Below are 57,055 nucleotides of genomic sequence, written 5' to 3'. Positions count from 1 at the left end.
GGAATGACGGCGATCGCCTATGAGACCGTTCAGCTCGCCACGGGCGGACTGCCGCTGCTCGCGCCGATGAGCGAGGTCGCCGGACGCCTCGCGCCGATCGTCGGTGCGAACACTCTCATGCGCTCGCAGGGCGGACTGGGTCTTCTGATGTCCGGTGTGCCAGGCACCCGGCCGGCGACCGTCACCGTGATCGGCGGAGGCGTCGCCGGCGCGAACGCCGCCGTGATCGCCTCGGGCATGGGCGCCGACGTGACGATCTTCGACACCAACATCGCCCGCCTGCGCTCCCTGGACGATTTCTTCGGCGGACGGGTGAAGACAGCGGCGTCGAACCCGCTCGACCTGCGCCGCGCGGTGGTCGGATCCGACCTCGTGATCGGATCCGTGCTCATCCCGGGGGCGAAGGCGCCGAAATTGGTCACGAACGACATGGTCGCGGAGATGCGACCGGGAAGTGTGCTCGTGGACATCGCCGTGGATCAGGGCGGATGCTTCGAGGACACGCACCCGACGACCCACGACGACCCGACGTTCCGCGTACACGAGACGGTGTTCTACTGCGTCGCGAACATGCCGGGCGCGGTCCCGAACACCTCGACGTCGGCGTTGACCAACGCGACCCTGCCGTACGTCCGTCAGATCGCCGCACGAGGCTGGCGCGAGGCGCTCCAGACCGATGCCGCGCTCGCCGGTGGTCTGAACGTGGCAGGAGGGCACGTCGTGAACGCCGGGGTCGCCGCGGCGCACGGACTCGCGCTGACGACGTTCGCCGACCTTCCGGGCTGATCGCCCGCGTGGACTCATCCCGGGTTCCCTCGTCCGGCCGCCGGTTCCGCCACGAGCCGGACGCGCACCGGTCGTCCCTCCTCGTCGACGGTCCAGGCGCGCGCGGCGAACGGATCCGCATAGGGCGGCAGCTCGCGCACGCCCGCGAGGGTGCGCAATTCCCGCCCTGCTTCGGCGAGCACGACGATCTCCCCCGTTCGCTGGACGCGCTGCCACAGCGCGAACCGGCGCTGCCACGCGTCGGGGTCGCCTACGAGCACCACGAGCTCGTCCGACAGTGCGCGGCCCTCGACGAGGAGCAGCGGATCCCCTTCGGCGAGCACCTGCACGGCGCTTCCGAACCGGGCCGAGAGCTGCCCGGACGTCCGGGTCGGCGTGCCGCTGACGACGCCGACGAGCGAGGCCCTCGGCTCCCACAGAGGCGTGCGACCGTGTGCGGCGTCTCCGCGAACCTGCCCGGCGTCGTCGTCCGGGAGCACACACTGCACCTCGGTGGTCCCGAAGACGGCCCGACCGTCGGGACGATCCGGATCGAACGAGGCGGCCGCACCTCCCAGCGCGAGGTGCTCGGCCCGCCCCACGGTGCGCAGGACGCCCCGTTGCGGAAGCAGCTCCACGAGCGTCGCGACCGCCCCGGAGCACCGTCCCGCGCTCATCGCGACCAGACGCTCCTGCTCGGCCATCCTCCGAAGGATCCGCTGCAGACGCTCGGCCCATAGGCTCGCGTACTCCAGCGGGAAGCCGGCCAGGATCCGATCGACATCGTCCACGAGAAGCAGCGACGGCCAAGGACGCTCGCCGTCGTCGAGCTCCGCGATGACCGACCACGCGCGTTCGAGCTCCCCGGGCACCCAGAGCGAGTCGTCCACCTGTGCGGCGAGAGCGGACAGGACGGTCGTCTTGCCCGAGCCCGGACCACCGAGCACGGCGACTCCGCGATCACCGGGGCGCAGGACGCGCAGGACCTGCCTCTGCCGTTCCGGCTCGTCCGCGAGGCCGAGCACGAGGACGCCCCGCGCTGAAGTCAGTTCGCGACGTGTCACGCGCCGCGGCAGGGACGGCATCCAGGGACTGCGGGCTCTCGGCTGCGCGGCCGTCGACGCGATGACCTCCTCCAGCTCCTTCGTCGTGGTCAGGGCGACACGGAACATCACCGGCACGGCGTCCTGGGGCCGGCGCAGGAGCGCGAGGCCCCTGCCGAGACCGTCCCCCGGGAGTGCGGCTGCGCCGTCGGTCCCGATCATCGCCCTGCTGTCGGCCGGATCAGTCACCCGCAGAGCGATGCGCAGCGGGCAGTTGGTCGCGAGCGCATCGCGAACGACGCCCGTCGCGCGTTGCGTGCCGAGAACCAGGTGGAGTCCGAGCGCACGACCCCGCGCGGCGATGTCCGTGAAGACCGACGCCAGGTCGGGGTGCTCGTGGAGGAGGGCGGCGAACTCGTCGACCACGATCACGAGTCGCGTCAGGGCCCCGTCCGCCTCGTCCAGGCTGCGCGCGCCGCGTTCGGCGAGCACGGACTCGCGGCGGCGCAGCTCAGCCCTCAGACTTCGCACGCCGCGCTCGGCGCCCGCGGCGTCCAGGTCGGTGATCACGGCGGCGACATGCGGCAGGCCCCGCAACCGATCGAACGCGGTTCCGCCCTTGAAATCGGCCAGCACGAACGAGACCTCGGTGGCGGAACGGGAGGCGCACAGGGCTGTGACCCAGGACACGAGGAGCTCGCTCTTCCCGGCGCCGGTGACCCCGGTCACCAGCGCGTGTGGACCGTCTCCGAGAAGATCCACGACCACCGGGCCGTCGGCGTCCCTGCCCAGAGCCACCCCGAGCGAACCCGCAGCCGGGGGCGCCCCGACGCCCGCCTGTCCGAGCCCCAGCGCGAGCGGGATCCGGCGGGGCTCGCCCTGCTGCCGCAGGAGAGCCGACCCCTGCTCGGCGGACACGGCCTCCACCCGGCAACGGCGGGTACCCCGCGAGGAACGGACCTCCGCGAACCGCGGCTCCGTCACGTCCACGATGGTCTCGTACCCGGGCGGCGCTGTCTGTCCGGGCAGGAGCAGCGCGATCCGCGGCCCTATCGCCGCGGAGGAGGACCGTCCCACATGCACGGCGACCGCGGAGTGCCCTTCGCGCGTGTCCAGCCCGTCGAGGCCGAGCGCGTCGACCCCGTCGCCCTCCGCGCGTATCGCTCCCGGTGCATGCCGCAGCACGAGCTGCAGGAGGAGCGCCCTCGCGACGGCCACCACGATCGGGAAGGGGCCGCGCAGACACACGCCTCGATCCAGGGCGGCGGTGACCGGAGCATCGGGAATCGCCGCGTGGGAGGCTCGGAACGCCTCCGCCCGATCCCCCGTCCCCGTGAACCGCAGGGGCGAGGGGACGTCGCCTCGGCCGAGCGTCAAAAGGATGCCGTCCTCGATCCCGGCGCCACGCATCGGCGCCTCGCGCAGACACGACGCGACGTCCGGCGAGGCCCTGAGCAGCCTTTCCCGCTCCGCGTCCGTCCGTTCCGTCGTGACCCGCTCGATCCGCGCCCAGGCCGTCTGCTCCTGCGCGCGCTCCCGACGCGCCGCCCGCCGTCGGCGGCGCACGCCGTCGACGAAGGCGCCGAGGATCATGACGGGGCCGACCGCCGCGAAGCACAGCGAGAGCGGCGAGCGCGTGACCGCGAAGAGCACGACCCCTGTGACGATCGGCACGACCGCCGCGAGGAGGGGCAGCGGAGCGCTCTGCCCCGGTTCGGACGGGGACGGGAGGACGATCGGGTCGGCAGGATCCATGCCTGCCATCCCAGCGGATCCGGGGCGCCCGAGAGCGCCCTCCTCCGAAGCCGGTGGACTACTCGGTCGGAAGCTCAGCCGTGGAGGAAGTCTCTTCGCTCTCGTCGCCGGGACCGCGTCGGGCGATGTCGATGACGATGAGCGTCACGTTGTCGCGTCCGCCGTTCTCCAGCGCGGCAGACATCATCGCGTCGGCCGCGGCGTCCGCGGTCGGGTGCAGACCGAGGAAGTGCTGGATCCCGTAGTCGGTGAGCTCCTTGGTCAACCCGTCGGAGCAGATCACGAAGCGATCGCCGTCCTGCACGCTCAGCTCGCGGTAGTCCGGCGGCAGGGCCTCGCTGACTCCGACCGCGCGCGTGATGACGTTGCTGTAGGGGTGGCCTTCGGCTTCCTCGGGACTGAGCCGCCCCGCGGTGATGAGTTCCTGGACCACGGAGTGGTCGGTCGTGATCTGGCTGAGCGCGCCGTCACGGAGCAAGTAGACGCGGGAGTCGCCGATGTTGAGCGACACCCAGCGCGCATCGCCGTCCACGAGCGCGAAGAAGACTCCGGTGAGCGTCGTCCCGGTGCCTTCGTCCGTCGTCTCGGGGTGGGCCGTGATGTCGTCCACCGCAGCGATGAGCGCGGCCTCGATCGTCTCCGCCGTGACCGCCCCCGCGGCCACGGCCTCCTCAAGCCGGGCTATGGTCCGCTGGCTGGCGATCTCCCCGCCGGCGTGGCCACCCATTCCGTCGGCGACGACGAACAGCGGGAACTGAGCGAGGAACGAGTCCTGATTGTTCTCGCGCCGACGTCCGGTGTCGGTCGCACCGGCCCAGCGCAGGAGCACCGTTTCCCCGGAGGCCAGCGCGACGTCGCGGGTCTGCGCGGTCGAGCTCTGACTCACTGAGGTCCTCCCCTTCCTCGTGCGGTCGGTCCGGCGGAGGAAGTCCTCCATATCGTAATGGATTCGGGATGACGACGCCGCGTCATGCCGCCGGATCCTCCGGAAGGGGGAAGAGCGCGTCGATCGCCGCGACGTCCTCCGTCGTGGGCGACCAGGCCGATCCGGCACGCGCGTTCGCCTCGATCTGGGCGGGACTCGTGGCCCCGGCGATCACGGACGAGACGCCGGGCTGCGCGAGCAGCCAGCCGAACGTCGCTTCGAGCATGGTGATCCCGCGCTCGTCGCAGAAGGCACGGTAGGCATCGAGCGCGTCCCAGGGGGCGTTCTCCCAGAGGTGCGCACGCGTGCGCATGATCCGGCTCTCCCCCGGACCGCCCTCGCGCGTGAACTTCCCCGTGAGCAAGCCGTTGTGCAGCGGGAAGAACGGGAAGAAGCCCAGCCCGAACCGGTTCACCGCCGGCAGCACCTCGCGCTCGGCCGCCCGCGAGAGCAGCGAGTACTGGTTCTGGGCGGAGACGAATCGTCCGCTGCGAACCGCGCGGAGCTCAGCCTCCGCGATCTGCCAGCCCGCGAAGTTGGAGTGCCCGAAGTAGCGGACCTTGCCCTCGCGGACGAGCTCGTCGAGCGCATCGAGCGTCTCCTCGATCGGGGTCACAGGATCAGGGGTATGCAGCTGGTAGAGATCGATCCAGTCGGTGCGCAGGCGGCGCAGAGACTCTTCGATCGCCCTGCGGATGTACCGACGCGACCCCTTGCCGGCGGGGAAGTCGTACCCCATCTCGTACGCGGAGTGGCCGAACTTCGTCGCCAGCACCACGCGATCGCGCCGGCCTTCGAGCGCCTCACCCATGAGCGTCTCGCTGAGGCCCGGCTCCTTGCCGTACATGTCGGCCGTGTCGAGGAACGTCACGCCGCTGTCGATCGCCGCGTCGAGCACGTCCCGTGTGCCGCGGAGGGTCTCGGTCGCGGTCCCCGCGCGTCCGAAGTTGTTGCAGCCCAGTCCCACGGAGGAGACCAGGAGCCCGGACGAACCGACACGACGCTCAGAGCTCATGCTTCCAAACTAGCAACCCTCCGGCATGCGGAAGGCCCCCGGTCCGGGACCGGGGGCCTTCCGAGAGTTCACGACGGGCGGTGCTCCCCGCCGTCGGTGTCCTCGGTGTGCGGCGCGTCGGGCGTCGCGGCCGGAGGGGCCGGCGGGGCGGGCGGCGTGACGGGCGGTGCCGGAGGCACGACCGGGGCCGCGGGTGCTGCCGGAGCGCCCGCCGGCGGAGCCGGCGGGGCGGACGGCGCACCGGCGGGCGGAGCGGCCGGAGGCTGGAAGCCCTGCGCGGGAGCCTGCGGGGCGGCGGGCGGTGCGTAGCCCTGCGCCGCGGGAGCCTGGTAGCCCTGCGGGGCACCGTAGCCGGCGGGGGCGGCCGCCGACGGCTGCACCGGGATCCCCTGCCACACCGTACGGTCGCCGAAGAAGTTGTTGCCGGCCCACGGAGCGGGGGCGATGTTCGGGTTCCAGCGAGACTTGTCGAACGCGTTGATGCCGTACCAGACGATGCTCAGGAAGATGTAGAGCACCACCCAGCCTGCGCCCTTCTGGAGCTTGAGGCCGACACGCCAGGCGGCGAGCACCCAGAGCACGGCCGTCGCGACGATGAGGATCTGCCCGATCACCGGAATCCATCCGAGAACGATCGATGCCCCCATCGCGATGAGCACCAGCCACGGGTTCAAGTCCGCCAGCTTGAGGAACACCATGCCGTTGTAGATCGGCACCCAGGCACGCCACTTGCCCTGCACACCGGCTTTGTCGAAGATCTTCATGAGGAAGATCGAAGCGAGCACGTAGAAGCCGAGAGCGAAGATCAGCCACACGAGGGTGCCGATCAGAATGGCCGCGACGCTCACTCCTGAGTCGTATCCGTAGTCGTTCATTTTTCCCTCCGGGAAATGGTGATGATGCCGTGCATCGGGCGCACCAGACAGGCGCCGACGCGAACACCATACCGCTTTCCTGAGTCTGGGCTGAGAACTATTTACGGGCCGTCGGCTGATCCGTGACCAGTTCCAGCACGCCGGACTCCTCGGTGCGACGCATCACGACGCCCGATCGGGCCGCCCAGCCGAGCAGGGTCCGCTCGGATCCGATGCGCGGGCGCTCGGTCGCGAGCCGTCGCACAAGCGCACCCTTGGCGTGCTTGTTGAAGTGGTTCAGCGCCTTGCCCTGCTCCGTCACGACCCGCACATACGCCGAGGAGACCTCGTCGGGAACCGGACCGAGGTCGACGTACGCCTCCGAGCGCAGGTCCAGCACGAAGTCCGGCGCGTGGGCACGCAGCTCTGCGGTCACCGACTCCGCCCAGTGCCGCCGCAGCGCGGGAAGCCCTGGCACGGACGCGGCCGCGCCGAGTCGGTACGACGGGATCGGATCGAGCGCCCCGACGGGTCCGAACGGGGCGCTGTGGATCCGCACGTGCGCGCCCAGCCACCGACGGGCGTAACCGTCCAGGGATGCCGTATCCAGCGCGTCGAAGAGCACGCCCGTGTAGCGATCGATCGCGGGCATGACCGGCCCGTCCGCGAGACCCGCGTTGTCGCGCACCGCGCCGGCGAGCTGCTTCTCACTGAGTTTCAGCACTCGCCGTGTCTGCGCGGGATCGCCCGCGAGCGCCATCAGCGCTTCGCGCACCTGGCCGCGCGGCGCGGCGAGGCCCGGGAACGCCCAGGACGAGACGTCCGCCGGTCCCGGAGCGCCGCCGTCCCTCTTGGTCTCGGACGGGGGAAGCAGGATCATCATGAAGGGGCTCCTCGGAGTCGACGTCGACGGGCGCCGGCGCAGGCCGGAGACCACGGAAGCGCCGGACCCCTGAGGGCCGGCGCTTCCGTGGTGAGGAGGGGGATCAGGCGACGAGCGCCGCGTTGCCCGCGACGATCGTCAGCGTGTCGCCCTCCATCGAGACGAAGCCGTCCCGGGCGCTCGCGAGGACCTTGGTCCCGTCGAGCTGCGTGATCCGGACCTGGCCCTCGGCGAGGATGGCGAGCACGGGCTCGTGCCCGGCCATGAAGCCCAGCTCGCCCTCGACGGTCTTGGCGACGACGAGGCTGGCCTCTCCGGTCCAGATCTCCGCGTCGGCGGAGACGAGGCTGACGTGCAGCGCCATGCTCAGGCGTTCTCCTTCTGGATGCGCGCCCAGTTCGCCTCGACGTCCGAGATCGGGCCGACGTTGAAGAACGCCTGCTCGGCCACGTGGTCGAAGTCACCGCGGCAGATCGCGTCGAAGGACTCGATCGTGTCCTTGAGCGGAACCGTGGAGCCCTCGACACCGGTGAACTTCTTCGCCATGTAGGTGTTCTGGGAGAGGAACTGCTGGATCCGGCGCGCGCGGGCGACGACGATCTTGTCCTCTTCCGAGAGCTCGTCGACACCGAGGATCGCGATGATCTCCTGCAGCTCCTTGTTCTTCTGCAGGATCTGCTTGACCGTGGTGGCCACGCGGTAGTGGTCCTCGCCCAAGTAGCGGGGGTCCATGATCCGCGAGGTCGAGGTCAGCGGGTCGATCGCCGGGTAGAGGCCCTTCGACGCGATCTCACGGGAGAGCTCGGTCGTCGCGTCGAGGTGGGCGAAGGTGGTCGCCGGAGCCGGGTCGGTGTAGTCGTCGGCCGGCACGTAGATCGCCTGCAGGGAGGTGATCGAGTGACCGCGGGTCGACGTGATGCGCTCCTGGAGCACACCCATCTCGTCGGCGAGGTTCGGCTGGTAGCCCACCGCGGACGGCATGCGGCCGAGCAGCGTGGAGACCTCGGAACCGGCCTGCGTGAAGCGGAAGATGTTGTCGATGAAGAGCAGCACGTCCTGCTTCTGCACATCGCGGAAGTACTCCGCCATGGTCAGGGCGCTCAGGGCGACGCGCAGACGCGTCCCCGGCGGCTCGTCCATCTGGCCGAAGACGAGGGCGGTCTTGTCGAAGACGCCCGCCTCCTCCATCTCGTGGATGAGGTCGTTGCCCTCACGGGTCCGCTCGCCGACACCGGCGAACACCGACACACCGCCGTGGTCCTGCGCCACGCGCTGGATCATCTCCTGGATGAGGACGGTCTTGCCGACGCCCGCGCCGCCGAACAGGCCGATCTTCCCACCCTGGACGTACGGGGTGAGCAGGTCGATCGACTTGATGCCGGTCTCGAACATCTGGGTCTTCGACTCGAGCTGGTCGAAGTTGGGCGCCTTGCGGTGGATCGGCCAGCGCTCGGTGACCTCGACGGTCTCGCCGTCGGGGGCGTTGAGCACCTCCCCGATCACGTTGAACACCTTGCCCTTGGTGACGTCGCCGACCGGGACCGAGATCGGAGCGCCGGTGTCGCGCACCTCCTGGCCGCGGACGATGCCGTCGGTGGGCTTGAGGGCGATCGCGCGGACGAGGTCGTCGCCGAGGTGCTGCGCGACCTCGAGCGTGATCTCCGTCGACTCCTCGCCGATGGTGATCGTCGTCTTCAGCGCGTTGTAGATGTCGGGGATCGAGTCGTGCGGGAACTCGATGTCGACGACCGGTCCGTTGACGCGAGCAACGCGCCCGACGACCGTCTTGGCCGTGTCGGCCGTGGCGGTGGCAGTCATATCTTCGTCTCTCTCCTGAGGGTCTTACTTGCTCGACGCCAGGGCGTCGGCGCCGCCGACGATCTCGGCGATCTGCTGCGTGATCTCCGCCTGACGCGCGTTGTTGCGCAGGCGGGTGTAGTCGGTGATGAGCTTGTCGGCGTTGTCGCTGGCGGACTTCATCGCCTTCTGCGTCGCGGCCTGCTTGGCGGCGGACGACTGCAGGAGTGCGTTGAAGACGCGGCTCTGGATGTACACCGGCAGGATGGCGTCGAGCACCGTCGCCGCATCCGGCTCGAACTCGTACAGCGGGTAGACGGTGTTGCCTGCCTCGGACTCGTCGGCCTCCGCGATCTCCAGCGGAAGCAGGCGGACCGTCTCGGGCGACTGGGTCATCATGCTGACGAACCGGTTGTAGACGAGGTGGATCTCGTCGACGCCGTTCTCCTCGCCGCCGCGCTCGAAGTCCTCGAGCAGGGTCGCCGCGATGGCCTCCGCCGTGTGGAACGACGGGGTGTCGGTGTCGCCGGTCCACTCCGCCGCGGACGCGACGCCGCGGAACTGGAAGTAGCCGACGGCCTTGCGACCGACGAGGTAGAACACCGGCTCCCGACCCTCGGAGCGCAGGAGCTCGGCGAGCTCCATGCCCTCACGGAGGATCTGCGAGTTGAACGCACCGGCGAGTCCCCGGTCGCTCGAGAAGATCACGACCGCGGAGCGGCGGATCGTCTCGGGCTCGCGGGTGAGCGGGTGGTCGACGTTGGAGTGCGTCGCGACGGCGGACACGGCCCTCGTCACGGCCCGCGCGAAGGGCGAGGACGCGTGCACGCGCGCCATCGCCTTCTGGATGCGCGAAGCCGCGATGAGTTCCATCGCCTTCGTGATCTTCTTGGTCGTCTGAGCAGAAGAAATCTTCTGCTTGTAGACCCGGAGTTGTGCGCCCATATCTCAGTTTCCCCCGCGATTACGCGCGGTGGCCCTTGACGATCTTCTCCTGGTTCACGTCGTCGACGTCCGCGGCCGCGTGCTCCTCGTGACCGAGCGCGCTGATGCCGTGACCGGCGCCGCTCTGGAACTCGAGGATGAAGGCGTCGGTGGCCTTCTCAAGCTCCGCGACGGTGGCGTCGTCGAGGACGTTCGTCTCCCGGAGGGTGTCGAGCACGGTCGTGTTGCGACGCAGGTGGTCGAGCAGCTCGCGCTCGAACCGCAGCACGTCCTCGACCTCGATCTCGTCGAGCTTGCCGTTGGTTCCGGCCCAGATCGAGACGACCTGGTCCTCGACCGGGTACGGCGAGTACTGCGGCTGCTTGAGCAGCTCGGTCAGGCGCGCACCGCGAGCGAGCTGACGACGCGATGCCTGGTCGAGGTCGGACGCGAACATCGCGAACGCCTCGAGCGAGCGGTACTGCGCGAGCTCGAGCTTCAACGTGCCGGAGACCTTCTTGATCGACTTGACCTGGGCGTCGCCGCCGACGCGCGAGACCGAGATGCCCACGTCGACCGCGGGACGCTGGTTGGCGTTGAACAGGTCGGACTGCAGGAAGATCTGACCGTCGGTGATCGAGATCACGTTGGTCGGGATGTAGGCCGAGACGTCGTTCGCCTTGGTCTCGATGATCGGAAGACCCGTCATCGATCCCGCACCGAGCTCGTCGGACAGCTTCGCGCAACGCTCCAGCAGACGGGAGTGCAGGTAGAACACGTCGCCCGGGTAAGCCTCGCGGCCCGGCGGACGGCGCAGCAGCAGCGACACGGCACGGTAGGCCTCGGCCTGCTTCGACAGGTCGTCGAACACGATGAGGACGTGCTTGCCGCCGTACATCCAGTGCTGGCCGATGGCCGAACCGGTGTAGGGCGCCAGGTACTTGAAGCCGGCGGGGTCGGACGCCGGGGCGGCGACGATCGTGGTGTACTCCAGAGCGCCGGCCTCTTCCAGCGCGCCCTTGACGGAGGCGATGGTCGAGCCCTTCTGGCCGATCGCGACGTAGATGCAGCGGACCTGCTTGTTGACGTCGCCGGACTCCCAGTTGGCCTTCTGGTTGATGATCGTGTCGATCGCGATCGCCGTCTTGCCGGTCTGGCGGTCGCCGATGATGAGCTGGCGCTGGCCGCGGCCGACCGGGATCATGGCGTCGATGGCCTTGATACCGGTCTGCATCGGCTCGTGCACCGACTTGCGCTGCATGACGCCGGGCGCCTGCAGCTCGAGCTCGCGCACGCCGTCGAGCGGGGTGATCTCGCCGAGGCCGTCGATCGGGTTGCCGAGCGGGTCGACCACGCGGCCGAGGTAGCCGTCGCCGACCGGGACGGAGAGGACCTCGCCGGTGCGGGTCACCTCCTGGCCGGCCTCGATGCCGCCGAAGTCGCCGAGGATGACCACGCCGATCTCGCGCTCGTCGAGGTTCAGGGCGAGGCCCTTGGTGCCGTTCGCGAAGGTCACCAGCTCGTTCGCCATGACGCCGGGAAGTCCCTCGACGTGCGCGATGCCGTCCGCGGCGTCGATGACGGTGCCGACCTCGGTCGCCGAGCCGGACGTCGGCTCGTACGCGGCGACGAAGTCCTTCAGCGCGTCACGGATGACGTCGGGGCTGATCGAAAGTTCTGCCATTGTCTTCCCTTTGTATACAGGTGCGCGGTCGACCCGCGCGAAGTTCTTGATTCAGCCCGCGAGCTTCTGCCGGAGATCGGCGAGGCGGGAGGCGATGCTGCCATCGATGACGTCGTCTGCGACCTGCACGCGCAGGCCCCCGACGATGGCGGGGTCGGTGACCACGTTCAGTGCGATCGTACGTCCGTAACGGGCGCCGAGGACCGCCGCAAGGCGATCCCGCTGCTGAGCGCTCAGCGGCACGGCGGTGTGCACCGTCGCGACGAGTCGCTCGCGCTGCACGGAGACGATCCGCATCGCACGGTTGAGCAGCCGGCGCACCCGGCGCCCGCGCGGCTCCCGCACGAGCGAGGTGACGACCAGGGTCGTGGCCGGGCTGACGCTCGGCTCGACGAGCTTCTGCACGAGCGCCGACTTGCCCTCGGCGCCGCCGAGGCGGCCGCCGAGCGCGAGCTCGAGCTCTGCGTTGTCCGCCACCAGGCGCGAGACCGAGAACAGCTCGCCCTCGATGTCGGCCTCGGGTGCGGCGATCGCCGTCGCACGGATCGCCAGCTCCTCCACACCGTCGACGAGGTCGGCGGCGGAGGACCAGCGCTGGGCGACGACGCTCTTGAGCAGTTCCTGCACGGGCGCGGAGGCGCCGGCGAAGACGCGCGACACGAGTGCCGTCCGCGCCTCGACCGGGGCGGACGGATCGGCGAGCGCGCCGCTCAGCGCGGTGGAGTCACCGATCAGGCGCGTGGCGGCGAAGAGCTCACCGGCGACGTCGAGGGTGATCCCCTGCGCGGCGCCGAGATCGTTGCTCGTCGCCACGAGGGCCTGAGCGGTCGCGCTGCCCATTACTTCGCCGCCTCGGAGGCCTCGAGGTCCGCCAGGAAGCGGTCCACGACGGCCGTCGCGCGGGCGTCGTCCGAGAGCGACTCGCCGACCACGCCGCCGGCGAGGTCGAGGGCGAGACCGCCGACCTCGGAGCGCAGCGTGACGAGCGCGGTCTGGCGCTCGGCCTCGATCTGAGAGTGCGCGGCGGCGGTGATGCGCGCGGCCTCGGCCGATGCGCTCTCCTTCGCCTCGGCGACGATCTTCTTGCCGTCCTCACGGGCGGTCTCGCGGATCGTGCCGGCCTCCGTGCGCGCCTCGGCGAGCTGGCGGGTGTACTCCTCCAGCGCGGCCTCGGCCTGCTTCTGGGCCTCGTCCGCCTTGGCGATGTTGCCCTCGATGGCCGCGGAGCGCTCGTCGAGCATCTTCGTGAAGCGCGGGAGGGCGACCTTCCACACCACGATGAGGATCACGACGAACCACAGCGCCGACCAGACCAGGTCGTACCACGCGGGGAGGAGCGGGTTGTGCGCCTCCTCCTCGGCCGCGAGGTGCGTGACAAGAGCGTTCAGCATCCTGTCTCCTTCGGGATTCGGGGCGGATTACGGGAAGGGGATGAAGCCGACGGCGATGCCGACGAACGCGAGCGCCTCGGTGAAGGCGATACCGATCCACATGAGGACCTGCAGGCGACCGGCCAGCTCGGGCTGACGGGCGACACCCTCGATCGTCTTGCCGACGACGATGCCCACGCCGATGGCCGGGCCGATGGCGGCGAGGCCGTAGCCGATCGTCGCGAGGTTGCCGTTGACTGCTGCGAGAACCGTAGTAGCGTCCACGGATTTTTCCTTTCGTTGTGGGCGGCAGGTTCGCCGCCCGCAGGGGTTGTCAGTGCTCTTCTGCGACCGCGAGCTGGATGTAGACCGCGGTGAGGACGGTGAAGACGTAGGCCTGGAGGACGGCGACCAGGATCTCGAAGACCGTGAACGCGCCGCCGAAGGCGAGGGTTCCCACGCCGAGCGCGGCCCAGCCGCCGCCCGCCGTGAAGAAGAAGAACGCCGTGGCCGAGTAGCAGAGCACGAGGAGCATGTGCCCGACGACCATGTTCATCAGAAGTCGCAGCGTGAGGGTGACCGGGCGGACGATGAACGTCGAGATGAACTCGATCGGCGTCACGATGATGTAGACCGGCCACGGCACGCCCGAGGGGAACAGGGCGTTCTTGAAGAAGTTCTTGGGGCTCTTCTTGATGCCCGCGTAGATGAACGTCACGTAGCTGATCACCGCGAGCAGGAGCGGAACGCCGATGATGCTCGTTCCGGCGATGTTCAGGAGCGGGATGATGCCCGTGATGTTCATGAACAGCGTCATGAAGAAGATCGTGGTGAGGATCGGCAGGAAGCGGTCGCCGTCCTTGCGTCCGAGCAGGTCGTGCGCGATGCCGCCGCGGACGAAGCCGAGGCCCATCTCGACGACGCTCTGGAAGCGGCCGGGGACGACCTTCATCCGGCGGGTGCCGAGCACCAGGACGAGCACGACGGCGACGACCGAGATGAACTGCACCAGGTGGATCCGGTGGATCGGGACGCCGAAGACGTTGAAGACGATCTCGGGGAAGAACTCGTCCATCGACGGGCCGTGGAAACCGCTGTCGTTGGCCAGTCGAGGGATCATGGTCGCAGCAAGATTAAACAGCGCGGGCTCCAGCTTCGGGGCACCGGGGGCTACCGGGGCGTCGGTCGGTGTGCTTCTCAGCGCAGCGCTCGCGTGACGAGCGGGCTCGGATCCAGCCTATCAGACCGGTGAGTTGCCTGAATCCGCGTCAGGAGTCTGCCGGGAGGGTGCGACGTCCTCCGGGGCCACGGTCGGCAGCGACGTGTCGCTGACGTGCGGCAGCCGCATCCGAGTGAGCACGACGACGTCGATGGCGAGCGACATGAGCACTCCGGCCAGGAGCGACCAGAAGAACACCACCGGCTCGAGCCAGGGCTGACTGCGCAGCACGAGCATGAGCACCACGAACAGCGCGAGTTTGACGAACCAGCCCCCGAGCACGATCGCGAAGAAGAACTGCACGTAGAGCGCCTCGCCGAACCACCGGTTGGCGACGAGGATGCTGATCGCGGTGATGGCGAGGAAGAGCACGGCGATCAGCACGCCGACGAGACCGCTGACGACTCCCGCTCCTCCGCGGAAGACGCCGCCGAGGATCGCGGCGACGACCGCGAGCACGACGGCGGCGATCGCCGAGGCGATCAGGGTCGCGCGCAGGATCGGGGTGCTGGTCACGGGGCTCTTGCCGGCGGGGGTGCTCATCGGGAGGGCTCTTTCGGGACGGGACCCGCGGCGTCGTGCGGGGTCGGGAGGGCATCCGTGCGGGGACGCGAGGGGATCAGGGTGACGACCAGGCAGGCGGCGATGCCCACGACGCCGAACACGACGCCGGCGGCGTACTCGCCGTACCAGCCCTCGCGGGAGCCGATGTACATGAGCAGGACGGCGATCGAGATGACGGCGGTCCACGCGTAGAAGATGAGCACGGCGTCGCGACCGCGGTGGCCGAGGTCGAGCATGCGGTGGTGCAGGTGCAGGCGGTCCGGGGAGAACGGCGACTTGCCCGCCCGCATGCGACGCAGCACCGCGAGCCCGAAGTCGAGCAGCGGGAGCAGCACCACGACTACGGGCAGCAAGATCGGGATGAATGCGCCGAGCAGCTGGGAGCGGCCGATCTGCGCGTCCGTGAGCACGGCGGGATTGAGCTGGCCGGTGATCGCGACCGCGCTCGTAGCCATGAGCAGCCCCAGCACGAGTGCGCCGGAGTCCCCCATGAACAGCTTCGCCGGGCTCCAGTTCATCGGAAGGAATCCGAGGCAGGCGCCGATCAGCACGGCCGCGATGAACGAGGCGAGGTTGAAGAAGCTCGACTGTCCCGTGTCGCGGGCGATGATGTACGAGTAGACGAAGAACACGCCGTTCGCGATGAGGCAGACCCCGGCGACGAGGCCGTCGAGCCCGTCGATGAAGTTCACGGCGTTCATCACGACCACGATCGCGAACATCGTGATGACGATGCTCAGCCAGCTGGATCCGATCACCGGCTCCGCGAGCGGCAGGGACAGGATCTGCAGTCCGCCGACGATGGTGATGAGCCCCGCGGCGATGAACTGCGCGCCGAGCTTGATCATCCAGTCGAGATCCCACAGGTCGTCGACGACGCCGACCACGGCGATCAGCAGCACGGCGCCGAGCACCGCCCAGATCGTCTGCGGCTGCGCCCAGATGATCCCGAAGAAGGGGCTCGCGGCCGAGGCGGCGAACGCGGCCATGATGCCGACGAGCATCGCCACTCCCCCGAGCCGCGGCGTCGGCGTGGTGTGCACGTCGCGTTCGCGAATGCCCGGGTACAGCTTGAACCGTAGGCTCAGCTGCCACACCCCCCAGGAACAGACCAGCGTCACCGCGGCCGTGAGGATCACGGTGAACAGGTACTGCTTCATCGGCGCTCTTCGAGCAGATCCCCGAGCACGCGGCCGAGCTCCTCGCGGGAGATCGCTCCCTCACGGACCACACGCACCTTCGCGTCGTCCCCACCGGGGCGCACGAGCGAGGTCGCGTCGACGATCGTGGAGGCCACGCCCTTCGCCGCAGGACCGTTCTCGAGGTACACGGCGATGCGGTCGCCGAGCATCCGCTCCGCCTGGGACGCCTCGACCGCGGCGGGTTCGCCGGTCAGATTCGCGCTGGAGACCGCGAGCGGCCCGGTCTCCTCGAGCAGCGCCAGCGCGATCCGGTCGTCCGGCATGCGCACGGCCACCGTGCCGTGCGTCTCGCCGAGGTCCCAGACGAGGGAAGGCTGCGCGGGCAGGATCACGGTGAGGCCGCCGGGCCAGAACTCGTCGACGAGCCGCTGCACCGGCTCCGGTACGGTCTCCACGAGCGCGGAGAGCGTCGGAACGCCCGCGACCAGCACCGGCGGAGGCTGCTGCCGACCGCGCCCCTTGGCGTCGAGGAGTCGCTGCACGGCGGCGGGGCTGAATGCATCGGCGCCCACGCCGTAGACGGTATCGGTGGGGAGCACGACCAGTTCACCGCGGCCGATGGCCTGACGCGCGAGGCGCATCCCGGTGAGGATCTGATCCGCGTCGCGGCAATCGTAGACGGAGGACATGACCGCCCCAGTCTACGGCCACGCCGCCGAAGATCCGCCGAGGGCCGCGTCAGGGTCGGATCGCGGTCGTCGCGCGGTCGCGCCGGGTCAGATCCTGGTGCGTCGCGGTCGCGAGCCACCCGTCGTCCGCGAGCAGCGCACGGATCGCGGCTCCCTGGACCTCGGCGTGCTCGATCACCAGCGTGCCGCCGGGATGCAGCAGGGCGAGCGCCCTCCGGCTGATCGCCCGGACGACGTCGAGACCGTCCGCCCCGCCGTAGAGCGCGAGCGCGGGATCGAACTGGCGCACCTCGGGGTCGCGCGGGATCGCGTCGTCCGGAACATAGGGAGGGTTGGACACGACGACGTCGACCGTGCCGTCGAGCTCGTGCAGCTCCTCGGAGAGGTCGCCGCGGACGAGGACGAGGTTCGCCTGGGCCGCGGTGTTGCGCAGCGCCCAGGCGTGCGCCTGCTCGGAGAGCTCGACCGCGTGCACACGCGCGTGCGGCACCTCCGTGGCGAGGGCGAGGGCGATCGCCCCGGATCCGGTGCACAGATCGACGCCGATCGGCGTGGGCGTGGCCGCCGCGAGCAGCGCGTCGATCGCGAACTGCGCGACGATCTCGGTCTCGGGCCGGGGCACGAACACGCCGGGTCCGACGGCGAGTTCGAGGTGTCGGAAGGGCGCCGTCCCGGTCAGATGCTGCAGGGGCTCCCGTGCCGCCCGACGCGCGACGAGCCCGTCCAGCACGGCCGCGTCCGCGTCGTCCAGCAGATCCCCCCGGATCACCGCCGCCTGGACGCCCCCTCGTCCGAGCGTCAGGACGTGCGCGGCGAGGAGCTCCGCATCGAGCGTCGGATCCGGCACCCCCGACGCGGCGAGATCGGCGGTGGCACGGCGGAGGGCTTCGGAGAGCGGGACGGGCACGGATCCCAGCGTAATCGTGGCGTCACAATCACCGGGCGCACACCGGCTCGCCCTAGGCTGTGCTGCACCCCTGCCCCGCATTCGAAAGGTCAGACATGCCCGGAATCCACTCCGACGTCACCACCACGTTCGGCAACACGCCTCTGGTCAAGCTCAACCGGCTCACCGAGGGGCTGGGCGCGGACGTGCTCGTCAAGCTCGAGTCGTTCAACCCGGGCTCGAGCGTCAAGGACCGCATCGGCATCGCGATCGTCAACGCGGCGGAGGCCTCGGGAGAGCTGAAGCCCGGCGGCACGATCGTCGAGGCCACCAGCGGGAACACCGGCATCGCGCTGGCGATGGTCGGGGCCGCCCGCGGCTATCGCGTCATCCTCACGATGCCGGCGTCGATGTCCAAGGAGCGCCGCGTGCTGCTCAAGGCGTTCGGCGCGGAGCTCGTGCTCACCGACCCGACGCTCGGCATGAAGGGCGCGATCGAGAAGCTCCAGGAGATCATCGAGACCACGCCGGGCGCGGTCTGGGCACGTCAGTTCGAGAACGCGGCGAACCCGCAGATCCACCGCGAGACCACCGCGCAGGAGATCCTGCGCGACACGGACGGCGCGGTCGACGTGTTCGTGGCGGGCGTCGGCACCGGCGGCACAGTGACCGGGGTCGGCCAGGCCCTCAAGGCGGTCAAGCCCGAGGTGCAGGTCATCGCGGTCGAGCCCACCGACTCCCCCCTGCTCTCGCAGGGTCACGCGGGCCCGGCGAAGATCCAGGGCATCGGACCCAACTTCGTCCCCGCCATCCTGGACCGCGAGGTCATCGACGAGATCATCACCGCCGGGTTCGACGAGTCCCTCGCGACCGCCCGCGCCCTCGCCGCGCAGGAGGGGCTGCTCGTCGGCATCTCCAGCGGCGCGGCCGTGGCCCAGGCGCTCAAGGTGGCTGCCCGCCCCGAGAACGCCGGCAAGACGATCGTCGTCATCGCGCCCGACACGGGCGAGCGCTACGTGTCCACCGCTCTCTTCGAGGATCTGCGCGAGGACTGATGGGCTCCGGCATGTCCTGGATCGGGCGGATGCGCGAGGACGTCGCATCCGCCCGACTCCGCGACCCCGCCGCCCGCTGCGGGCTCGAGATCGCGCTGCTGTATCCCGGCCTGCACGCCATCTGGGCGCACCGGCTGGACCACGCCCTCTGGCGGCGCGGGTGGAGGTTCCCCGCCCGGCTCGGATCGCAGATCGCCCGCTGGCTCACCGGGATCGAGATCCACCCGGGGGCGGAGATCGGACGGCGGTTCTTCATCGACCACGGCTCCGGGGTCGTCATCGGGGAGACCGCCGAGATCGGCGACGACGTCATGCTGTACCACGGCGTCACCTTGGGCGGCCGCACACGCGACGCCGGCAAGCGTCACCCCACGCTCGAGGACGGGGTGGTCGTCGGCGCGGGCGCGAAGATCCTGGGTCCCGTCGTGATCGGCGCCCGGAGCGCGATCGGCGCCAATGCGGTCGTCACCAAGGACGCGGCACCCGACTCGGTGCTCACCGGGGTTCCCGCCCGGGCCAGGGCCCGCGGGGCGGGAGAGAGCACTTCGCGGATCCTCTCGGTCCCCGAGATGCCCGACTACTCGATCTGAGAGGCCGGCCCACCCGGTTCACCCCACTCGTCTATTTGCGCCAAACCTGGGCGTTCGGGCGCGGAAACCCACCGTTTGACGCAGACAGACGCAGGGGGCGGCGCGCTAGAGGCGGGCGGCGGCCGCGGCGAGACCGGCCCGCACTCGCCGCACGGCTTCCCGCGGAGCACGGTAGACATGCGCTGACGTCAGCCGCACCACCGCCCAACCGGCCTCCGCGTACGCCTGATACTTGTCGATGTCGCGCTGGAGCTGCGCGCGGGTGAGGTGGCCGTCGCTCTCGTACTCGATCGCGAGCTTGCTCTCGGGGTAGGCGAGCTCGCTGCACCCGAGGAACAGCCCCCGGGCGTCGTAGACGTCGTAGTCCAGCACCGGCTCGGGCATGCGGACGTCATGCAGGATCAGGCGGATCTGCGTCTCGGGCGGTGATGCCGCCCCCGTTCGGGCGAGCACGAGCGCGCGACGGAGAGCCGGAGCCCCGGGCCGCCCTTTCCGTTCCGCGAAGCCCGCCAGCTCCGCACGGGTGGCCAGTGCCGTTTCCCTGACGGGCGCGAACCTTCCGGGGTGGCGCGGGATGTGCAGGACGGCGTCGGCAGCGGCGACGAGCTCGTCATCGGTGAGGAGAGCGCCCATGCTGGCCCACGTGCTCGCCGGATCCGTGACGCGGATCCCCTCGGACACGACGGTGCGGACGAATCCGCCGGAGAACTGATGCCCGCGGATCCCCGGGCGAACCGGCGCGCTCCGTGGACGCCACACGCCGACATGCAGGGTGGCATCCAGCCGTCGAGGAAGGGGGATCCCCCAGTGCCGTGCCGCGGTCGGTCCGCAGAAGAACGCGTGCACGGGCATCACAGGCAGATAGTCGCACAGGGCCTGTTCTGCCTCGCGGGAGCGGGTCTGCCACCACGGCTCGGGGTCGTCGGCCGCATCGCCGCCGTCCGCGCCGAGGCTGCGCGCGCCGTGAAAACTGCGTCGCAGTGACGGGTCACGCAGCCGCCACTCCGTGAGTCCGCGCTGCCGTCCTTCACGAACCGTGAAGGAGGGCGGCAGTTCCGGCAGGCGAGAGGCGGGCGATCGCATCCCACGACTCTGGCGCAAACCAGGAGTAGGCCTCCCCGGTTCTCCACAGACCCCGTCTGTTTGTGTCGAACCGTTGGCGGAGGCGCTGTTCTCCCGCAGTTTGACGCAAACAGACGGAGTGGGACCGGCGCTGCGCGCGGAGCGGCAGCAGCATCGTGCAGAGGACCGTGATGATCCAGACGACGACCGGCCCGAGGATCCATGCCAGGGCGTCGGTGATCCGCAGGCCGCCGACCGGCAGCAGGACCACGATGAGCAGCGCCACGAACGTGGAGATGATGCCGATACCACCCAGCAGCGCCGGGGCGTAGCGGTTCGCCATCGAGGTGATCCACGGGGCGAGCAGGCTCTGCAGCACCGTGAAGATCAGCACGCACAGCACGAAGCCCCACCACTTGCTCCACTCGATCGTGAAGCCCGTCAGCAGCAGGTCGGCCACGATGAGGCCGACGGCCGAAGACAGCAGGAAGATCAGAGCGCGCGTGAAGAAGTGGCCCAGAGCCGGAGCTTGGCGCGAGACGGGTGCCGATCCGGCTGCGCCCCGCGTACTGTCGAGGACATGCGCTGGGTGCTCCACGTGGACCTCGACCAGTTCATCGCGGCCGTCGAGGTGCTGCGTCGTCCCGAACTCGCGGGGCTCCCGGTCATCGTGGGCGGTCGCGGCGATCCGGGCGAGCGCGCCGTGGTGTCGACCGCCTCCTATGAGGCGCGCGCGTTCGGCGTGGGCTCCGGCATGCCGCTGCGCATCGCGGCACGTAAGGCGCCCGATGCCGTGGTCCTGCCGGTCGACGCCCCGGCGTATCTCGCGGCATCGGCCGAGGTGATGGCGGAGCTGCGTGCTCAGCCCGGGGCCGTGGTGCAGGTCCTGGGCTGGGACGAGGCCTTCGTCGGGGTCGACACCGACGATCCCGAGGCGTACGCCCGCGGCCTGCAGCAGGCGATCCTGAGTCGCACACGGCTGCACTGCAGCGTCGGCATCGGCGACACCCTCGTCCGGGCCAAGATCGCGACGGGGTTCGGCAAGCCCCGCGGCGTCTTCCGGCTCACGGCCGCGAACTGGGACGCGGTGATGGGTGGGCGCCCTGTCATCGAGCTGTGGGGTGTCGGACCGAAGGTGTCGAAGCGGCTGCTCGCGCTCGGCATCCGGACGGTCGCAGAACTCGCCGCCGCGCCCGAGGACGAGCTCGTCACCGAGTTCGGCCCGAGGATGGGCCTCTGGTACCGCGAGCTCGGACGGGGCGGCGGATCCGCCGAGGTCGACGACGCCCCCTGGGTGCCGCGCGGGCACAGCCGCGAGACCACGTATCAGACCGATCTCGTCGACCCTGCGGAGATCGAGCGGGCCGCCCTGAACCTGCTCGACCAGGTGCTCGACGACGTGACGGAGGACGGCCGCGGTGTGATCGGGCTCGGCCTGAAGGTGCGCTACGCGCCGTTCACGACGAAGACCTTCACCCGGCGGATCCCGGAGACCGCCGATCGTGCCGTCATCGTCGAGAAGGCACGGGAGCTCATCGCCCGGATCGCCCCGGACCGCGCCGTGCGGCTGCTGGGCCTGCGCGCCGAGATGACCCTGCCCGACGATGTGCGCGACGGCCGCACGTCCGTCCGCGGCGCGGGGTGAGGTTCCCGCCCCCGACACGAGGGATCAGGTCTCGAGCGGATGCCAGGTCGGCGCCTGCCGGACGAGCAGGCTGTCGACCGCGAAGCCGCCGCGCCGCCGATCCTGCCGGGCTCGGCGTCCGCCGCGGAGATGCGCAGAACGTCGCCGAGTTCCACGATCAGACCGTGGGGTCGGCGACGTTCTGCGGGCGCAGCACGAGATTGCCGATCTTGCGGCCCGAGTCGACACGCGCGTGCGCCTCGGCGAGCCGGTCGAGCGGAAGCGCGCCGTCGATGACGACGTGCAGCGCACCCGAGCCGACCAGGCCGAGCAGGGTGTCGAAGTCCTCGGTGCGCTGCGGGGCCGTGCCCGTCTTGACCGGACCGCGGGCCGTGACGATCTCGCCGAGGCTCGCGGCTGCGAGCAGCAGCCTGCCGCCCGCGGAGAGCAGCGGTCGTCCCGTCGCCGGACTCAGCGCGCCGACCGTGTCGAAGACGACGTCGAAGCGCTCGCCGTGCTTCGCGAGCGAACCGACCGGAGTGACGCGGTAGTCGATCACCCGGTCGGCACCGAGCTCCGTGGCGAGGGTGGCGTTGCCGTCGCTCGTCACGGCGGTGACCGTCGCCCCGAGGTGCTTCGCGAGCTGCACCGCGTTCGTGCCGACCGCTCCGGAGGCGCCGACGACGAGCACCTGCTCGCCGCGTCGCACCCCTGCCTTGTCCCGCAAGAAGTGCAGGGCCGTCGTGCCGCCGAAGAGCACCCCGGCGGCATCCTCGAAGGAGACCTCGTCGGGGACGCGCACGACCCGCGACGCGGACACCGCGACGAGCTCGGCGTGCGCGCCCATGCGCGCCCCGGTCATCCCGCAGACACGATCGCCGACCGCGACGCCGACCGCGCCCGCGCCCGTCGCCTCGACGACACCCGAGAAGACCACGCCGAGGACCGCCGCCCGCGGGCCACGCAGCCCGAGCGCGAGCCGGCCGGGGAGGGCGAACCCGCGCGGAAAGCGCGCGCCCCGGATGCGCGCGTCCCCGGAGTTGACGGTCGCCGCCACGACCCGCACGAGCACCTCCCCCCGTCCCGCGACCGGGTCGGCCACCGTCGCGATCCGCACGACGGACGGAGGCCTGTACCGCTCGACCACACCTGCACGCATCCTGTCCCCTTACACCCGTAAGCCTTTGTTCGCCACGATAGCCTTACAGCAGTAAGGGCGCAACCGCCGCCCGGGACGGAGGCCGAGTGGCTCGGCAGAACCCCCTCAACCGGGAGCGCATCGTGACCGCGGCGATGCAGGTCGCCGACGACGGCGGCCTGGGCGCGGTGAGCATGCGCAACGTCGGCAAGGCGCTCGGTGCCGAGGCGATGTCGCTCTACCATCACGTCTCCGGCAAGGAGGAGCTGCTCGACCTGCTCGCCGACGCCGCGTTCGCGCAGATCCCGCTGCCCGAGATCGGCGCGCCGTGGCGCGCCGCGATGACCTCGCGCGCCCACGCGATGCGTGCCGTCCTCACGAAGCACTCCTGGGCGCTGACCCTGCTCGAATCGCGAGCGAACCCCGGCGAGGCCGTGATGCGGCACCACGACCGCGTGCTCGGGCTGCTCCGCGGCGACGGCTTCGACCTCACGCTCGCCGCCCACGCGTACTCCGCCCTGGACGCCTACATCTACGGGTTCGTGCTCACCGAGCTGAGTCTCCCGTTCACCCCCGATACCGGTCCGGAGGAGTTCGCCGCCGGGCTGGAGGTCACGGCCTCCGAGTACCCGTATCTCGCGGAGATGCTCGCGCAGATGGTCGTGGGTCACGACTACGACTACGGCGACGAGTTCGAGTACGGGCTCGACCTCGTGCTGGATCAACTGGAGCTGCGGCGAGCGACCCCGGCCTGAGCCGGCGACGCGTCCGGGGCGTGTTCAGGCGTCGGCGCCGAGTGCGGCGAGACGCGCCTCCTCGTCCGCGTGGATCGCGGATTCGATGATCGGCTCGAGCGCGCCGTCCATCACCTGATCGAGGTTGTAGGCCTTGAACCCGGTGCGGTGGTCGGCGATGCGGTTCTCCGGGAAGTTGTACGTGCGGATCCGCTCCGAGCGGTCCATGCCGCGGATCTGCGACCGGCGGGCGTCGGATGCCGCCGCGTCGAGCTCCTCCTGCTGCTTGGCGAGGAGCCGGGCGCGCAGCACCCGCATCGCGGCCTCGCGGTTCTGCAGCTGGGACTTCTCGTTCTGCATCGACACGACGATGCCGGTCGGCACGTGCGTGATGCGCACCGCCGAGTCCGTCGTGTTCACGGACTGACCGCCGGGGCCCGAGGAGCGGAACACGTCGATCTTCAGATCGTTCTGATCGATCTGGATCTCCTCCGGCTCGTCGACCTCGGGGAAGACGAGCACCCCCGTCGTGGAGGTGTGGATGCGCCCCTGCGACTCGGTCGCCGGGACGCGCTGCACCCGGTGCACGCCGCCCTCGTACTTGAGATGCGCCCAGACGCCCTGGGAGGGGTCGGCCGAGGCGCCCTTGATGGCCACCTGGACGTCCTTGTATCCGCCGAGATCGGACTCGGTTCGCTCCAGCAGCTCGGTCTTCCAGCCCTTCGACGCGGCGTACTGGATGTACATCCGGAGCAGATCCGCGGCGAAGAGGGCGGATTCGGCTCCGCCCTCCCCCGCTTTGATCTCCATGATCACATCGCGTGCGTCGTCGGGATCGCGCGGAATCAGCAGACGCCGCAGACGCTCCTGCGCCTGCTGGAAGCCCTCCTCGAGCGCCGGGATCTCCGCCGCGATGCTCTCGTCCTCGCGCGCGAACTCGCGTGCGGTCTCGAGGTCGTCGCCCGCGGCGATCCAGTCGTCATGTGCCTTGACGATGCGGCTGAGCTCTGCGTAGCGGCGGTTGACCCGCTTCGCGCGCGCCGCATCGGCGTGCACCTCGGGGTCGGAGAGCTCCCTCTCCACCCTCTGGTGCTCGTCGCGCAGCGCCTCGACCTGCTCGAACATGACGACCGGATCCCCTGCCCGCGGACGCGTCAGCGGATGCTGTTCTCGGACGCGTGGCTGTGACCGGTGCCGCTCTGCGGCTTTCCGAGCTGCGCGTTCTGCATCTGCAGCAGGAACTCGACGTTGGAGTCGGTCTCCTTGAGCTTTCCGAGCACCACCTCGAGCGCCTGCTGCGGGTCGAGCCCGGCGAGAGCGCGACGCAGCTTCCACGTGATCTTGACCTCGTCGGGGCTCAGCAGCATCTCCTCGCGGCGGGTGGACGACGCGTTCACGTCGACGGCCGGGAAGATCCGCTTGTCCGCGAGCGCGCGGCTCAGGCGCAGCTCACTGTTGCCGGTGCCCTTGAACTCCTCGAAGATGACCTCGTCCATCTTGGAACCGGTCTCGACGAGCGCCGTGGCGAGGATCGTCAGGGATCCGCCGTTCTCGATGTTGCGGGCGGCACCGAAGAAGCGCTTCGGCGGGTACAGCGCGGACGCGTCCACGCCGCCGGTGAGCACGCGACCCGACGCCGGGGCGGCGATGTTGTAGGCGCGTCCGAGGCGGGTGATCGAGTCGAGCAGCACGACGACGTCGCGGCCCAGCTCGACGAGGCGCTTGGCCCGCTCGATCGCGAGCTCGGCGACCGTGGTGTGGTCCTCCGCCGGTCGGTCGAAGGTCGAGGCGATGACCTCGCCCTTCACCGTGCGCTGCATGTCCGTGACCTCTTCGGGGCGCTCGTCGACGAGCACGACCATGAGGTGCACCTCGGGGTTGTTGATCGCGATCGCGTTCGCGATCTGCTGCAGCACGATCGTCTTGCCGGCCTTGGGCGGCGCGACGATGAGGCCGCGCTGGCCCTTGCCGATCGGCGCGACGAGGTCGATGATGCGCTGGGTGAGCTTCTCCGGTGCCGTCTCCAGACGCAGACGCTCCTGCGGGTAGAGCGGGGTGAGGTTCGAGAACTCGACGCGGTGCGCGGCGTCCTCGGCGCTCAGCCCGTTGATCGAGTCGACCTTGACCAGGGCGTTGTACTTCTGGCGCCCCTGCTGCTCGCCCTCGCGGGGCTGCTTGATCGCGCCGACCACGGCGTCGCCCTTGCGCAGGTTGTACTTCTTCACCTGGCCGAGCGAGACGTACACGTCGCTGGGGCCGGAGAGGTAGCCGGTCGTACGCACGAACGCGTAGTTGTCGAGCACGTCCAGGATGCCCGCGATCGGGATGAGGACGTCGTCCTCGCCGATCTCGGTCTCGAACTCGTCGACGTTCTGGTTGACGCCGCCGCGGCGCTTGTTGCGCTGACGGCTGCGGCCGGAGCCGGATCCATCCTCGTCGGCGTCGACGGAGCCGCCGCGCTGGTTCTGGTTCTGATTGTTCTGACCGTTCTGGTTGCCGCTCTGGCCGTCCTGGTCCTTGCCGTTGCGGTTGCGGCTGCGGCTGCGGGACCGGCTGCGACTGCGGCCGTTCGTCTCCTCGCTCTCGGCGGGCGCCTCGGCCTGCGGCTCGGCAGCGGCCTCGGCGGGCTGCGGCTCGGTGGCCGGGGTCGTCGACGCCGTCGGGCCGTCGGCGGCGGCCTCGGCCGGGGCCTCCTCGGTCTTCTTCGCACGGCTGCGGCGCGGGGCCTTCGCCTTCGGCGCGTCCTCGGCCGATGCATCCGCGGAGGCGTCCGCGGCGGGGGCGGCTCCGGCGTCGCCCGGGGCGGCGGCCTCGGCCGGGGCCTCCTCGGTCTTCTTCGCACGGCTGCGGCGCGGAGTCTTCACCTTCGGCGCGTCCTCGGCCGGGGCGTCCGCGGCGGACGTCGCGGCGGGGGTCGCGTCGACGGGCGCCGCCGGAGCGGACGCCTCGGCCTCCGCCGTCGTGGCGGCTGCCGTCGCTGTGGTCGCGCGGCGCGGGGCGCGCTTGCGCGGCGCCTTGGGGGCGTCCTCGACGGGCGCCGTCTCGGCGGGTGCCGAGGTGTCGTTCTGGGTCTCGGAGATGGTCTCCACGAGTACTCCTCTTTACGTCTGGGGGTGGGAAGCGGCGCACGGCGAGAGCCGGGCGCGGCCGCACGGATCATGTCGAGAACAGGCTGTCCCCTGCATGCCACCCGGGGAACGCGCCCGTGGGCAGCGGAATCGCCGGCACGCGGTGCGGTTTCGGGTGGAGTGCGGCTGACGCTGAGATCGCGTCTCGGGCCGGAATCACGATTGTGACGAAGAACCCTCCGCTCGTTCCCTCACTGTACCACCCCGCACGTCGACCGCGACCGATCGGTGCTCCCACGGAGTGTCCGTGATCTCGTCGGCCAGGCGGGCCGCCTCGAGCCGCGATCCCGGACCATCGCAGAGCACCAGCACGCTGGGGCCGGCGCCGGACACGACGGCCGCGTAGCCCTCGGCGCGCAGCGCCTGGACGAGCCGGCTGGTCTCCGGCATCGCGGGCGCGCGGTAGCCCTGGTGCAGTCGGTCGTCCGTCGCGTCGAGCAGCACGTCGGGGCTCTGCGTGAGGGCGGCGATGAGCAGGGCGGAGCGCGAGACGTTGAACACCGCGTCCTCGCTCGGCACCTGCGGGGGCTGCAGGCTGCGGGCGGCCTTGGTCGACATCGTGTAGCCGGGCACGAGCACGAGAGGAGAGACGCCGCGATGCACCAGCAGCTTCTTGTGCTGCGGCCCGCGCTCTCCCGTCCAAGCGATCGTGAGACCCCCGAACAGCGCGGGCGCGACGTTGTCCGGGTGGCCCTCCAGCTCGGTGGCGAGACGCAGCAGCGCCGCGTCGTCGAGTTCGACGACGCCCGCGAGCAGCCCCTGGGCGGCGAGCACGCCTGCCGCCACCGCGGCGCCCGAGGACCCGAGTCCCCGACCGTGCGGCACGCCGTTGACGGCGACGAGGCGGATCCCGGGCAGCGGGATCCCGGCATCCGCGAAGACGTGCGCGATCGAGCGGACGACGAGGTTCGTCGCGTCCCGGGCGATCTCGTCCGCACCGGATCCGGAGACCTCGATCTCCAAGACGCCCGGCTCGCGCGCGGTGACCTCGAGCTCGTCGTACATGCTCAGGGCGAGGCCCAGCGTGTCGAACCCCGGGCCGAGGTTCGCACTCGTCGCCGGCACGCGCACCTCGACCGTGCGCCCGATCACAGGCGTCGTCGCACCCATCTCACTCCCCCTCGACGCGCAGCACCGACACCACGCGGGCGACGGCGTCGTCGTCGGCCAGACGCGCGACCGTGTCGCTGAGCGCCTGCTCGGTCGCGCGATGGGTGCCGATCACGATCCGGGCGGTCGTGCTGTCCTCGCCGGCCTCGACGGTCTGCAGCGCCGTGGCGATCGAGACGCCGTGGTCGCTGAGGATCCCCGCGACGGTCGCCAGGACCCCTGGCACGTCCGCGACCTCGATCGTGATCTGATAGCGGGTCGTGATGTGTCCGAACGGGGCGAGCGGAAGGCTCTGCCGTGCGGACTCGCCGACCCCCACGCCGCCCGCGATGTGCCGGCGCGCCGCGGAGACGACGTCCCCGAGCACCGCGGACGCCGTCTGCACACCGCCGGCGCCGGCGCCGTAGAACATGAGGGGCCCTGCTGCCTCCGCCTCGACGAACACGGCGTTGTTGCCGCCGTGCACGCTCGCGAGCGGATGCTCCCGGTCGATGAGCGCGGGATACACCCGCACCGACACCGCGTCGCCGTCGTCCTCGGAAAGCCGTTCGCACACCGCGAGGAGCTTGATGACGAAGCCGGCACGGCGCGCGTCGGCGATCATGTCTGCCGTGACGCCGGAGATCCCCTCCCTGTGCACGTCGTCGATCGAGACCTGCGTGTGGAACGCCAGGCTCGCGAGGATCGCGGCCTTCTGCGCAGCGTCGTACCCTTCGAGGTCGAGGGTGGGATCCGCCTCCAGGTAGCCGAGGTCCGTCGCGATGCGCTGCGCCTCCTCGGCGGCGAGGCCCTGACGGTCCATCGCGTCCAGGATGAAGTTCGTGCTGCCGTTGACGATGCCGAAGATGCGCGCGATCCGGTCGCCCGCGAGCGAGTCCCGCAACGGGCGGATGATCGGGATCGCGGCGGCGACCGCGGCCTCGTAGGACACCGAGGCCCCGACCTGATCCGCGGCCTCGAAGATCTCCGCGCCGCGCGTGGCGAGCAGCGCCTTGTTGCCCGTCACGACGTCGGCGCCGCTGCGCAGCGCCAAGAGCACGTACTCCCTGGCCGGTTCCAGACCGCCCATGAGCTCGATCACGATGTCCGCACCGAGGATCAGCGCCTCGGCGTCCGTCGTCAGCAGCTCCCGCGGCAGCGGGCTGTCCCTCGGAGCGTCCGGGTCGCGGACCAGGATCCCCGCGAGCTCGAGCCGGGCGCCACTGCGCTCGGCGAAGTCGTCGCCGTGCTCGATGAGCAGGCGCGCGACCTGGGAGCCCACGGATCCTGCGCCGAGCAGGGCGACGCGCAGGGTGCGCGGAGTGCCGGGAACGTCGGTCATGCTTCTCCTTCTCCGGTGCGCGCACCGGTGCCGTCCTCCCCGGCCGACGCGGCGAAGCCGACGTCGCGGGAGAGGAGGTCGTCCAGGGTCTCGCCCCGGACGATCACGCGCGCACGGCCGTCGCGCACGGCGACGACCGCGCGGCGCGGAACGTGGTTGTAGTTGCTGGAGAGCGCGTGGCAGTACGCGCCGGTCGCCGGCACCGCGAGCAGATCGCCCGGGGTGACGTCGGAGGGGAGGTACTCGTGGTCGACGACGACGTCCCCCGATTCGCAGTGCGATCCCACCACGCGCACGAGCACGGGGTCCCCCGTGCCCTCGCGCGAGGCGATCCGCGCGGAGTACTGCGCTCCGTACAGCGCGGGGCGCGCGTTGTCGCTCATCCCGCCGTCGACGCTCACGTAGAGGCGCTCTCCGCGGTCCCCCAGCGAGACCGGTTTGGTCGTGCCCACCTCGTAGAGAGTGACACCCGCCTGGCCGATCACGGCCCGGCCGGGTTCGAAGGCGAGGATCGGGATCGGAATGCCGCGGACCTCGCATTCCTGCGCGACGGCGTCGACGATCGACGTCGCGAGCTCCTCGATCGGGGTCGGGTCGTCGGCGGAGGTGTAGGCGATGCCGAAGCCGCCGCCGAGGTTCAGCAGAGGCAGGGGGCCTCGTGCGCTGAGCTCCGCATGCAGCTCGACGACGCGGGAGGCCGATTCGGCGAATCCGGAGGCTCCGAAGATCTGCGAGCCGATGTGGCAGTGCAGCCCGAGCAGGTCGAGGCTCGGGATCTCGCGGATCCGATCCACGAGCGCCGGCGCGAGTTCGAGCGGAGTGCCGAACTTCTGATCCTCGTGCGCGGTCGCGAGGAAGTCGTGCGTCTCGGCGTGCACGCCGCTGTTCACCCGCAGCAGCACGGGCTGAGCGAAACCGCCGTGCGCGGCGCCTCGACGCTCGGCGATCGCACCGAGGCGCTCGATCTCGATCGCGGAGTCGAGCACGATCGAGCCGACACCCACCTCGACCGCGCGTTCGAGCTCCGACACGCTCTTGTTGTTCCCGTGGAACCCGATCCGTCCCGGTTCCACCCCGGCGGCGAGGGCGACCTCCAGCTCCCCCCGACTGCACACGTCGATGCGCAGCCCTTCCTCCGTCACCCAGCGGGCGACCTCCGTCGACAGGAACGCCTTACCGGCGTAGTAGACCCTGGCCTCGGTGCCGTGGGCGGCGGCGGCCGCGTCGAAGGCCGCCCTGATGCGCGCCGCGTGCGTACGGACCTCCGCCTCGTCCAACACGTAGAGGGGCGTGCCGAAGCGGGCGCGGAGCTCTGCCACCCCGACGCCGCCGATCCTCAGTCCGCCGTCGTCGTCCCGCTCGGCCGAGGCCGGCCACACTCCAGGCGCGAGGGCGTTGGGATCGGCCGGTTCCTCCAGCCATTCCGGGGCGAGCGCGTCGTCGGGCGATGCGGAGAGCACGGAGCACCAATCGTCGGAAAGTACGGGGATTCCACCTGAGCCCGGAGCGGGCCGAGTTCTGAGAATTCTAGGGCACCGCACACCCCCTCCCCGACCGCGGCGCATACCGCACCGACCGCGGACGCGCCACCCCAGGACCCCGGCGCGAGCCCTCGATAGCCTCGACGTATGAGCACCGACGAGGCGAACGCACCCGATGCCGCGCACGCGCGGACCGGGAAGGCGCACACGACGACCCGGATCGCGGCGATCACCGCACGGGTCCTGCGCTGGCGGCTCGTGCGGGCCTGGCTGCTCTACTCGGAGAAGCACGGCCCTGCGCTCGCGGACGGCGTCACGTATCGGGCGCTGTTCAGCGTATTCGCCGCCGTCCTGCTGGGCTTCTCCGCGGCGGCGCTGTGGCTGGCCGGCAACCCGGACGCGCTCTCTGCGCTCGTCTCGGCCGTGAACGCCGCCATCCCCGGTCTCGTCGGACCGGGAGGGCTCGTGGACCCCTCCGCGATCCAGGCGCCGGCCGGATTGTCGATCGCGGGGGTCATCGGCGTCGTCGGTCTCGTGGGCGCGGCCCTCGGCGCGATCGGTTCGCTGCGGATCGCTCTGCGCACGCTGGCCGACGAGGTCGCCGACGACGTGCTCTGGTACTGGGTGCTGCTGCGCAACCTCGCGCTCGCGCTCGGGATCGCGATCGCCTTCGTCCTCACCGCGGCGGCGACGGTGTTCAGCGGCGTGGGCGCGACGTGGTTCGCGACCCTGCTCGGCGGCGAGCACTCGGCCGCGTCCGTCTGGATCGAGCGGATCCTCGCTGCGCTCCTCGTCTACGCCCTCGACCTCGTGGTGGTCGCCGGCCTGTTCGCGGTGCTCTCGGGCGTGCGTGCCCCTCGACGCCTGCTCTGGCAGGGCGCTGCTCTCGGCGCGGTCGGGCTCCTCGTGCTGCAGCAGCTGTCGAGCCTGTTCGTCGGCGGGGCGAAGTCCAACCCCCTGCTCGCCTCGTTCGCCGCCCTCATCGCGATGCTGCTCTGGCTCAATCTGTCCGCTCAGGTGCTGCTGCTCTCCGGGGCGTGGATCATCACGGCCGTGGAGGACGAGAGGGATTCGCCCCTGGGCACCCCGCAGTCCCTCGCCGAGCTCCGCCTGGACAGAGCGGAGCTCCTGCTCCAGGCGGCCGAGGCCGAGCGCGACGCTGCCCGCGCCCAGCTGGAGAAGGAGGATCCCGAGGGACTCGCGCGGCGTGACGAGCTGCTCGCGCCTCCGGCGGCCCCGGAGCGGCCCGTCCCGTGGTACCGGCGGTTGTTCGGTCGCCGCTGATCGCGCTCAGGAGCAGGATCCGGGCTCGCGCAGCCGGGCGTCCTCGGTGATCGCGCTGTCGGCGGAGAAGTCCGCGGCCAGCACCTCGCCCTCCACCGTCAGCCTCTGCAGATGCACGCCGGCGGGGAGGCGGTCCGCGATGCACACCCTCTGCGGCGAGAACAGCGGCCTGAGCGCCGCCGCGAACGGCGAGGAGTCGTCCGACGGATCCAGCGTCACGGTGCCGATCGAGACGGATCGCGGAGTCAGGACCAGTCGGCCGTCCTCGGCGCCCGGGGCGAGGGTCACGGCGAGAGGCACCGCGTTGCCGAGGACCGTGGCGGATCCCTCGGCCTTCACGGTTCCCTCGCCGAGGGAGACCTTCTCGACAGGCAGCGACGTAATCTTCAACAGGCCTTGGAGCTGCGCCGCGTCGATCCGCACCGTCCCCGAGGCCTCGCCGAGTCGTCCGCCGCGGATCGGCACTCCTGTCGCGTCGACCGAGACAGCCCCGACGACGGGTCCGATCTCGACCTTCCGGGAGGAGAGGTGCAGCGCGTCGAGTCGGCCCGCGACGAGCTGCGGGAGCACGATCCCGTCGACGGCGACGTCGAGCTGCTGATCGGAGGGCAGCTTCAGCGCCGAGATCACCTGCGCGCGCACCTGCTGGGCGACGACGGCACGGGCGACGAGCTCGCCGGCCACGACGAGGGCCGCGAGGACCACGAGGACGATGCCGAGCACCCAGGGCCAGCGGGTCCGGCGTCGGCGCGAGAGCTCCGCGGCACTCATGTCACATCCGCTCCGGCGCCGACACGCCGAGCAGATCGAGCCCGTTGCGCAGCACCTGACCGGTGGCGTCGTTGAGCCAGAGGCGTGTGCGGTGCACGTCCTCGATCGGGTCGTCGGAGAGCGGGATCACTCGGCAGTTGTCGTACCAGCGGTGGTACAGCCCCGCGAGCTCCTCGAGGTAGCGCGCGACCCGGTGCGGCTCTCGCACCTCGGCGGCGAACGCCACGATGCGCGGGAACTCCTGGAGCGCGCCGAGCAGCGCGGACTCGGTCTCGTGCGTGAGCAGTTCCGGCGCGAACACGGAGCGATCCACCCCGGCATCGCCGGCGTTGCGGGCCACGTTGAAGGTGCGCGCGTGCGCGTACTGCACGTAGAACACCGGGTTGTCGTTGGTGCGCCTGCGCAGCAGGTCAGGATCCAGGTCGAGCGGCGAGTCCGCCGGGGAGCGCTCGAGCGAGTACCGCAGCGCGTCGGTTCCGAGCCAGTCCAGCAGGTCGTCCATCTCGATGATGTTCCCGGCGCGCTTGCTGAGACGTGCCCCGTTGATCGACACCATCTGCCCGATGAGCACCTCGATGTTGCGCTCCGGGTCCTCGCCCGCGGCTCCCGCGACCGCCTTCAGCCGGTTGACGTAGCCGTGGTGGTCGGCGCCGAGCAGGTAGATCTTGTCCTCGAAGCCCCGGTCCCCCTTGTTCAGGTAGTAGGCGGCGTCGGCCGCGAAGTACGTGTACTCGCCGTTCGAGCGGCGGATCACGCGATCCTTGTCGTCCGTGAAGTCCGTCGTGCGCACCCAGACCGCGCCGTCCTCGTCGAACACATGGCCCTGCAGGCGGAGCCGGTCGACGGCCTGGTCCACGAGGCTCGGCGTCCCGTCGGGGCCGGCCTCGTGCAGCGTGCGCTCGGAGAACCACACGTCGAAGGGCACGTTGAAGCGGGCGAGGGACGCCTGGATCTCGGCCAGCTGGAAGCGGTAGGCGAGGTCGCGCGCGGTGACGAGCTGCTCCGCGGGGTCGAGGTCGAGCAGGTCGGGACGTTCGGCGAGCACGCGGTGCGCGAGGTCGGCGATGTACTCGCCCGGGTACCCGCCCTCCGGGGTCGGCTCCCCCTTCGCCGCGGCGAGGACCGACTGCGCGAAGCGCTCCATCTGCGCGCCCGCGTCGTTGATGTAGTACTCGCGGGCGGCCCGTGCGCCGCTCGCGAGGAGCAGGCGCACGATCGCGTCGCCGAGCGCGGCCCAGCGGGTGTGCGCGATGTGCAGGGGGCCGGTCGGGTTCGCCGAGACGAACTCGACGTTGATCGAGCGGCCCGCCTGGGAGTCGTTGCGGCCGTACGCCTCGCCCGCCTCGACGATCGTCTTCGCGAGCGCCCCCGCGGCGCCGGCCTCGAGCCGCACGTTGAGGAAGCCAGGACCCGCCACCTCGGCGGCGGCGATGCCGTCCACCCCCGCGAGCCCGTCGGCGATCTGCTGCGCGAGGTCGCGCGGGTTCGCTCCGAGGGGCTTGGCGAGACGCATCGCGACGTTGGTGGCCCAGTCCCCGTGCTCGCGGTTGCGCGGGCGCTCGAGGACGATGTCGGCCGCGGCGAGCGCGAGGGGCTCCCCGGGGCGACGTTCCTCCGCGATCGGGACGAGGACGGACAGGATCGCGGCGGCGAGGGTATCGGGAGTCATAGCAGATCGATTCTAGGCGGGGATCCGCGTCGACCCGCCCGGCCTCCGCTCAGGCCGCCACGCCTTCGCGCAGGCGGGCGAGGATCCGTCCGTCGACGGGGACGCCGGCGTGACGCAGCGCCAGCAGGGTGGCCCCCACCGCTCCGCTGTCGACGAGCACCAGGGGGTGCGCGTCGCCCGCCGCGGCCAGGTGCGCGCGCAGCACCGACTGCGCCGGCCCCGGGCGCGCGATCACCCCGCCTCCGAGCACGACGGGACCCGGCGCGGTGCGGACCTGCTCGAACGTCTGGACGAGCTCGTGCCCGGCGCGTCGCAGGATCTCCGTGGCGACCGGATCGTGCGCCTCCGACGCCTCGAACACGAGCGGGGCCAGCCGCGACAGATGCACCGGCAGCGTGGCGTAAAGGGCACGGACGAGCCGGACGAGTGCGACGGAGCGTCCCTCCGTCCCCGAGGTGTCGATCCCCGCGGCGTCGATGCCCCTGTCCCGCAGCACGAGCGCGGTCAGCGCGGTGGGAGGCGCGACGCCCTCGAGTTCGCCGATCACCGCGTGCGCCGCACGGTACCCGATCCAGAAGCCGCTCCCCCGGTCGCCGAGGAGCCAGCCCAGGCCGTCCCCGGTGGCCGTGATGCGTCCCTCCTCGACACGGACGGCGCTCGCGCCCGTGCCGCCGACGATGCCGTAGCCGAGGGGCGCCACGGATCCGCTCAGGTACATGGCGAGCAGGTCGGAGGTGAAGCCGAGGCGTCCCCGGAATCCCTCCGCCCGCAGCGGCTCGAGGATCCAGTCCGAGGGCCCCTCGTTCGAATCGTGGCCCGCGATCGCCATGACCACGTCCGAGACCTGGCCGAGGGTCGCGCCCGCCGCGGCGAGGGCGTCCCTCACGGCGCCCGCCACCGCGGATCCGGCCTGCACGATGCCGGAGGAGATGGGATTTCCGGATCCGGCGCGACCGACACCGAGGCAGACGCCCTCCGCGGTCGCGACGACGGCGCGCGTGGACGTCCCGCCTCCGTCGACCCCGATCACGAGGCGGTCACGGATCTCTTTCCCCATTTGTTATCTGCCCTACTTGATTTTCTCGCGGTCGTCGGATGAGAATGCTTTTCACCCGAACCCACTCACGCGACGTTGCGTTTTCACCGGAGGCTATCGTGCCACTTGCCCAGGACGTCGGCAACGAATTGTCGATCGCGCAGCGGATCTCGCTGCGACGTCCTGCGATGCCGCGGGCGATGGCGAAGATCGCGGACGTGATCGCCGCCCACCCGACCGCTCCCGTCGAGCTCACGATCACCGAGCTCGCCGACCGTGCGGGCACCTCTCCCGCGACGGTCACGCGCTTCTGCCGCGCGGTCGGCTTCGACGGCTACACCCAGTTCCGCGTCGGTGTCGCGGCCGAGTCCGGACGCGGCGACGCGGGGACCACGTGGCGCACGGACATCGCCGACGACATCGGGCCGGACGACCCGATCGACCGCGTGCTGCTCACGCTGCTCGGCCTGCACACGCGCAGCATGGAGGCCACGACGGGGATCCTCGACCTGGAGGCCGTGGAGCTCGTCGCGAAGGCGATCTCCGAGGCGCGCCACGTCGACATCTACGGCGTCGGCGGGAGCGGCGTGATCGCGGACGAGTTCCGCGGACGCCTGTACCGGATCGGGATCAACGCGCACTCCTGGTCGGACGTGCACGACGGACTCACCAGCGCCGTGCTGCAGGACGCCTCCTCGGTCGCCATCGCCGTGTCGAACACCGGCCGCACGGAGGAGACCATCGAGATGCTCTCCCACGCCCGCGCCGCCGGGGCGCTCGCCGTCGCGATCACCACCGACAAGGACTCCTGGCTCGCCTCGGTCGCCGACATCGCCCTCGTCACGGCCTCCGCCAATCCCAGCCTGCGTCCCGACGACCTGTCGATCAAGCACGCCCAACTGCTCGTCATCGATCTGCTCTACGTCCTGGTCGCGCAGCGCACGCTCGGCGAGGCGGCGAACCGCCTCGCCGCGAGCGCGATGGCCGTATCCACTCACCGCCGCACCCTCCGCGAGCAGCGCGGCCGCCGTCCCCAGAAGGAGACCACCCGATGAGCGCCACCCCCAAGGACCTGCTGCGCGAGGCGGAGACCCGCCTCGACCGCCTCGCCGACGAGGCGGAGAAGGGTGCCCTGGACCCCGCGATCGCCCTGATGGTCGACGCGATCCGGGCCGGCGGCGTGATCCAGGCGTTCGGCACGGGTCATTCCGAGGCCTTCGCGATGGAGATCGCGGGACGAGCCGGCGGCCTGATCCCCACCAACAAGTTCGCCCTGCGCGACATCGTGCTGCACGGCGACCGCGGGGTCGACGTGCTCACCGCCGAGCTGGAGCGCGAGCCCTGGGTGGTCGACGAGCTCATGGCCGTCTCCCCCGTCTCCCCGGAGGACGTCTTCATCATCGCGTCGAACTCCGGCGTGAACGGCTCGATCGTCGGCGTCGCGCTCTGGGCGAAGGAGCACGGCCACAAGGTGATCGCCGTCACGAGCCTGGAGCACACCGCGGGGGTCGAGCCCAAGCATCCCAGCGGCAAGCGCCTCAGCGAGGTCGCCGACGTCGTGATCGACAATCTGGCCCCCTACGGCGACTCCACCCTGCAGCTCACGGAGACCATCTCGGCCGGAGCGATCTCCTCGATCACCGCGGCCTTCATCGCCCAGCTCCTCACCCTCGGCGTCGCCCGCACGATCGCGGACGCGGGCGAGGTCCCCCCGATGTACATCTCCGCCAACATCCCGGGCGGCGACGTGCACAACCACGCGCTCGAAGAGCGCTACCTCTCCCGGCTGCGCCGCGGCGCCTAGCCCCCAGACTCAACCTCCCCTCACCATCACCCATTAGGAAGGCAACAATCACATGGAAACCAAGGACGCTTCCATCAGCCGTCGCAGCCTGCTGCGCGGCGCGGCCCTCGCGGCCGTCATGGTGCCCCTCGGCGTCAGCCTGGCATCGTGTGCGGCTCCCGGCGGCTCCTCCGGCGGCAGCGCCGGCAGCGGGACCAAGTCGGCGGACAACCCGTTCGGCGTGGCCGCCAACTCCAAGGTCGACGCCGTGATCTTCGACGGCGGCTACGGGGTGGACTACGTCGAGAACGCCGGCAAGATCGTCGACGCGAACAAGAAGCTCGACGGCGTGACGGTCAAGGTCTCGGCCTCGACCAAGATCGCCCAGGAGCTGCAGCCGCGCTTCGTCGGTGGCAACCCGCCGGACCTCATCGACAACTCCGGCGCCAACCAGATCGGCTGGAACACGATCCTCGACCAGCTCGAGACGCTGGACGACGTGCTCGAGGCGAACAACCTCGAGGGCACCAAGATCAGCGACACGCTCTACGGCGGCGTCAAGGATCCGGGCACCTTCGACGGCAAGTTCGTCGCGCTGAACTACGTCATGACCGTCTACGGCATCTGGTACTCGGAGTCGCTGTTCAAGGACAACGGCTTCACCGTGCCGAAGACCTGGCAGGACCTCAAGGCGCTCGGCGAGGCGGCGAAGGCCAAGGGCAAGTACCTCTTCGTCTGGGGCAAGGAGGCGGCGACGTACTACCAGACGCTCGTCGTGGACTCCGCGGTCATCCAGGGCGGCGACGACGTGCGCCTCCCCCTGGAGAACCTGAAGGCCGATGCGTGGTCGAACCCGATCATCCAGGACATCCTGACGATCTTCTACGACCTCATCCAGGCCGGCTACATGAAGCCGGGCGGCGCGGGCACGCAGTTCACGCAGGCGCAGTCGCAGTGGAGCCTCGACGAGGCAGCGCTGCTCTACCCCTCCGGCTCGTGGATCGAGAACGAGATGAAGAAGCAGACCGCCGACAACTTCATGATGAAGGGCATCGGAGAGCTGCCGCTGAACGACAAGCAGACCACCCCGGCGGGCACCCTGCGCGCCGAGGCGGGCGAGCCGTTCATCGTCCCGTCGAAGGCGAAGAACCCGGCCGGCGGCAAGGAGCTGCTGCGGACCATGCTCTCGAAGGAGTCGGCGACCGCCTTCGCGAAGAGCAAGCTGGCCCCGACGATCGTCAAGGGCATCGTCCCCGACGACGGATTCGGCTCGAGCGCGCTCGTGTCGCAGAAGGAGCTGCTGGACAAGGCCGGCGACAACGTCTTCACGATCAAGTCGTTCGGCCTGTACGGCATGAACTCCGACCAGCTGCCGATCTGGAACTCGTTCCTGGACGGCAAGATGACGGTCGCCGAGATCACCAAGGCGCTGCAGGATCTGACCGACAAGATTCGCAACGACAGCTCCATCAAGAAGATCGAGATCAAGTAATGTCCGTCAGCGGTCCGGGAGGGTACGGCGGTGGACTGGACACCGTCGCCGTGACTGCTGCTCGCACGGGGGGCCGCAAGGCCCCCCGTCTGGGGCAGCGCCGGTTGACCTTCGACTACGTGTCGTTCCTTCTGGTGTTCCTCGTGCTGCCAGTGGCACTGTTCCTCGTGTTCGTGATCTCGCCGTTCATCCAGGCCGTCTACTACTCGATGACGAACTGGACCGGCTTCTCGCCGAACATGAGCTTCGTCGGCGTGGACAACTTCGTGAGGCTGTTCGGCGACCCGACGTTCCTGCAGGCGATGATGAACAACGCCTTGCTCGCGATCGTGGTCCCGCTGGTCACGATCGTCATCGCGCTCGTCTTCGCGAGCATGGTGACGGTCGGCGGCCCGTCGAGCGGACAGGTGCGGGGCCTGCGCGGCTCGAGCTTCTACCGCGTGGTGTCGTTCTTCCCCTACGTCATTCCCGCGATCGTCATCGCGATCCTGTGGAACATGATCTACTCGCCGAACGGCCTGCTCAACGGCCTGCTCAGCGCGCTGGGAATCGACGACGGCGACTTCGCCTGGCTCGGCGATCAGCGCACCGCGATGGGCGCGACGATCTTCGTGATCGTGTGGAGCATGGTCGGCTTCTACATGGTGCTGTTCATCGCCGCGATCAAGGGAATCCCCGCGGAGACGCTTGAGGCGGCCCGGATCGACGGGGCAGGACGGTTCCGCACGGTGGTGTCGATCATGCTCCCGCAGATGCGCGACAACGTGCAGACCGCGTACATCTACCTCGGCATCCTGGCGCTCGACGCCTTCGTCTATATGGCGGGCCTGAATGCCTCCGGCGGGCCGAACAACAGCACCCTGGTGATGAGCCAGTACCTGTTCCGCACCGCGTTCGAGAAGGGTCAGTTCGGTCTGGCCAGTGCCATGGGCGTCGTGCTCGCGGTGCTCACGCTGGTCTTCGCGGGCCTCGTGATCGGTGTGTTCCGCCTCATCGGCGGCAAGGACGAAGGAGGACGCGCATGAGCCTGGCCACGCGCGCCGCGGTGACGATCGACCCGAAGGCGATCGACCAGAACGCGGACAAGCAGATCCGCACCCCGAAGAGCACCGGCAGCGACAAGGTCGTGGGTGGCATCTCCCACATCGTCCTGGCGATCTGGGCGATCGTCGTGATCCTCCCCCTGCTGTGGACGCTGCTCAGCTCGTTCAAGACGACGAAGGAGATCTTCAAGTCCCCGTTCGGCCTCCCGGCCAACTGGAACTTCGACAACTTCGTCAACGCCTGGGTGAAGAACAACTTCGGCCCGATGTTCCTCAACACGGTCATCGTGGTGGGGGTCGCGCTGGTCCTCGTGATGCTGCTGGGCGCCATGTGCGCCTACGTGCTCGCGCGCTTCTCCATCCCCGGCAGCCGGATCATCTACTACCTGATGCTCGCGGGCCTCACCTTCCCGGTGTTCCTCGCGATCGTCCCGCTGTTCTTCATCCTGCAGAGCATGCAGCTGCTGAACACGCTGCCTGGCCTCATCATCACCTACGTGTCGTTCGCCCTGCCGTTCACGGTGTTCTTCCTCTTCTCGTTCTTCAAGACGCTGCCGTACGAGATCCAGGAGGCCGCCTACGTCGACGGCGCCAGCGAATGGCGCACGTTCTTCCAGGTGATGCTGCCGATGGCCAAGCCGGGCCTCGCGGCGGTGGCGATCATGAACTTCCTCGGGCTCTGGAATCAGTTCCTGCTCCCGATCTCGCTGAACACGGATCAGAGCAAGTACGTCCTCTCCCAGGGCATGGCGAGCTTCGCGTCCTCGGCGGGCTACCAGGTCGACTTCGGAGCCATGTTCGCCGCGGTGATCATCACGATCGTCCCGGTGCTGATCGTCTACATCCTGTTCCAGCGCCAGCTGCAGGGCTCCGTCTCGCAGGGCACATCGAAGTAGTCCGTGGGACGGATGGCCCGGAGCCATCCGTCCCACGGGCTTGCCCGCAGCGCCGTGCGCTCGCACTGGCCTTGCCGCCACCGGCGCCCCCACAGGAGAACGATGTCGATTTCCGCAGACACCGCCGCAAACCGCCCCACCCCCGCACAGCTTCGCTGGCAGCGCGGCGGCATCGGGGTCTTCCTGCATTTCGGCCTGAACACTTTCGCCGGTGTGGAGTGGAGCGACGGAACGCTGTCTCCGACGAGTTTCGACCCGCGACGGCTCGACGCCCGGACGTGGGTCGCGGCAGCGCGGGTGGCGGGCGCGACCCACGTCGTGCTGACGGCCAAGCATCACGACGGCTTCTGCCTGTGGCCCACGTCGACGACCGACTACTCCGTGGCGTCGAGTCCCTGGCGCGACGGAGCAGGCGACGTCGTCCGGGAACTCGCCGATGCGTGCGCCGAGGCGGAAATGGGCCTCGGACTCTACCTCTCGCCGTGGGACCGTCACGAGCCCCGCTACTCCGATGCCGCAGCCTATGACGACTTCTACTGCGCGCAGCTCACCGAGCTGTGCACGCAGTACGGAGATCTCGTCGAGATCTGGTTCGACGGCGCAGGCTCCGCCGGCCGGAGCTACGACTGGAGGAAGATCATCGAGGTGGTCCGCCGCCACCAGCCCGGCGCCGTGGTCTTCAACATGGGCGATCCCGACATCCGATGGGTCGGGAACGAAGACGGCCTCGCCGCGGATCCCGTCGAGTACGTGGTCGACGGGACACGCAACGATGTCCACACCGACGAGGTCCTCGACTTCGGCGAGCGCTATCTGCCTCCCGAGTGCGACGTCTCGCTGCGCCACGGCTGGTTCTGGCACCCCGACGATGCCCCCAAGACCCTGGATCACCTGCTGGCGATCCACTACCGGACCGTCGGGCTGGGAGCCAACCTCCTGCTGAACGTTCCCCCGAACCGTGACGGGCTCATCGACGATGCGGACCTGACCCGTCTGCAGGAGTATTCGGACGAACTCGGCCGCCGCTTCGCGGCACCGCGCACGGCCGCTCTCATGGCTGTCGCGCCCGGTCGGTGGCGGGCCGACTTCGGCTCCGAGGTCACGCTCGATCACCTCGAGCTCGTCGAGGAACTCGCGGGCGGTCAACGCGTCGCCGCGCACCGCATCGTCGCGTCCGGCGCGGAGATCGCCGCGGGTCAGACCATCGGCGCGGGTCGACTGCACGCGTTCCCCGCGCTCACCCTGTCCGAGGTCGAGATCGAGCTGACCGGGCCCGATCCCGTCCTCACCTCGGTACGCGGTTTCCGCACCGGGAGCGAGAGCATCCCCGTTCCGCCCTCCGTCGAGGAGTACCGCGCGGCCGACCGGGACATGATCCTCATGTGACCCTCGTCACGAAAGCTCCTCGGGGCTTTCGAAACAGCGCTCTCCGACCCGGAACGACTCAGTCTCGCGCCGGCTGGTGGGCGGTGAAGTAGGCGAGCACGTCGTCGGGAAGCACCGGGATCTCCTGCGGGAGGGAACCGGAACGGATCGAGATCGCGCCCGCGACGCCCGCGGCGACCGCGTCGCGCGCGGCCAGCGGACTGGTGTCGGTCGGGGTGCCGCGGCGCACGAAGGCGACGAACTCGGCGACCGTCAGCGGGTCCGCCCCGCCGTGACCGCCATCGCCGCCGTCCTCGATCGGGTAGCGGACGTGCCCCTTCTCGAGGTAGTCGCTGCGTGCGTTCCACACCCGGATCTCGCCGCCCGTGCCGTCGTCGAAGTTCTCGATGCGCCCCTCGGTGCCGATCACCGTGTAATTGCGCCAGTAGTCCGGCGTGAAGTGGCACTGCTGGTAGCTCAGGAGGACACCGGAGTCCGTCCGCATCATGATCATCGAGATGTCCTCGACGTCGATGACCGGATTCAGATCCTGCTGCGCACGCGGTGGCCAGCTGTCCAACGAGAACCAGTCCCCCATGCGCCGGTCGGAGTTGTCCCGACGGGACTCGACATCCCCGTACACCGCGAGGTCGCCGACCCCGATCACCGTGCGAGACGACGTCCCCGCGATCCAGTGCATGACGTCGATGTCGTGCGCGCCCTTCTGCAGCAGCAGGCTCATGGCCTTGTCCCGCTCCGCGTGCCAGTCCTTGAAGTAGTAGTCGCCGCCGTGGCCGACGAAGTGCCGGCACCAGATCGCCTTGACCTCGCCGATCTCGCCCCGGTCGACGATGTCCTTCATCATCCGCACCACGCGCATGTGCCGCATGTTGTGCCCCACGTAGAGCTTGGATCCTGTCCGATACGCGGTCTGCAGGATCCGATCGGCGTCCTCGATCGAGATCGCCAATGGCTTCTCCAGGTAGACGGGCACGCCGCCCTCCAGGAGTTCGACAGAGACCTCGGCGTGCGTGAAATCGGGCGTCGTGACGAAGGCCCCGTCCAGCACGACGTCCGAGGCGAGCAGCTCGGACACGGAGGCGAACACCGGCACATCGCCGAACAGTCGAGCAGCCCGCGCACGGGACTGCGGTGCGGGGTCGACCGCCGCGACCACACGGCCATCCACGGCCTCGACGTGCCGGGCAACCCCGGCCCGGGCTCCCACGCCGATCACCGCCGCGCGGAACGGCTCAGTCGACGGGGTCTGGTCGGGTTCTGTCATGTCTTTCCTTTCGCATCCGGCACGGAGGGGCCGGACCGGTGGTCCCGATCCGGCCCCCCCGCGAGGGGACTATCGCACGGTCAGCGTCACGTACTGCGTCGTGTCGCCCTGCGTCTGCGGCTCCAGCCGCATCCGCTCGTTGACGAACTGCAGCGCGAGGCCGCTGTTGCGGTTGACCAGGCGATAGGTGGTGGCGCCGTCGAGCGAGGTGCCGTCGGTCGCCACCCGCTGCAGGTACCACTGGTCGCTGCCGCCCGGGGTGCCGAGACCCGCCGAGGTCAGCGGCTGGGCGTCGGCCTCCCGTGCGCCCACCGTGACGACTGCGTCGACGGCGCGCTTCGCAGCAGGAGTGCTGCCGGTGACCTGCAGGGTACTGCCGGTGGACGAGTCGACGAGCCGGTAGAACCCGCTGTTCCCGCCGTCGCCCCTGGTGTCCTGGACCGGCTGGAGCTTCCAGGTGGAGACTCCCGTCGCCGCGCCGTTGCCGCCGTCCAGACCGGGGCCGCCGTTCGCGGTCACCGCCTTGCCGCCGACGCGCAGCACGTAGGCCGAGTCCGCGGTCACGGCATCGCCTGCCGTGTCCTGCGGTACGTACTCCGTGCTCACGGCGGCGCCTTCCTCACCGGCCGTCTGCGCGATGTCCACGACCTTGCCGTTCAGATCCGAGATCGTCAGGAAGGAGCGCCCCGTGACGTTCTGGTTCGTCAGGCTGCCATTGTCGAGCGAGGTGAGATAGCCGCCGTTGGAGCCGGCGGGCATGAGCCCGACGACTTTCCAGGAGTTCGGGTCGCCCAGATCCGCGGTCTCGTAGACGTTTCCGTCGTACCCCACGATCCGGTAGAGCCCCGAGAACGCGTTGTAGGAGATCGCCGACTCGTTGTTCGCCGACGGCAGGTACAGATGCTTCGAGACCGGATCCTTGTAGTACGCGCTGTTCGTGATGAGGTCGACGGTCTGCGCAGCGCCGGAGGACGGGTCCGTCTGGGTGACGGAGATGCCGCCCGTGACGACCTTGACGCCGTTCTCGTACTTGTCGTCGACGGCCTTCAGGGTCATGTCCTGCCCTGTCACCGGATCGCGGTAGGAGACGGTGCGATCCGGCACGGACTGCCCCGTCGCGTCGTTCACGATCGTGTGCGCCAGGGTGTTCGCCGTGTACGTCGCGCCGGAGGCGTCGGCGAACGCGATCAGATGGTCGGCGCCGACCTTCGCCGCCTGGTACGAGGCTGCGGCGTGCGCCCCCGAACCGCGCCAGGCGATGACGTCGGTCGTGGGCTCGTACGACACGTTCAGCCCGCCGATGGAGTTGACGTTCCCGTCGATGCCGCCGATCCCCGGCTGCGACCACGACCCATCGTGCCACTTCTGCCAGGTGCCGCTGGCCATTCCGCCGCGGATCGGCGCGCGTGCCATCTCGGTCCAGCTCGCCAGGGTCGACGACGCCGGCTTCTTGTAGATCTTCACGTTGTAGGTGACGTAGAAGTAGCCGGTGGAGTAGTCGATGAACAGCCGGCACCCGGAGTTCCCGAACGGATAGGACTGGCCCGGTGAGGCGGTGGCGTCGATGACCTGGTCATCGTCCCAGGCCGATGTGAGCGCCGGCCCGGCGTACTGCCAGGTACCGCCCTCGTCCTTCGAGGTCGCGAGCAGGATCCGGTTGTTGTGATGGCCGGTGGAGACCTTGTCGGCGATCGTGGCGTTCGCGCCCTTGGTCTGCCACGGGTCGAACTGGTATTCGTCGTTGAGCAGCGCATGCCAGGTGCCCTGAGGATCCACCCACACGCCGATGATGTCGCAGTGATCGTCCTGCTGCGGCGACGGGATGGGGAACACCGGGTCCTTGTCCAGCCGGTAGCAGATCGTGCCCGCGTCGGCGTAGTAGGCGGGCGCCTCCGTCTTCTGCGTCGTGGTGCCCATACCGGCGGACACCGCGCTCATGTCGGTGTTCGTGAAGGTGCGGGCCCACGCGCTGGCGGGGTTCGTGCTGTACGCCGTGAGTGCGTTGCTCCAGTGGAACTGTCCGTCTCGACCGAGGTAGGCGGATCCGGCGATGTCGCTGGTCAAGCCGCCCTTCATCGTCGTGCTGCCCGCCGCCACGTACTGCGGTGGGGACGGGACGGTGTCGGCGTGGGCGCCGGCGGGCAGAGCGAGTGCGAAGACGGCGCCGGCGGCGAGAGCCGGGGTCAGCCGCCGCCAGCGGGCTTTGCGATGTGCGGTGCGGTGCGGTTTCATGGTGGTGCCCTTTCCTTTTCCTCTTCGAAGCGGAGGGTGGGGTGTGTCCTTCCCGTTCCCCACGTCGCAAGCGCGGAACGGGAAGGCGCCCGCTCATGCGTTCACACGAGCGCGACGTCGGGGTTGGGCTCGATCGGGCCGCCCGCCGGGCCCGCGGGCACCGTTTCGAGCACGAGCACGGACGGCATGCCGGTCGGTGCCGGTGCCGGGAGCTGCACGGTGTGCCCGTCCAGCCGGGTAAACGGCAGCTCCGCGCCGTCTGCCAGGGTCCGCACGGAGCGCAGGGCGATGCCGGCGGGCAGCGCGATGGTGAGCAGCCCGGACACGGGGATGCGGACGACGATCGCGTGCACGACGCACGCCGATCCTCGATCCGGCGTCCCCGTCTCGAAGGGCGCCGTGTAGAAGCCCCATCCGGGATACTCCCACCCGTCTGCGGGGCCGCTGTCGTAGACGGCCGCCCCGTGAGCCGCCGTCCACGCGCCGACTTCGTCCGCCAGAGCGACCTCGACGGGGGCGAGGGAACCGTCGCCGCGCGGCCCGAAGTTCAGCAGTAGGTTCCCGCCGAGGCTCACGGTCTGCGCGAGCTGCTCAACGACCTGCGCCGGGGTCTTGCGCCCGTGCTCGGCCCACGCGGAGTCGTGGAAACCCCAGCTGGCCTGCGTGACCGTGGCGCAAGCCTCCCAGTCGTGCGCGGTCACGGACGGGTCCCAGGGTGCGGGGAGGCGCCGCTCGTAGCCGCTCTCGTAATCGCCCATGAGGACGCCGTTCGAGTCGAAGTGCCGCGCGCCACGATCGTCGGCGCGCAAGCGGCTGTTCACGATTGCGCCCGGGATCCGCTCCTTGAGCAGCCGCTCGATCTCCTGCGTCCAGCGGCCGTTCGCCTTGACCGACTCGTCCCAGGTGCCGTCGAACCAGAAGCCGCGCACCTGCGGATACCTCTCTGCGAGCTCGAGGAGCTGATCGGTCGCGAAGCGGAGATAGCGGGCGAAGGCCTCGCGGTCTTCGTCGGACTCGATGGTGTACCGCCAGTCGGGGTGGCGCCAGTCCAGCACCGAGTAGTAGAGGTGCGTGGAGAGTCCCTCGGCGCGATAGGCGTCGAGGATCTCGCCGAGCACATCACGACCGGACGGCGTGGCGGCGACCGAGAAGTCGGTGTACGCACTCGGCCACAGGCAGAAACCGTCGTGGTGCTTGGTCGTGACGGTCACGTAGCGCGCGCCCATCCGCTTCGCCGTGCGCGCCCACTCACCGGGGTCGAACCCCTCGAGGGTGAAGTCCGCGGCGAGCGCCGCCCACTCTTCGCGGCTCACGTCTGCGGACTGCATGAGGAACTCGGAGGCGAACTCGATCGTGTGCCCTCGCCAGGTGCCGGCGGGGAGCGCGTAGAGGCCCCAGTGCACGAACTGACCGAACCGATCGGCGCGGAATGCCCGCATCGTCGGATCCTCGCGCCGCCCGTGGCGGTCAGCGCCGTACTGCAGGGGGATCACCGCGCCTCCCCTCTCGGACCGGTGAGCCCGGGATGACCGTCCCAGGGGACGAAGGTCGCGAGGTCGAACTCCGCCCGACGGCCCGAGGACCAGTCGAGGCGGATGCGCGTGCCGTCGACCTGGACGCGGACCCTGTCGCGCCAACTCTGCGGATCCACGGAGCCGCCCCGCTCCAGCACGTGAAGCGTGACCACGACGGTGCCGCCGGTGCCTGTCCGACCCCGCAGCGCAGGAGTCGCGGAGTGCGATCCCATCGCGTTCGCGTCGCGATAGGCGAACACCTGAGCCTCTCCCCCGGCACTACCCGGTTCCGGGGCGTCCCAGCCGTGCAGCCCGATGACCGCGGCGAGCAGCCCGTCGCGGCCCTGAGCCCACGCCCCGTCTTCGAAGACCCCGGCCGGGATGCCGCAGTCGTCTGCGACCATCCAGCCCCCCTCGCGCATCGGCCACGGCCGATCGGTCTGCACGAGATGCGCGCGCACCTCCGCCGTGCCGTCGCCCGCGGTCACGGTCGTCACGGCCGTCCCCGGCAGCGCGCGGCGGTGCAGCTGGGGCACGTGGACGGATCCGGCGAGCTCTTCCTCGACCCGCATGGCGCGCAGCGCACTGCGCCGGCTGCCGGCTCCCTCGTCGTCGAGGAGTGCGAGATGGGAGTCGATCGCGTCCTCCCAGGCCGCTCCCGTCCCCGGCGCCGTGTGCGTCGAGTAGGCGAACTTCGCGTAGTGCGGGTCGTCGCGATCCTCGTCCTCGCCGACGGGCAGGATGGCGTGGTCCGACCCGTGGTTCGCCATCCGCACGACGCCGTCCTCGGCGGCGCGGAGCACCCAGCCGACCGGCTCGACGGGGACGGTGAACGCGCCGCGATCGGCGGGCAGCGCCTCCTCCACCGCGGTCCAGACGGGTGCGGTCGCGGGCTGCGCGAGCCCGAGGAACCCGATTCCCGCCAGGTACGGGGATCCGAATCCGCTGTAGTCCTGGCACATCGGCTCGAACGCGTCGTACCACCCGAGCGTCAGCGGCCCGTCGACGCCGACTCCTTGGGCGGTGAAGCGCGCGAGCGCGCCGGAGGCGAGCCGTCGTGTCTGCCCGGGGGTGAGCGCGCTCGCCCCTGACGCGTCCGCGCACCAGAAAGCGGCGAGTGCCGCGGTGCGGTAGGTCAGCGACCGCCCCTGATGAAGCAGCGAGCCATCGGCGGCGACCATGTGCGCCTGAGACGCGGTGAAGTCGTGCAGCCGCTCGAGGTGCCGCTGGCCCTCGGGCGTGTGCACGGCATCGGTCATGCGGTACCAGGCCCACAGGTAGGGATGGATCGCCCACGCGTTGTAGTAGTCGACCGCATGCTCGGGGCCATCGGTGTACCAGCCGTCGCCGAGGTACCAGCTCTCCACTCGGGCCACGTTGCGATGCGTCTGCAGACCGCGGACGTCCTCGTCGACCGAACGCAGGAATCCCTCGGCCATCGCGGGGAACAGCTGCCAGTTGTTCTGCCACACCTCGCAGCGGGCGTGATGACGCAGCCACTGCGCGATCTGGAGCTGCTCCGGCCTCGAAAGCCCCGCCCACAGCCGTTCTCGGCTGACGTGCAGGGAGAACGCGATGTTCGCGGCCTCGACGATCGAGTTCGTGACGCCGGTCAGCGGCAGACGGCAGCTGATGCCCCGCGGCCACTCCTCCGCACCGCCGGGCCTGGTGCCGGCGAGGAGCGCCCGGGAGTAGTACTCCAGATGCTCCTGAACCGCGGGTTCCGCGGGATCGGCGGCACCGGCGATCCGCGGCGCGGCGAGCAGGAACGACCGGCCGACAGCCTCCATCCCCTCGCGGCGCACCCCGTCGCCCGTGATGCGTCCCGGCAGCCGCGGCAGTGCTCCCTCCGCACTGGCGTACCGGCGTACCTGACCCAGCCAGTCGTCCGCCACAGCCTCCCATTGCGCCCGACCCCAGCCCGTGAACGGGGAGAGGACCGGATCCATCGCGATCGTCGTCGAGATGTCTTCCCTCACGGTTCCCACTCCTCTATGGTCCTCTCCCGCGTCCACGGATCCGCTGCGCCTCAGGCGCTGGGGGCCGGGCTCGCCGTCGCGCCGTTCAGCGCCTTCTGGAACTCGGAGCGGATGGTGTCGCCGCCCGCGCTCTTCCATGTCGAGATCGCGCTCTTCACGTCGTTCAGCGAACCGCGCCCGGCGATGAAGTTGGTCACCGCGTCCGAGACCGGTTTGGCGATGGTGAGCCCCTGCTTCGCATTCGTCGGGCTGAACAGGCCCAGCGTCGGATCCGCGACGCCGATCGGCACGAGCTTCGCGTACGCGTCGTGGAGCACCTTGATGGCGTCCGGGAACTGCGGCGAGTAGAGGGTGTTGGGGCCCGCCGCGAGGTACTTCCACGGCACAGCGGTGTTCAGGGCGGCGGCAGGCGTCGGGATCGGGTTGCCCTTGTCGTCGCGGGTGTAGTCGGTGCCCTCGGCGCCATAGTTCATGAGGAGGTACTCCTCGCTGCCGAACGGCGCCGCGAGGAAGTTCGCGACCTGCAGCACCTGCTTGATGTGGTCGGCGCTGCCCTTCTTCGCCATCGTCCAGGCGAAGTCGATGTTGTCGAGCCAGACCATGGCCTTGCCGCCCGTGGCGCTGAACGGGATGAACGGGACGACCTTGTTCGCGGGATTCGCCGCGGGCACGGTCTGCTGATAGCCGCCCGGCTTGCCGAACGCCGGGAGTCCGTCGTAGATCTGCGCGACCTGGCCGGAGATGAACGCGTTCGACATCTGCGACTTCGTCCAACCCTCGCTCCCGGGGGCGAAGCACCCTGCAGCGTAGAGCTTCTGCACGAAGGACACCATCTCCAAGTACTGCGGCGTCTCGATGTCCTTCACCAGCTTGCCGTTCTTCATCGTCCAATTGAAGGGGACGTGGAAGATGTGCTCGAACGGGACGAGGCCGAACTTCGTGCTGCCGAGCGCCCAGCGGTTCGCCCCGGTGAGCTGCTTCGCGAGCGAGAGGTAGTCGTCCGCGTTCTTGATGGTCGACGTGTCCGTGACGCCCGCGGTCTCGAAGAACGTCTGGTTGATGAAACCGGATCCGCCGGTCATTCCGCGCGGGATCGGGATGCCGTAGAGCTTTCCGTTCTGCACCGCCGGCTTCCAGAACGCCTGCGGGATGTTGGCGAGGTTCGGGTAGTCCTTGGACTTGTCGCCTGCGAGGAACGGGGTGAGGTCCTGACAGGCCGACTCCAGGAAGCCGATGATGTCGGCGATCGCGGCGCCGTCGTTGAGCATGAGGTCGGGCATGTCGCCACCCGCGATCACGGTGTTGAGCTTGGTGTCGTAGTCGTCGCTCGACACCGCGGTGATGTCGACCGTCCCGCCGAGGCGCTTGTCGATCTCCTGCCAGGCCGGGTTCGACGCCATCGGGGTCGGCGGCGGCCCGAAGATGTTCGTGATCGCGGTGATCTTCTGCCCCTTCAGGAACGGCGCCGGCACCGAGCGGAAGGGCTTCGCCGGGTAGTTGAAGAAGGCCGCGGGGACGCCCTCCGCGGTCCCGGCGAGGTCGGGCGTGGCGCCGTTCAGCGGGATGTACTTCGGCAGCACGGAGGCCGAGGCGGCGGACGCGTTCAATGCGCCCTTCGTGCCGCAGCCGGCGAGCGAGCCCGCGGTGGCGACGCCGAGGACGCTGAGGGCGGCGAAGGACAGGAAGGTCCGCCGGTTCGTTTCGAGAGCCACGAGGGGCTCCTTTCTGTACAGGGTGGATCGATCGGGTGGAGCGGGCCTCAGCCCTTGACGGCGCCGGTGAGGACGCCCTTGGTGAAGTACTTCTGCAGGAACGGGTAGACGAGCAGGATCGGGATGACGCTGATCACGACGACAGCCATCTGGATCGCCTGGGACGGCGCGGAGATCTCGCCGACCGAGGCGGTGTCGAGCGGGGATCCCAGCAGCACGTACTGGCGCAGGATCATCGACAGCGGCCACATGTCGCTGTCGAGGTAGAGCATCGCGTTGAAGAACGCGTTCCAGTAGGCGACCGCGTAGAACAGGCCGACGACCGCGAGGACGCCCTTCGAGAGCGGCAGCACGATCCTCACGAGGATGCGGAAGTCGCCGGCGCCGTCGATCCTCGCCGCTTCGAAGAGCTCCTGCGGAAGCCCCATGAAGAACGAGCGGACGACGACGAGGTTGAACGCCGAGATCAGCGTCGGCAGCACGAGCGCCGCATAGCTGCCGAGCAGTCCGAGCTGCTTGACCATGAGGAAGCTCGGGATGATGCCCGGCGTGAAGAGCATCGTGAACAGCGCCGTCAGCAGGATGAACCGGCCGAAGGCGAGATCGCGGCGGGAGAGCCCGTAGGCCATGCCGACCGTCGCGGCGAGCGAGCACAGCGTGCCGATCACGGTGATGAGCATGCTGCGCACGAGCGCGGCGGTGACGATGCCGCCCGAGAAGATCGTCTCGTAGGCCGCGAGCGTCGGGTGCAGCGGGAAGAGCACCAGGCCGTTGGCGTTCGCGATGTCGGTGCTGTCCGAAAGGCTCGTGGAGATGACCGTGAGGAACGGGTAGATGGTCGCGATGCAGATGAGCACGACGACGAGTGCTTTGCCCGCGGCCCCGAGGCGGCTGGGCCTCTCCATCCAGGCGGGCCGCGCGGACTCGGTCCTGCGCCGCCCGCGTCGCGTGCGGGGCATGACGACCGCCCTGGTCGTGAGCTGAGCGTCACTTGCCACGGGAGTACACCCCTTCCTGGCCGAACAGATGAGCGACCTTGTTGGCGCCGAGCACGAGCGCGAGGCCCACGACGCCCTTCACGAGACCGACGGCGGCCGCCGGGCCCCACTGCCCGTTCTGGATGCCGTGGTAGTAGACCCAGGTGTCGAGCACCTCGCCCGCGCCCGCGCCGACGTTGTCGCGCTGCAGGACGATCTGCTCGAAGCCGACGGAGAGGATGCTGCCCAGGTTCAGGATGAGCAGCAGGATGATGACCGGCATGATCCCGGGGATCGTGATCGTCTTCATGCGCTGCCAGGGACCCGCGCCGTCCACGGCGGCCGCCTCGTACAGCTCCTGGTCGATGTTCATGAGGGCGGCGAGGAAGATGATCGTGCCCCAGCCGGCGTCCTTCCAGGCGGACTGGATCGACACCAGGAACGGGAAGAACCAGGGCGTGGTCATCGCCTCGAACGGCTGCAGGCCCATAGCCTGCATGACATGCGGCACAACCCCGGTCGCACCGAGCACCTGTCCGAAGATCGACACGATGATGACCCAGCCGAGGAAGTGCGGCAGGTAGACGACGCTCTGCACGAACTTGCGGATCCGGTTCGACATGATGCTGTTCAGCAGCAGCGCCAGCACGATCGGGATCGGGAAGAACAGCACGAGCTGGAGACCCGTGATCACCAGCGTGTTGCGCAGCGCCTGCCAGAAGGTCGGATCACCGAAAATCTTCACGAAGTTGTCGAATCCGACCCACGCGCTGTCGATGAAGCCGAGGTAAGGCTGGTAGTCCTCGAAGGCGATGATATTGCCCGGCAGCGGCAGCCAATGGAACACGACGAAGTACAGGAACCCCGGCGCGATGAGCAGGAGCATGACCTTGTCGCGCTTGATGCGTTGCCAGAGGCTGCGCTTGCGATGCACCGGCACGTCGGCCGCCGCAGCACGGGGTCGACGGCCCTTCGACGCTCGACGCGCGGGGTGCGAGGGGCGCATGTCTGCGGCACCCTCGCCCGGAGTCGTCGTGCTCTGCACGAGCGGCTCGCTGTAACTGCTCATCTTCGACCTCGACCTGCGACGGGAAACTTCATCGTTGTCCACAAGTGCTAGAAAGCGCTTGCTGTGTTGCGAACGTACCCGACGAATTCCGGACTGTCAACGATCATGCGATATTTCCTTCAAACCTTGATTTCCGCTGTTTCAGGTTCGAACAGTCCGTATCTACGGTGGACGTGCGGCATAGTATGCGCTTACTATTTGTATGCAGAAAGAAAGGATCGCCGTGGATCACAACGCCCCTCCCTCCCGCCCTTCCGCCGTGATCGTCATGGCGAAGCAGTCGTTCCGGGAGGTCTTCTCCGAGACCGCGCTCGCCCGGTTGAGCGCGGTCGTCGAACTCGTGGGCCCCCTGCCGATCACCGATCTCCACGCCCCCGCGAGCAGGGACGCTCTGCGCACCGCGTGCGTGATGCTGACGGGCTGGGGAGCCCCACGGATCGACGCCGCCGTGCTCGACGCTGCTCCCCGGCTGGAGGCCGTCGTGCACACCGCAGGCACGGTCAAGACCTTCCTCGACGTGGAGGCGTTCCGCCGCGGTATCCGGGTGAGCACCGCCGCGGCGGCGAACGCCACTCCCGTTGCGGAGTTCACCCTCGCCGCCATCGTGTTCGGCCTCAAGCGCGCCAGCCGATTCGCTCATCAGCTGCGCACCACGCGACGCCATCGCTCCGTGGACGGCATGCCCCCGGTCGGCGCGAACGGCGTCACGATCGGAATCCTCGGCGCCTCCCGGGTGGGACGAGAGGTGATCCGGCTCGTTTCGCTCCTCGACGCCCACGTCCTCGTCTGCGATCCGTACCTGTCCGCGGCGGATGCTGCTCGGCTCGGCGTCGAAGCCGTCCCGCTCGAGGAACTGTGCCGACGCAGCGACGTCCTCACCCTGCACGCCCCGAGCACGCCGAACACGCGGCACATCATCGGAGCGACGGAGCTGGCGCTGCTGCACGATGGCGCGATCGTGGTCAACACCGCCCGCGGCGCCCTCATCGACACCGAGGCGCTCACCGCCGAGCTCGTCCGCGGCCGGCTGGACGCCTACCTGGATGTGACGGATCCGGAGCCGCTGCCGCAGGATTCCCCCCTCTATGCGCTGCCGAACGTCGTCCTCACGCCGCACATCGCGGGCGCGCTGGGCAATGAGATCCACCGGCTCGGCGACTCGGCCGTGCGCGAGGTCGAGCAGTACGTTGGTCGAGGGGTCCTTGCGCACGAGCTCCGCGCCGACGAGCTGGCGTACACCGCCTGACCGGTGGAACGCGCGATGAGACGGACCGGACCTCGGGTCCACGAACGGAGGTTGGGCATGAGGGCGCAGGAGGACCGCGCAGGAGCGGGTTCGGGGCACACCGTGACGATGTCCGACGTCGCCGAACGGGCCGGCGTCTCCTCGGCGACCGTCTCACGGGTGCTCAACGGCAACTACCCCGTGGCCCAGGCCACGCGGGACGCCGTGAACAAGGCGATCGACGACCTCGGCTACACCGCAAACGCGCACGCGCGGGCGCTCGCCAGCTCGGCGACGCACAGCGTCGGCATCATCGTCAACGACCTCGTAGACCCGTTCTTCTCTTACATCGTGCGCGGCGTGGAGCAGGAGGCCTCGACCACCGGGCGGCTGTGCATCGTGGCGGCATCGCAGGGCGACGTCGATCGCGAGATCGAGCTCATCGATCGCATGATCAGCCAGCGCACCGACGCGGTGATCGTGGTGGGCGGCGGGTACGACGACCCGCGCGCCCGCCGCCGCATGGCCGAGCGCGCCCGGACGCTCGCCGGGATCGGCTCCACCCTCGTGCTCTGCGGCCGTCCCTCCGTCGGAGAGCAGGCACCGACGAAGATCGTGGGCTACGACAACGAGGGCGGCGCATTCGCGATCACCCAGCACCTCATCACCCAGGGGCATCGCCGGATCCTGTACCTCGGCGGACCGGCGGGGCTGTCCACGAGCGTCGCGCGGCTCGCCGGCTTCCGTCACGCGATGCAGTCCCACGGTTTCGACGTGCCCGCCGAGCTCGTGCACCAGGGGGCCTTCGGACGCCGGTTCGGACATGCGGCGATGAGCGAGATCCTGGACGGGAGACCCGACGTCACCGCCGTGTTCGCCGCGAACGACCTCGTCGCCGCGGGCGCTCTCGACGCGATGACCGCCCACGGCATCCGCGTGCCCGAGGACATGTCGCTCGTTGGCTACGACGACATCCCGCAGTCCAGCGAGCTCACCCCGAAGCTCACGACCGTGCACGTCCCGCTGGAGGACATGGGCCGGGAGAGCGTGCGCCTGGCGCTCAGCCGCACCGACGACGCCTTCGGACGACACGCCGACGGCGAGATCATCGTCGGGACCCGCCTCATCGTGCGGGAATCGGTTGCCGCACCCCGCGCCACACCGTGGCGTCGGGAGCGCTGAGCGCCCCGCGGCGCGGACGGGAAGGGGCGAAGAAGGCCGCCCGAATGGACGGCCTTCTTCTTCGTGCCCCCGACAGGAATCGAACCTGCGACCTACGGTACCGGAAACCGGCGCTCTATCCGCTGAGCTACGGAGGCGTACCGAACGAGCCTAGCATCGGAACCGTCTGCGCTCCGACCGCGCCGGACCGCTTTGGCGTCGCGAGAAGCCGAACGATCGTTCTGGATCATATTCGCGCTGTTCGACGACGTGCGCCGGACGCGAGAAGATCGCCCGCGCGCGCTCAGATCAGGACGACGACCAGCAGCACCACGGCGATCAGGGGGAAGAACCCCTGGACGATCGCCGCTCGAGCCTTGGAGCGATCGGACAGGATCAGCACGAGCGCCGCGGCGAGCATCGAACCCGTGCCGGCCAGCATGAGGGCGATGCCGACGGGGGCGGAGGCGCCGGCGGCGATCACGATGCCGATCACGGTCACGATCGCGAGGAACAGGTTGTAGAAGCCCTGGTTGAAGGCCAGCGGCCGGGTGGTCTCTGCGTCCTCGGCAGACGCGCCGAAGATGCGTCGCGTGGACGGGTGGGTCCAGCGCACCGACTCCAGCACAAAGATGTAGACGTGGATGAGCGCGGCGAGCCCCGCGAAGACGAATCCGATCACCAGGAGCATGCAGAGATTCTCGCGCGCCGATACCGCTCAGCCGCGTGCGACGCGGCGATAGGTGAGGTCGCGGATGTCGCGCCCCTTCGCGATGCCCTTGCGCTCGAACGCGGTCATCACACGCCCGTCGAAGCGCTCGGCCCACTCGCCGTCGAAGGCCCGCTCGAACTCCGACGCCTCGTCGAGCACCTCGCGCATCTGCAGCGCGTAGTCCTCCCAGTCCGTGGCGAGCCGCAGCAGTCCGCCGTCACGGAGCGCCGCACCGGCCGTGGCCCCGAAACCGGGGCGCACGAGACGTCGTTTCGTGTGCCGCTTCTTGTGCCACGGATCCGGGAAGAAGATCCAGACCTCGTCGGCGGCGGCCGGCGGCAGGAACGACGACAGCACCTCGGGGGCGTTGGCCTCGACGAGACGCAGGTTGCGCACGCCCGCGCGATCGGCGTCGAGCATGGTGCGTGCGAGGCCCGCGCGGAAGACCTCGACGGCCAGGAAGTCGTTCGCCGGGTTCGCGCCCGCGGCGGCGACGATCGCATGGCCCTGCCCCGAACCGACCTCGACGACCAGCGGCGCGGAACGTCCGTATGCGGCGACCGCGTCGAGCCGCGCCTCGGGGTGCACCGAGGTCCACGCGACGTCACGGGGCACGTCGAGCAGGTAGAGCGGCGCGAGTTCGGCGAACGCGCGCTCCTGCGCCTCCGACATGCGGCCGCTGCGGCGCACGAACGAGACCGGCTCGTCGCGGAACGTTCGGGGTTCGGGCATCCGTCCAGCGTATCCGTGCGACGAGCCCGCCGAGCGGCCGCTCATCGTCGCGTCTCCCCTTGTTCGGTCGCACGTTGTTCGGTCACGAAGTCGATGAGCTCCTCCACCCGGCCGAGGAGCGCAGGCTCCAGGTCGCGGTAGCTGCTCACCCGGGACAGGATCCGCTTCCACGCGTGCGCGATGTCGGCCTGCGACGCCGCGGGCCAACCGAAGGCCCGGCAGATCCCCGTCTTCCACTCGGTGCCGCGGGGGATCTCGGGCCAGGCGCGGATGCCCATCGCCGCCGGCGTCACGCACTGCCACACGTCGATGAAGGGATGACCGACGATGCGCAGGTGCGCCCCGTGCGGCCCGCGCAGG

At 69.9% G+C, this 57,055-nt stretch carries 52 protein-coding genes and 1 tRNA gene (2 of these 53 cut by a window edge); 14 read left to right on the top strand and 39 right to left on the bottom strand.

The window, feature by feature from the left end; all coding sequences use genetic code 11:
* A protein-coding gene (gene ald / locus Q0P88_RS06835) for an alanine dehydrogenase (RefSeq protein ID WP_295012434.1) crosses the window boundary here: on the top strand, positions 1-786 show its 3' portion. It extends 330 nt beyond the left edge of the window; the window shows 786 of its 1,116 coding nt (coding positions 331-1,116); its start codon lies beyond the left edge, outside the window; the stop codon is at positions 784-786.
* A 14-nt stretch (positions 787-800) separates the two neighbouring features.
* On the opposite strand, the gene Q0P88_RS06830 is transcribed toward ald, so the two are convergent.
* From Q0P88_RS06830 to prmC, 17 genes are all read right to left on the bottom strand, one after another.
* Positions 801-3,563 carry an FtsK/SpoIIIE domain-containing protein gene (locus Q0P88_RS06830; RefSeq protein WP_295012432.1) on the bottom strand — a complete coding sequence of 921 codons (2,763 nt, stop codon included), beginning with the start codon at positions 3,561-3,563 and terminating at the stop codon, positions 801-803.
* A 58-nt stretch (positions 3,564-3,621) separates the two neighbouring features.
* Positions 3,622-4,449: a PP2C family serine/threonine-protein phosphatase gene (locus Q0P88_RS06825; protein ID WP_295012430.1), complete on the bottom strand. Its 828-nt coding sequence runs from the start codon at positions 4,447-4,449 to the stop codon at positions 3,622-3,624.
* Positions 4,450-4,531: 82 nt separating this feature from the next.
* A complete protein-coding gene (locus Q0P88_RS06820) occupies positions 4,532-5,503 on the bottom strand; it encodes an aldo/keto reductase (RefSeq protein ID WP_295012428.1) in 972 nt (323 codons plus the stop codon).
* A gap of 68 nt (positions 5,504-5,571) precedes the next feature.
* A complete protein-coding gene (locus tag Q0P88_RS06815) occupies positions 5,572-6,378 on the bottom strand; it encodes a DUF5684 domain-containing protein (protein ID WP_295012426.1) in 807 nt (268 codons plus the stop codon).
* A 97-nt stretch (positions 6,379-6,475) separates the two neighbouring features.
* Positions 6,476-7,240: a YaaA family protein gene (gene yaaA / locus Q0P88_RS06810; protein ID WP_295012424.1), complete on the bottom strand. Its 765-nt coding sequence runs from the start codon at positions 7,238-7,240 to the stop codon at positions 6,476-6,478.
* A gap of 103 nt (positions 7,241-7,343) precedes the next feature.
* On the bottom strand, positions 7,344-7,604 hold the full coding sequence (locus tag Q0P88_RS06805) for a F0F1 ATP synthase subunit epsilon (RefSeq protein WP_295012422.1): 261 nt from the start codon (positions 7,602-7,604) through the stop codon (positions 7,344-7,346).
* Positions 7,605-7,606: 2 nt separating this feature from the next.
* Positions 7,607-9,058: a F0F1 ATP synthase subunit beta gene (atpD, locus tag Q0P88_RS06800; protein WP_295012421.1), complete on the bottom strand. Its 1,452-nt coding sequence runs from the start codon at positions 9,056-9,058 to the stop codon at positions 7,607-7,609.
* 24 nt (positions 9,059-9,082) lie between these two features.
* A complete protein-coding gene (locus tag Q0P88_RS06795) occupies positions 9,083-9,982 on the bottom strand; it encodes a F0F1 ATP synthase subunit gamma (RefSeq protein ID WP_295012419.1) in 900 nt (299 codons plus the stop codon).
* Positions 9,983-10,001: 19 nt separating this feature from the next.
* Positions 10,002-11,645, bottom strand: coding sequence for a F0F1 ATP synthase subunit alpha (gene atpA / locus Q0P88_RS06790; RefSeq protein WP_295012417.1), 1,644 nt, complete (start codon positions 11,643-11,645; stop codon positions 10,002-10,004).
* A 51-nt stretch (positions 11,646-11,696) separates the two neighbouring features.
* The gene (locus tag Q0P88_RS06785; protein ID WP_295012415.1) at positions 11,697-12,485 is read right to left on the bottom strand and encodes a F0F1 ATP synthase subunit delta; all 789 of its coding nucleotides are present in this window, start codon (positions 12,483-12,485) and stop codon (positions 11,697-11,699) included.
* Positions 12,485-13,036 (bottom strand): F0F1 ATP synthase subunit B, encoded by a 552-nt coding sequence (locus tag Q0P88_RS06780; RefSeq protein WP_295012414.1) that lies wholly within the window; start codon positions 13,034-13,036, stop codon positions 12,485-12,487. Before Q0P88_RS06780 ends, Q0P88_RS06785 begins: the two co-directional genes overlap by 1 nt.
* A 27-nt stretch (positions 13,037-13,063) precedes the next feature.
* Entirely contained in the window at positions 13,064-13,300 is a 237-nt protein-coding gene (gene atpE, locus Q0P88_RS06775) for an ATP synthase F0 subunit C (RefSeq protein ID WP_233310701.1), read from the bottom strand.
* 49 nt (positions 13,301-13,349) lie between these two features.
* Positions 13,350-14,135: a F0F1 ATP synthase subunit A gene (gene atpB, locus Q0P88_RS06770; protein WP_295012410.1), complete on the bottom strand. Its 786-nt coding sequence runs from the start codon at positions 14,133-14,135 to the stop codon at positions 13,350-13,352.
* Between the two features lie 120 nt (positions 14,136-14,255).
* Positions 14,256-14,777 (bottom strand): hypothetical protein, encoded by a 522-nt coding sequence (locus Q0P88_RS06765; RefSeq protein ID WP_295012408.1) that lies wholly within the window; start codon positions 14,775-14,777, stop codon positions 14,256-14,258.
* Positions 14,774-15,958, bottom strand: coding sequence for an MraY family glycosyltransferase (locus Q0P88_RS06760; RefSeq protein ID WP_295012406.1), 1,185 nt, complete (start codon positions 15,956-15,958; stop codon positions 14,774-14,776). Before Q0P88_RS06760 ends, Q0P88_RS06765 begins: the two co-directional genes overlap by 4 nt.
* Positions 15,955-16,629, bottom strand: a complete 675-nt coding sequence (locus Q0P88_RS06755; protein ID WP_295012404.1) for an L-threonylcarbamoyladenylate synthase — start codon at positions 16,627-16,629, stop codon at positions 15,955-15,957. Before Q0P88_RS06755 ends, Q0P88_RS06760 begins: the two co-directional genes overlap by 4 nt.
* Before the next feature lie 49 nt (positions 16,630-16,678).
* Positions 16,679-17,536: a peptide chain release factor N(5)-glutamine methyltransferase gene (prmC, locus tag Q0P88_RS06750; protein ID WP_295012402.1), complete on the bottom strand. Its 858-nt coding sequence runs from the start codon at positions 17,534-17,536 to the stop codon at positions 16,679-16,681.
* A gap of 95 nt (positions 17,537-17,631) precedes the next feature.
* Here prmC and cysK point away from each other — a divergent pair, with 95 nt between their 5' ends.
* On the top strand, positions 17,632-18,570 hold the full coding sequence (gene cysK / locus Q0P88_RS06745; RefSeq protein ID WP_295012400.1) for a cysteine synthase A: 939 nt from the start codon (positions 17,632-17,634) through the stop codon (positions 18,568-18,570).
* An 11-nt stretch (positions 18,571-18,581) separates the two neighbouring features.
* Positions 18,582-19,160 carry a serine O-acetyltransferase EpsC gene (gene epsC, locus Q0P88_RS06740; RefSeq protein ID WP_295012398.1) on the top strand — a complete coding sequence of 193 codons (579 nt, stop codon included), beginning with the start codon at positions 18,582-18,584 and terminating at the stop codon, positions 19,158-19,160.
* Between the two features lie 105 nt (positions 19,161-19,265).
* Here epsC and Q0P88_RS06735 read toward each other — a convergent pair whose 3' ends face one another.
* Complete coding sequence (locus Q0P88_RS06735) at positions 19,266-20,243, bottom strand: hypothetical protein (protein ID WP_295012396.1); 978 nt, start codon at positions 20,241-20,243, stop codon at positions 19,266-19,268.
* Positions 20,188-20,820: a hypothetical protein gene (locus Q0P88_RS06730; protein WP_295012394.1), complete on the bottom strand. Its 633-nt coding sequence runs from the start codon at positions 20,818-20,820 to the stop codon at positions 20,188-20,190. Before Q0P88_RS06730 ends, Q0P88_RS06735 begins: the two co-directional genes overlap by 56 nt.
* Here Q0P88_RS06730 and Q0P88_RS06725 point away from each other — a divergent pair.
* Positions 20,803-21,867: a DNA polymerase IV gene (locus Q0P88_RS06725; protein ID WP_295012392.1), complete on the top strand. Its 1,065-nt coding sequence runs from the start codon at positions 20,803-20,805 to the stop codon at positions 21,865-21,867. The two genes, Q0P88_RS06730 and Q0P88_RS06725, sit on opposite strands and share 18 nt — an antisense overlap.
* Before the next feature lie 157 nt (positions 21,868-22,024).
* On the opposite strand, the gene Q0P88_RS06720 is transcribed toward Q0P88_RS06725, so the two are convergent.
* Entirely contained in the window at positions 22,025-23,005 is a 981-nt protein-coding gene (locus Q0P88_RS06720) for an NAD(P)-dependent alcohol dehydrogenase (protein WP_295012390.1), read from the bottom strand.
* 86 nt (positions 23,006-23,091) lie between these two features.
* Between Q0P88_RS06720 and Q0P88_RS06715 the strand changes: the two genes are divergently transcribed.
* Positions 23,092-23,739: a TetR/AcrR family transcriptional regulator gene (locus tag Q0P88_RS06715; RefSeq protein WP_295012388.1), complete on the top strand. Its 648-nt coding sequence runs from the start codon at positions 23,092-23,094 to the stop codon at positions 23,737-23,739.
* Positions 23,740-23,763: 24 nt separating this feature from the next.
* Here the strand turns inward: Q0P88_RS06715 and prfA are convergent, their stop codons facing one another.
* The 5 genes from prfA to lysA all read right to left on the bottom strand — a co-directional run bounded on the left by prfA (position 23,764) and on the right by lysA (position 30,737).
* Positions 23,764-24,843 carry a peptide chain release factor 1 gene (gene prfA, locus Q0P88_RS06710; RefSeq protein ID WP_295012386.1) on the bottom strand — a complete coding sequence of 360 codons (1,080 nt, stop codon included), beginning with the start codon at positions 24,841-24,843 and terminating at the stop codon, positions 23,764-23,766.
* Between the two features lie 29 nt (positions 24,844-24,872).
* Positions 24,873-26,807, bottom strand: coding sequence for a transcription termination factor Rho (gene rho, locus Q0P88_RS06705; RefSeq protein WP_295012384.1), 1,935 nt, complete (start codon positions 26,805-26,807; stop codon positions 24,873-24,875).
* Positions 26,808-27,002: 195 nt separating this feature from the next.
* A complete protein-coding gene (gene thrB, locus Q0P88_RS06700) occupies positions 27,003-27,956 on the bottom strand; it encodes a homoserine kinase (RefSeq protein WP_295012382.1) in 954 nt (317 codons plus the stop codon).
* Position 27,957: 1 nt separating this feature from the next.
* The gene (locus Q0P88_RS06695; protein ID WP_295012380.1) at positions 27,958-29,277 is read right to left on the bottom strand and encodes a homoserine dehydrogenase; all 1,320 of its coding nucleotides are present in this window, start codon (positions 29,275-29,277) and stop codon (positions 27,958-27,960) included.
* Complete coding sequence (gene lysA, locus Q0P88_RS06690; RefSeq protein WP_295012378.1) at positions 29,274-30,737, bottom strand: diaminopimelate decarboxylase; 1,464 nt, start codon at positions 30,735-30,737, stop codon at positions 29,274-29,276. Before lysA ends, Q0P88_RS06695 begins: the two co-directional genes overlap by 4 nt.
* A 168-nt stretch (positions 30,738-30,905) precedes the next feature.
* Between lysA and Q0P88_RS06685 the strand changes: the two genes are divergently transcribed.
* Positions 30,906-32,042 carry a YihY/virulence factor BrkB family protein gene (locus Q0P88_RS06685; protein WP_295012376.1) on the top strand — a complete coding sequence of 379 codons (1,137 nt, stop codon included), beginning with the start codon at positions 30,906-30,908 and terminating at the stop codon, positions 32,040-32,042.
* 6 nt (positions 32,043-32,048) lie between these two features.
* Here Q0P88_RS06685 and Q0P88_RS06680 read toward each other — a convergent pair whose 3' ends face one another.
* The 3 genes from Q0P88_RS06680 to Q0P88_RS06670 are packed head-to-tail and all read right to left on the bottom strand — an operon-like array spanning position 32,049 to position 35,539.
* On the bottom strand, positions 32,049-32,813 hold the full coding sequence (locus tag Q0P88_RS06680) for a DUF2993 domain-containing protein (RefSeq protein ID WP_295012374.1): 765 nt from the start codon (positions 32,811-32,813) through the stop codon (positions 32,049-32,051).
* Between the two features lies 1 nt (position 32,814).
* A complete protein-coding gene (gene argS / locus Q0P88_RS06675) occupies positions 32,815-34,482 on the bottom strand; it encodes an arginine--tRNA ligase (RefSeq protein WP_295012372.1) in 1,668 nt (555 codons plus the stop codon).
* A 49-nt stretch (positions 34,483-34,531) separates the two neighbouring features.
* A complete protein-coding gene (locus tag Q0P88_RS06670) occupies positions 34,532-35,539 on the bottom strand; it encodes an N-acetylglucosamine kinase (protein ID WP_295012370.1) in 1,008 nt (335 codons plus the stop codon).
* 98 nt (positions 35,540-35,637) lie between these two features.
* On the opposite strand from Q0P88_RS06670, the gene Q0P88_RS06665 reads away from it, so the two are divergent.
* The 6 genes from Q0P88_RS06665 to Q0P88_RS06640 all read left to right on the top strand — a co-directional run bounded on the left by Q0P88_RS06665 (position 35,638) and on the right by Q0P88_RS06640 (position 42,118).
* A complete protein-coding gene (locus Q0P88_RS06665) occupies positions 35,638-36,573 on the top strand; it encodes a MurR/RpiR family transcriptional regulator (protein ID WP_295012368.1) in 936 nt (311 codons plus the stop codon).
* Positions 36,570-37,322, top strand: coding sequence for an SIS domain-containing protein (locus Q0P88_RS06660; RefSeq protein WP_295012365.1), 753 nt, complete (start codon positions 36,570-36,572; stop codon positions 37,320-37,322). Before Q0P88_RS06665 ends, Q0P88_RS06660 begins: the two co-directional genes overlap by 4 nt.
* A 52-nt stretch (positions 37,323-37,374) precedes the next feature.
* A complete protein-coding gene (gene ngcE, locus Q0P88_RS06655) occupies positions 37,375-38,793 on the top strand; it encodes an N-acetylglucosamine/diacetylchitobiose ABC transporter substrate-binding protein (protein ID WP_295012363.1) in 1,419 nt (472 codons plus the stop codon).
* Between the two features lie 50 nt (positions 38,794-38,843).
* On the top strand, positions 38,844-39,818 hold the full coding sequence (locus Q0P88_RS06650) for a carbohydrate ABC transporter permease (RefSeq protein ID WP_295012361.1): 975 nt from the start codon (positions 38,844-38,846) through the stop codon (positions 39,816-39,818).
* Positions 39,815-40,732: a carbohydrate ABC transporter permease gene (locus Q0P88_RS06645; protein WP_295012359.1), complete on the top strand. Its 918-nt coding sequence runs from the start codon at positions 39,815-39,817 to the stop codon at positions 40,730-40,732. The genes Q0P88_RS06650 and Q0P88_RS06645 overlap by 4 nt, the downstream gene beginning before the upstream one ends.
* A 102-nt stretch (positions 40,733-40,834) precedes the next feature.
* Positions 40,835-42,118 (top strand): alpha-L-fucosidase, encoded by a 1,284-nt coding sequence (locus tag Q0P88_RS06640; protein WP_295012357.1) that lies wholly within the window; start codon positions 40,835-40,837, stop codon positions 42,116-42,118.
* A 58-nt stretch (positions 42,119-42,176) separates the two neighbouring features.
* On the opposite strand, the gene Q0P88_RS06635 is transcribed toward Q0P88_RS06640, so the two are convergent.
* From Q0P88_RS06635 to Q0P88_RS06605, 7 genes are all read right to left on the bottom strand, one after another.
* The gene (locus Q0P88_RS06635) at positions 42,177-43,382 is read right to left on the bottom strand and encodes a Gfo/Idh/MocA family protein (RefSeq protein ID WP_295012355.1); all 1,206 of its coding nucleotides are present in this window, start codon (positions 43,380-43,382) and stop codon (positions 42,177-42,179) included.
* Positions 43,383-43,451: 69 nt separating this feature from the next.
* Positions 43,452-45,614: a hypothetical protein gene (locus tag Q0P88_RS06630; RefSeq protein WP_295012353.1), complete on the bottom strand. Its 2,163-nt coding sequence runs from the start codon at positions 45,612-45,614 to the stop codon at positions 43,452-43,454.
* A gap of 101 nt (positions 45,615-45,715) precedes the next feature.
* Positions 45,716-47,107, bottom strand: coding sequence for an alpha-L-fucosidase (locus tag Q0P88_RS06625; RefSeq protein ID WP_295012351.1), 1,392 nt, complete (start codon positions 47,105-47,107; stop codon positions 45,716-45,718).
* Complete coding sequence (locus tag Q0P88_RS06620) at positions 47,104-49,107, bottom strand: DUF2264 domain-containing protein (protein WP_295012349.1); 2,004 nt, start codon at positions 49,105-49,107, stop codon at positions 47,104-47,106. The genes Q0P88_RS06625 and Q0P88_RS06620 overlap by 4 nt, the downstream gene beginning before the upstream one ends.
* A 50-nt stretch (positions 49,108-49,157) precedes the next feature.
* Positions 49,158-50,819, bottom strand: coding sequence for an extracellular solute-binding protein (locus Q0P88_RS06615; protein ID WP_295012347.1), 1,662 nt, complete (start codon positions 50,817-50,819; stop codon positions 49,158-49,160).
* Between the two features lie 47 nt (positions 50,820-50,866).
* Entirely contained in the window at positions 50,867-51,817 is a 951-nt protein-coding gene (locus tag Q0P88_RS06610; RefSeq protein WP_295012345.1) for a carbohydrate ABC transporter permease, read from the bottom strand.
* On the bottom strand, positions 51,807-52,865 hold the full coding sequence (locus Q0P88_RS06605) for a sugar ABC transporter permease (protein ID WP_295012343.1): 1,059 nt from the start codon (positions 52,863-52,865) through the stop codon (positions 51,807-51,809). Before Q0P88_RS06605 ends, Q0P88_RS06610 begins: the two co-directional genes overlap by 11 nt.
* A 223-nt stretch (positions 52,866-53,088) precedes the next feature.
* Between Q0P88_RS06605 and Q0P88_RS06600 the strand changes: the two genes are divergently transcribed.
* Together Q0P88_RS06600 and Q0P88_RS06595 are read left to right on the top strand one after the other, a co-directional pair.
* Complete coding sequence (locus Q0P88_RS06600; RefSeq protein ID WP_295012341.1) at positions 53,089-54,111, top strand: hydroxyacid dehydrogenase; 1,023 nt, start codon at positions 53,089-53,091, stop codon at positions 54,109-54,111.
* A 57-nt stretch (positions 54,112-54,168) separates the two neighbouring features.
* Complete coding sequence (locus tag Q0P88_RS06595) at positions 54,169-55,272, top strand: LacI family DNA-binding transcriptional regulator (protein WP_295012339.1); 1,104 nt, start codon at positions 54,169-54,171, stop codon at positions 55,270-55,272.
* Between the two features lie 64 nt (positions 55,273-55,336).
* Here the strand turns inward: Q0P88_RS06595 and Q0P88_RS06590 are convergent.
* The 4 genes from Q0P88_RS06590 to Q0P88_RS06575 form a co-directional block, all read right to left on the bottom strand.
* A tRNA-Arg gene (locus Q0P88_RS06590) sits at positions 55,337-55,409 on the bottom strand.
* Between the two features lie 146 nt (positions 55,410-55,555).
* On the bottom strand, positions 55,556-55,942 hold the full coding sequence (locus Q0P88_RS06585) for a DUF1304 domain-containing protein (RefSeq protein WP_295012338.1): 387 nt from the start codon (positions 55,940-55,942) through the stop codon (positions 55,556-55,558).
* A gap of 27 nt (positions 55,943-55,969) precedes the next feature.
* A complete protein-coding gene (gene trmB / locus Q0P88_RS06580) occupies positions 55,970-56,695 on the bottom strand; it encodes a tRNA (guanosine(46)-N7)-methyltransferase TrmB (protein ID WP_295012336.1) in 726 nt (241 codons plus the stop codon).
* Positions 56,696-56,736: 41 nt separating this feature from the next.
* Positions 56,737-57,055, bottom strand: the 3' end of a protein-coding gene (locus tag Q0P88_RS06575; RefSeq protein WP_295012460.1) for a DUF3097 domain-containing protein. The gene runs 545 nt beyond the window's last position; the window shows 319 of its 864 coding nt (coding positions 546-864); its start codon lies off the right edge, out of view; its stop codon occupies positions 56,737-56,739.

Source organism: uncultured Microbacterium sp. (assembly GCF_945952435.1).
GTDB lineage: Bacteria > Actinomycetota > Actinomycetes > Actinomycetales > Microbacteriaceae > Microbacterium.
Note: the sequence above shows the minus strand (reverse complement) of the source record. Positions and strands in the feature narration are given on the sequence as shown.

What these genes read in the sequence shown, in the direction of transcription:
- Q0P88_RS06830 (WP_295012432.1), bottom strand. Translation starts at nt 3,563, where the DNA reads ATGGATCCTGCCGACCCGATCGTCCTCCCGTCCCCGTCCGAACCGGGG.
- Q0P88_RS06820 (WP_295012428.1), bottom strand. Translation starts at nt 5,503, where the DNA reads ATGAGCTCTGAGCGTCGTGTCGGTTCGTCCGGGCTCCTGGTCTCCTCC.
- Q0P88_RS06815 (WP_295012426.1), bottom strand. Translation starts at nt 6,378, where the DNA reads ATGAACGACTACGGATACGACTCAGGAGTGAGCGTCGCGGCCATTCTG.
- yaaA (WP_295012424.1), bottom strand. Translation starts at nt 7,240, where the DNA reads ATGATGATCCTGCTTCCCCCGTCCGAGACCAAGAGGGACGGCGGCGCT.
- Q0P88_RS06805 (WP_295012422.1), bottom strand. Translation starts at nt 7,604, where the DNA reads ATGGCGCTGCACGTCAGCCTCGTCTCCGCCGACGCGGAGATCTGGACC.
- atpD (WP_295012421.1), bottom strand. Translation starts at nt 9,058, where the DNA reads ATGACTGCCACCGCCACGGCCGACACGGCCAAGACGGTCGTCGGGCGC.
- Q0P88_RS06795 (WP_295012419.1), bottom strand. Translation starts at nt 9,982, where the DNA reads ATGGGCGCACAACTCCGGGTCTACAAGCAGAAGATTTCTTCTGCTCAG.
- atpA (WP_295012417.1), bottom strand. Translation starts at nt 11,645, where the DNA reads ATGGCAGAACTTTCGATCAGCCCCGACGTCATCCGTGACGCGCTGAAG.
- Q0P88_RS06785 (WP_295012415.1), bottom strand. Translation starts at nt 12,485, where the DNA reads ATGGGCAGCGCGACCGCTCAGGCCCTCGTGGCGACGAGCAACGATCTC.
- Q0P88_RS06780 (WP_295012414.1), bottom strand. Translation starts at nt 13,036, where the DNA reads ATGCTGAACGCTCTTGTCACGCACCTCGCGGCCGAGGAGGAGGCGCAC.
- atpB (WP_295012410.1), bottom strand. Translation starts at nt 14,135, where the DNA reads ATGATCCCTCGACTGGCCAACGACAGCGGTTTCCACGGCCCGTCGATG.
- Q0P88_RS06765 (WP_295012408.1), bottom strand. Translation starts at nt 14,777, where the DNA reads ATGAGCACCCCCGCCGGCAAGAGCCCCGTGACCAGCACCCCGATCCTG.
- Q0P88_RS06760 (WP_295012406.1), bottom strand. Translation starts at nt 15,958, where the DNA reads ATGAAGCAGTACCTGTTCACCGTGATCCTCACGGCCGCGGTGACGCTG.
- Q0P88_RS06755 (WP_295012404.1), bottom strand. Translation starts at nt 16,629, where the DNA reads ATGTCCTCCGTCTACGATTGCCGCGACGCGGATCAGATCCTCACCGGG.
- cysK (WP_295012400.1), top strand. Translation starts at nt 17,632, where the DNA reads ATGCCCGGAATCCACTCCGACGTCACCACCACGTTCGGCAACACGCCT.
- epsC (WP_295012398.1), top strand. Translation starts at nt 18,582, where the DNA reads ATGTCCTGGATCGGGCGGATGCGCGAGGACGTCGCATCCGCCCGACTC.
- Q0P88_RS06735 (WP_295012396.1), bottom strand. Translation starts at nt 20,243, where the DNA reads ATGCGATCGCCCGCCTCTCGCCTGCCGGAACTGCCGCCCTCCTTCACG.
- Q0P88_RS06725 (WP_295012392.1), top strand. Translation starts at nt 20,803, where the DNA reads ATGCGCTGGGTGCTCCACGTGGACCTCGACCAGTTCATCGCGGCCGTC.
- Q0P88_RS06720 (WP_295012390.1), bottom strand. Translation starts at nt 23,005, where the DNA reads ATGCGTGCAGGTGTGGTCGAGCGGTACAGGCCTCCGTCCGTCGTGCGG.
- prfA (WP_295012386.1), bottom strand. Translation starts at nt 24,843, where the DNA reads ATGTTCGAGCAGGTCGAGGCGCTGCGCGACGAGCACCAGAGGGTGGAG.
- thrB (WP_295012382.1), bottom strand. Translation starts at nt 27,956, where the DNA reads ATGGGTGCGACGACGCCTGTGATCGGGCGCACGGTCGAGGTGCGCGTG.
- Q0P88_RS06695 (WP_295012380.1), bottom strand. Translation starts at nt 29,277, where the DNA reads ATGACCGACGTTCCCGGCACTCCGCGCACCCTGCGCGTCGCCCTGCTC.
- Q0P88_RS06685 (WP_295012376.1), top strand. Translation starts at nt 30,906, where the DNA reads ATGAGCACCGACGAGGCGAACGCACCCGATGCCGCGCACGCGCGGACC.
- Q0P88_RS06680 (WP_295012374.1), bottom strand. Translation starts at nt 32,813, where the DNA reads ATGAGTGCCGCGGAGCTCTCGCGCCGACGCCGGACCCGCTGGCCCTGG.
- argS (WP_295012372.1), bottom strand. Translation starts at nt 34,482, where the DNA reads ATGACTCCCGATACCCTCGCCGCCGCGATCCTGTCCGTCCTCGTCCCG.
- Q0P88_RS06670 (WP_295012370.1), bottom strand. Translation starts at nt 35,539, where the DNA reads ATGGGGAAAGAGATCCGTGACCGCCTCGTGATCGGGGTCGACGGAGGC.
- Q0P88_RS06660 (WP_295012365.1), top strand. Translation starts at nt 36,570, where the DNA reads ATGAGCGCCACCCCCAAGGACCTGCTGCGCGAGGCGGAGACCCGCCTC.
- ngcE (WP_295012363.1), top strand. Translation starts at nt 37,375, where the DNA reads ATGGAAACCAAGGACGCTTCCATCAGCCGTCGCAGCCTGCTGCGCGGC.
- Q0P88_RS06645 (WP_295012359.1), top strand. Translation starts at nt 39,815, where the DNA reads ATGAGCCTGGCCACGCGCGCCGCGGTGACGATCGACCCGAAGGCGATC.
- Q0P88_RS06640 (WP_295012357.1), top strand. Translation starts at nt 40,835, where the DNA reads ATGTCGATTTCCGCAGACACCGCCGCAAACCGCCCCACCCCCGCACAG.
- Q0P88_RS06635 (WP_295012355.1), bottom strand. Translation starts at nt 43,382, where the DNA reads ATGACAGAACCCGACCAGACCCCGTCGACTGAGCCGTTCCGCGCGGCG.
- Q0P88_RS06630 (WP_295012353.1), bottom strand. Translation starts at nt 45,614, where the DNA reads ATGAAACCGCACCGCACCGCACATCGCAAAGCCCGCTGGCGGCGGCTG.
- Q0P88_RS06605 (WP_295012343.1), bottom strand. Translation starts at nt 52,865, where the DNA reads ATGAGCAGTTACAGCGAGCCGCTCGTGCAGAGCACGACGACTCCGGGC.
- Q0P88_RS06595 (WP_295012339.1), top strand. Translation starts at nt 54,169, where the DNA reads ATGAGGGCGCAGGAGGACCGCGCAGGAGCGGGTTCGGGGCACACCGTG.
- Q0P88_RS06585 (WP_295012338.1), bottom strand. Translation starts at nt 55,942, where the DNA reads ATGCTCCTGGTGATCGGATTCGTCTTCGCGGGGCTCGCCGCGCTCATC.
- trmB (WP_295012336.1), bottom strand. Translation starts at nt 56,695, where the DNA reads ATGCCCGAACCCCGAACGTTCCGCGACGAGCCGGTCTCGTTCGTGCGC.